The sequence below is a fragment of the Nitratidesulfovibrio sp. HK-II genome, assembly GCF_003402415.2.
In the GTDB taxonomy this organism is placed as follows: Bacteria; Desulfobacterota; Desulfovibrionia; order Desulfovibrionales; family Desulfovibrionaceae; genus Cupidesulfovibrio.
On sequence record NZ_AP036014.1, the window covers coordinates 885,613 to 942,069 of the forward strand.

51 protein-coding genes (2 of these 51 cut by a window edge) are annotated in these 56,457 nt (G+C 68.9%); 28 read left to right on the forward strand and 23 right to left on the reverse strand.

The genetic code is table 11. From position 1 onward, the window contains the following. Together RVX_RS03580 and RVX_RS03585 are read left to right on the forward strand one after the other, a co-directional pair. A protein-coding gene (locus tag RVX_RS03580; protein ID WP_116304760.1) for a heavy metal translocating P-type ATPase crosses the window boundary here: on the forward strand, positions 1-2,610 show its 3' portion. 303 nt of this gene lie to the left of the window's left edge; the window shows 2,610 of its 2,913 coding nt (coding positions 304-2,913); its start codon lies off the left edge, out of view; the stop codon is at positions 2,608-2,610. Positions 2,611-2,661: 51 nt separating this feature from the next. Beyond that, positions 2,662-3,099 (forward strand): HMA2 domain-containing protein, encoded by a 438-nt coding sequence (locus tag RVX_RS03585; protein WP_116304761.1) that lies wholly within the window; start codon positions 2,662-2,664, stop codon positions 3,097-3,099. Positions 3,100-3,130: 31 nt separating this feature from the next. On the opposite strand, the gene RVX_RS03590 is transcribed toward RVX_RS03585, so the two are convergent. The 4 genes from RVX_RS03590 to RVX_RS03605 all read right to left on the reverse strand — a co-directional run bounded on the left by RVX_RS03590 (position 3,131) and on the right by RVX_RS03605 (position 7,743). Further along, positions 3,131-3,409 (reverse strand): Ada metal-binding domain-containing protein, encoded by a 279-nt coding sequence (locus tag RVX_RS03590; RefSeq protein WP_116304762.1) that lies wholly within the window; start codon positions 3,407-3,409, stop codon positions 3,131-3,133. A gap of 152 nt (positions 3,410-3,561) precedes the next feature. Next, positions 3,562-4,824: a phosphoglycerate mutase gene (locus RVX_RS03595; RefSeq protein WP_116304763.1), complete on the reverse strand. Its 1,263-nt coding sequence runs from the start codon at positions 4,822-4,824 to the stop codon at positions 3,562-3,564. A gap of 431 nt (positions 4,825-5,255) precedes the next feature. Continuing rightward, positions 5,256-6,566 (reverse strand): homoserine dehydrogenase, encoded by a 1,311-nt coding sequence (locus RVX_RS03600; RefSeq protein ID WP_116304764.1) that lies wholly within the window; start codon positions 6,564-6,566, stop codon positions 5,256-5,258. After that, on the reverse strand, positions 6,559-7,743 hold the full coding sequence (locus tag RVX_RS03605) for an aminotransferase class I/II-fold pyridoxal phosphate-dependent enzyme (RefSeq protein ID WP_116304765.1): 1,185 nt from the start codon (positions 7,741-7,743) through the stop codon (positions 6,559-6,561). Before RVX_RS03605 ends, RVX_RS03600 begins: the two co-directional genes overlap by 8 nt. A gap of 443 nt (positions 7,744-8,186) precedes the next feature. On the opposite strand from RVX_RS03605, the gene aroL reads away from it, so the two are divergent. From aroL to aroC, 3 genes are all read left to right on the forward strand, one after another. Further along, entirely contained in the window at positions 8,187-8,720 is a 534-nt protein-coding gene (gene aroL, locus RVX_RS03610; RefSeq protein WP_116304766.1) for a shikimate kinase AroL, read from the forward strand. A gap of 179 nt (positions 8,721-8,899) precedes the next feature. After that, entirely contained in the window at positions 8,900-9,322 is a 423-nt protein-coding gene (locus tag RVX_RS03615) for a universal stress protein (RefSeq protein WP_116304767.1), read from the forward strand. A gap of 359 nt (positions 9,323-9,681) precedes the next feature. Then, positions 9,682-10,743, forward strand: a complete 1,062-nt coding sequence (gene aroC, locus RVX_RS03620) for a chorismate synthase (RefSeq protein WP_116304768.1) — start codon at positions 9,682-9,684, stop codon at positions 10,741-10,743. A gap of 263 nt (positions 10,744-11,006) precedes the next feature. On the opposite strand, the gene RVX_RS03625 is transcribed toward aroC, so the two are convergent. From RVX_RS03625 to RVX_RS03635, 3 genes are all read right to left on the reverse strand, one after another. After that, a complete protein-coding gene (locus tag RVX_RS03625) occupies positions 11,007-13,106 on the reverse strand; it encodes a CHASE2 domain-containing protein (RefSeq protein WP_116304769.1) in 2,100 nt (699 codons plus the stop codon). 162 nt (positions 13,107-13,268) lie between these two features. After that, a complete protein-coding gene (locus RVX_RS03630; RefSeq protein WP_116304770.1) occupies positions 13,269-13,859 on the reverse strand; it encodes an OmpA family protein in 591 nt (196 codons plus the stop codon). Between the two features lie 9 nt (positions 13,860-13,868). Continuing rightward, entirely contained in the window at positions 13,869-14,360 is a 492-nt protein-coding gene (locus tag RVX_RS03635) for a FecR family protein (RefSeq protein WP_230404348.1), read from the reverse strand. A gap of 611 nt (positions 14,361-14,971) precedes the next feature. On the opposite strand from RVX_RS03635, the gene RVX_RS03640 reads away from it, so the two are divergent. From RVX_RS03640 to RVX_RS03650, 3 genes are all read left to right on the forward strand, one after another. Continuing rightward, positions 14,972-17,170, forward strand: coding sequence for an ATP-dependent RecD-like DNA helicase (locus RVX_RS03640; RefSeq protein WP_116306308.1), 2,199 nt, complete (start codon positions 14,972-14,974; stop codon positions 17,168-17,170). 234 nt (positions 17,171-17,404) lie between these two features. After that, positions 17,405-18,841, forward strand: a complete 1,437-nt coding sequence (locus RVX_RS03645) for an NlpC/P60 family N-terminal domain-containing protein (protein ID WP_116304772.1) — start codon at positions 17,405-17,407, stop codon at positions 18,839-18,841. A 51-nt stretch (positions 18,842-18,892) separates the two neighbouring features. After that, a complete protein-coding gene (locus RVX_RS03650; protein ID WP_116304773.1) occupies positions 18,893-20,263 on the forward strand; it encodes a MiaB/RimO family radical SAM methylthiotransferase in 1,371 nt (456 codons plus the stop codon). A gap of 492 nt (positions 20,264-20,755) precedes the next feature. On the opposite strand, the gene lipA is transcribed toward RVX_RS03650, so the two are convergent. The 4 genes from lipA to RVX_RS03670 all read right to left on the reverse strand — a co-directional run bounded on the left by lipA (position 20,756) and on the right by RVX_RS03670 (position 27,372). Beyond that, positions 20,756-21,664 carry a lipoyl synthase gene (gene lipA / locus RVX_RS03655; RefSeq protein ID WP_116304774.1) on the reverse strand — a complete coding sequence of 303 codons (909 nt, stop codon included), beginning with the start codon at positions 21,662-21,664 and terminating at the stop codon, positions 20,756-20,758. Beyond that, positions 21,594-22,250 (reverse strand): lipoyl(octanoyl) transferase LipB, encoded by a 657-nt coding sequence (gene lipB / locus RVX_RS03660; RefSeq protein ID WP_116304775.1) that lies wholly within the window; start codon positions 22,248-22,250, stop codon positions 21,594-21,596. The genes lipA and lipB overlap by 71 nt, the downstream gene beginning before the upstream one ends. A gap of 93 nt (positions 22,251-22,343) precedes the next feature. After that, positions 22,344-25,118: a small ribosomal subunit Rsm22 family protein gene (locus tag RVX_RS03665; protein WP_116304776.1), complete on the reverse strand. Its 2,775-nt coding sequence runs from the start codon at positions 25,116-25,118 to the stop codon at positions 22,344-22,346. 385 nt (positions 25,119-25,503) lie between these two features. Next, positions 25,504-27,372: an ASKHA domain-containing protein gene (locus RVX_RS03670; protein ID WP_116304777.1), complete on the reverse strand. Its 1,869-nt coding sequence runs from the start codon at positions 27,370-27,372 to the stop codon at positions 25,504-25,506. A gap of 208 nt (positions 27,373-27,580) precedes the next feature. Between RVX_RS03670 and RVX_RS03675 the strand changes: the two genes are divergently transcribed. Then, a complete protein-coding gene (locus RVX_RS03675) occupies positions 27,581-28,048 on the forward strand; it encodes a hypothetical protein (RefSeq protein WP_172596511.1) in 468 nt (155 codons plus the stop codon). Positions 28,049-28,340: 292 nt separating this feature from the next. Then, positions 28,341-29,321, forward strand: a complete 981-nt coding sequence (fliM, locus tag RVX_RS03680) for a flagellar motor switch protein FliM (RefSeq protein WP_116304779.1) — start codon at positions 28,341-28,343, stop codon at positions 29,319-29,321. A gap of 222 nt (positions 29,322-29,543) precedes the next feature. On the opposite strand, the gene RVX_RS03685 is transcribed toward fliM, so the two are convergent. From RVX_RS03685 to RVX_RS03730, 10 genes are all read right to left on the reverse strand, one after another. Then, complete coding sequence (locus RVX_RS03685) at positions 29,544-30,410, reverse strand: tRNA pseudouridine synthase A (protein ID WP_116304780.1); 867 nt, start codon at positions 30,408-30,410, stop codon at positions 29,544-29,546. A gap of 3 nt (positions 30,411-30,413) precedes the next feature. Continuing rightward, positions 30,414-31,265 (reverse strand): MotE family protein, encoded by an 852-nt coding sequence (locus tag RVX_RS03690; protein WP_420192411.1) that lies wholly within the window; start codon positions 31,263-31,265, stop codon positions 30,414-30,416. Next, entirely contained in the window at positions 31,222-31,662 is a 441-nt protein-coding gene (gene fliJ / locus RVX_RS03695; protein ID WP_116304782.1) for a flagellar export protein FliJ, read from the reverse strand. Before fliJ ends, RVX_RS03690 begins: the two co-directional genes overlap by 44 nt. A gap of 205 nt (positions 31,663-31,867) precedes the next feature. Then, positions 31,868-32,623 carry an adenosylcobinamide-GDP ribazoletransferase gene (locus RVX_RS03700; RefSeq protein ID WP_116304783.1) on the reverse strand — a complete coding sequence of 252 codons (756 nt, stop codon included), beginning with the start codon at positions 32,621-32,623 and terminating at the stop codon, positions 31,868-31,870. Further along, entirely contained in the window at positions 32,620-33,525 is a 906-nt protein-coding gene (locus tag RVX_RS03705; RefSeq protein ID WP_116304784.1) for an SAM hydrolase/SAM-dependent halogenase family protein, read from the reverse strand. The genes RVX_RS03700 and RVX_RS03705 overlap by 4 nt, the downstream gene beginning before the upstream one ends. A gap of 379 nt (positions 33,526-33,904) precedes the next feature. Then, positions 33,905-34,600 (reverse strand): redox-sensing transcriptional repressor Rex, encoded by a 696-nt coding sequence (locus RVX_RS03710; RefSeq protein WP_083818067.1) that lies wholly within the window; start codon positions 34,598-34,600, stop codon positions 33,905-33,907. 64 nt (positions 34,601-34,664) lie between these two features. Then, complete coding sequence (locus RVX_RS03715; protein WP_007523853.1) at positions 34,665-34,994, reverse strand: ATP synthase F0 subunit C; 330 nt, start codon at positions 34,992-34,994, stop codon at positions 34,665-34,667. A gap of 81 nt (positions 34,995-35,075) precedes the next feature. Further along, on the reverse strand, positions 35,076-35,777 hold the full coding sequence (gene atpB / locus RVX_RS03720) for a F0F1 ATP synthase subunit A (protein WP_116304785.1): 702 nt from the start codon (positions 35,775-35,777) through the stop codon (positions 35,076-35,078). Positions 35,778-35,781: 4 nt separating this feature from the next. Beyond that, positions 35,782-36,216: an ATP synthase subunit I gene (locus tag RVX_RS03725; protein ID WP_043608810.1), complete on the reverse strand. Its 435-nt coding sequence runs from the start codon at positions 36,214-36,216 to the stop codon at positions 35,782-35,784. Next, a complete protein-coding gene (locus RVX_RS03730; protein WP_116304786.1) occupies positions 36,185-36,463 on the reverse strand; it encodes an AtpZ/AtpI family protein in 279 nt (92 codons plus the stop codon). Before RVX_RS03730 ends, RVX_RS03725 begins: the two co-directional genes overlap by 32 nt. 236 nt (positions 36,464-36,699) lie before the next feature. Between RVX_RS03730 and RVX_RS03735 the strand changes: the two genes are divergently transcribed. Next, on the forward strand, positions 36,700-37,161 hold the full coding sequence (locus RVX_RS03735) for a pyridoxamine 5'-phosphate oxidase family protein (RefSeq protein WP_230404350.1): 462 nt from the start codon (positions 36,700-36,702) through the stop codon (positions 37,159-37,161). A 193-nt stretch (positions 37,162-37,354) separates the two neighbouring features. Further along, positions 37,355-37,852 (forward strand): cytochrome c family protein, encoded by a 498-nt coding sequence (locus tag RVX_RS03740; RefSeq protein WP_116304788.1) that lies wholly within the window; start codon positions 37,355-37,357, stop codon positions 37,850-37,852. Between the two features lie 109 nt (positions 37,853-37,961). On the opposite strand, the gene rlmD is transcribed toward RVX_RS03740, so the two are convergent. Continuing rightward, positions 37,962-39,401: a 23S rRNA (uracil(1939)-C(5))-methyltransferase RlmD gene (gene rlmD, locus RVX_RS03745; protein ID WP_116304789.1), complete on the reverse strand. Its 1,440-nt coding sequence runs from the start codon at positions 39,399-39,401 to the stop codon at positions 37,962-37,964. Between the two features lie 447 nt (positions 39,402-39,848). On the opposite strand from rlmD, the gene RVX_RS03750 reads away from it, so the two are divergent. After that, positions 39,849-39,989 carry a hypothetical protein gene (locus RVX_RS03750; protein ID WP_172596512.1) on the forward strand — a complete coding sequence of 47 codons (141 nt, stop codon included), beginning with the start codon at positions 39,849-39,851 and terminating at the stop codon, positions 39,987-39,989. Between the two features lie 186 nt (positions 39,990-40,175). Here RVX_RS03750 and rfbA read toward each other — a convergent pair whose 3' ends face one another. Continuing rightward, on the reverse strand, positions 40,176-41,054 hold the full coding sequence (gene rfbA / locus RVX_RS03755; RefSeq protein ID WP_116306310.1) for a glucose-1-phosphate thymidylyltransferase RfbA: 879 nt from the start codon (positions 41,052-41,054) through the stop codon (positions 40,176-40,178). 742 nt (positions 41,055-41,796) lie between these two features. Between rfbA and rplU the strand changes: the two genes are divergently transcribed. From rplU to RVX_RS03830, 15 genes are all read left to right on the forward strand, one after another. Continuing rightward, positions 41,797-42,105 carry a 50S ribosomal protein L21 gene (gene rplU / locus RVX_RS03760; RefSeq protein WP_007523828.1) on the forward strand — a complete coding sequence of 103 codons (309 nt, stop codon included), beginning with the start codon at positions 41,797-41,799 and terminating at the stop codon, positions 42,103-42,105. A gap of 18 nt (positions 42,106-42,123) precedes the next feature. Further along, positions 42,124-42,393: a 50S ribosomal protein L27 gene (gene rpmA / locus RVX_RS03765; RefSeq protein ID WP_007523826.1), complete on the forward strand. Its 270-nt coding sequence runs from the start codon at positions 42,124-42,126 to the stop codon at positions 42,391-42,393. Positions 42,394-42,592: 199 nt separating this feature from the next. After that, positions 42,593-43,699, forward strand: a complete 1,107-nt coding sequence (obgE, locus tag RVX_RS03770; protein ID WP_007523825.1) for a GTPase ObgE — start codon at positions 42,593-42,595, stop codon at positions 43,697-43,699. 47 nt (positions 43,700-43,746) lie between these two features. Continuing rightward, the gene (proB, locus tag RVX_RS03775) at positions 43,747-44,937 is read left to right on the forward strand and encodes a glutamate 5-kinase (protein ID WP_230404352.1); all 1,191 of its coding nucleotides are present in this window, start codon (positions 43,747-43,749) and stop codon (positions 44,935-44,937) included. A 305-nt stretch (positions 44,938-45,242) separates the two neighbouring features. Further along, positions 45,243-46,088 (forward strand): bifunctional hydroxymethylpyrimidine kinase/phosphomethylpyrimidine kinase, encoded by an 846-nt coding sequence (gene thiD / locus RVX_RS03780; RefSeq protein ID WP_116304791.1) that lies wholly within the window; start codon positions 45,243-45,245, stop codon positions 46,086-46,088. Positions 46,089-46,453: 365 nt separating this feature from the next. Continuing rightward, on the forward strand, positions 46,454-47,755 hold the full coding sequence (locus tag RVX_RS03785; protein WP_116304792.1) for a PAS domain-containing sensor histidine kinase: 1,302 nt from the start codon (positions 46,454-46,456) through the stop codon (positions 47,753-47,755). Next, positions 47,724-48,992 (forward strand): PAS domain S-box protein, encoded by a 1,269-nt coding sequence (locus tag RVX_RS03790; RefSeq protein WP_116304793.1) that lies wholly within the window; start codon positions 47,724-47,726, stop codon positions 48,990-48,992. The genes RVX_RS03785 and RVX_RS03790 overlap by 32 nt, the downstream gene beginning before the upstream one ends. Further along, positions 48,989-49,240, forward strand: a complete 252-nt coding sequence (locus tag RVX_RS03795; protein WP_116304794.1) for a hypothetical protein — start codon at positions 48,989-48,991, stop codon at positions 49,238-49,240. Before RVX_RS03790 ends, RVX_RS03795 begins: the two co-directional genes overlap by 4 nt. A 551-nt stretch (positions 49,241-49,791) precedes the next feature. Beyond that, entirely contained in the window at positions 49,792-52,215 is a 2,424-nt protein-coding gene (locus RVX_RS03800; RefSeq protein WP_116304795.1) for a methyl-accepting chemotaxis protein, read from the forward strand. A gap of 674 nt (positions 52,216-52,889) precedes the next feature. Then, a complete protein-coding gene (locus RVX_RS03805) occupies positions 52,890-53,174 on the forward strand; it encodes a helix-turn-helix domain-containing protein (protein ID WP_116304796.1) in 285 nt (94 codons plus the stop codon). A gap of 10 nt (positions 53,175-53,184) precedes the next feature. After that, entirely contained in the window at positions 53,185-53,577 is a 393-nt protein-coding gene (locus tag RVX_RS03810) for a hypothetical protein (protein ID WP_007523813.1), read from the forward strand. Positions 53,578-53,920: 343 nt separating this feature from the next. Continuing rightward, on the forward strand, positions 53,921-54,235 hold the full coding sequence (locus RVX_RS03815; RefSeq protein ID WP_116304797.1) for an isoamylase early set domain-containing protein: 315 nt from the start codon (positions 53,921-53,923) through the stop codon (positions 54,233-54,235). 324 nt (positions 54,236-54,559) lie between these two features. Next, positions 54,560-55,321, forward strand: a complete 762-nt coding sequence (locus RVX_RS03820) for a hypothetical protein (protein WP_116304798.1) — start codon at positions 54,560-54,562, stop codon at positions 55,319-55,321. Between the two features lie 65 nt (positions 55,322-55,386). Further along, entirely contained in the window at positions 55,387-56,130 is a 744-nt protein-coding gene (locus RVX_RS03825) for a diguanylate cyclase (protein WP_420192412.1), read from the forward strand. Between the two features lie 288 nt (positions 56,131-56,418). Next, positions 56,419-56,457, forward strand: the start of a protein-coding gene (locus RVX_RS03830) for an insulinase family protein (RefSeq protein ID WP_116304800.1). The gene runs 2,868 nt beyond the window's last position; the window shows 39 of its 2,907 coding nt (coding positions 1-39); the start codon lies at positions 56,419-56,421; its stop codon lies off the right edge, out of view.

Genomic DNA, 56,457 nt, shown 5'->3' on the forward strand with positions numbered 1-56,457 from the left:
GACCGCAAGGCAGCCTCTGCGGCGCGATCCTCCGGCCAGCGCCGCATGCGCGGCGCGGCGTCCGATACCGGCGTTGCTACCGGGGCCATCCGCCAGGCGCGCGGCCCCATGGGTGCGCATCTGCCGCCGGGGGCTCCCGCCGTTGCCGGGCTGCACGGCATGGGTGCCGTTGCCATGGACGGGGCCGCCGGGGCTGCGGGCGTCGCCGGTCTGGGCGGGCTTGCCATGGCCAGCGCCGCGCCTGGCGCGGGCGGGCTGGTCCGCTACCTGATCCTGCGCCCCTTCCTGCCGCGCATCGTGCGCATGGTCTCCGCCTTCTTTCGCGCGCTGCCCTTCCTGCTCAAGGGGGGGCGTTCGCTGGCCTCGGGCCGCCTCAACGTGGACGTGCTGGACGCGGCGGCGCTGGGCATCTCGCTGGTGCGGGGCGACTTCCGCTCCGTGGGGCTGATCACCGCGCTGTTCGCCGTGGGCGAGTTCCTGGAGGAATGGACCCGCAAGAAGTCGCGCGAAAGCCTGGCCGAAAGCCTGGCCGTGGACGTGGATACCGTGTGGGTGAAGCGCGGCGAGGCAGAGGTGCAGGTGCCCCTTTCCGCCCTGGCCGACGGCGACCTGGTGGTGGTGCGGGCCGGTTCGTCCATCCCGGTGGACGGGGTGGTGGCCGAGGGAGAGGCCATGGTCAACCAGACCTCCATGACCGGCGAGCCGCTGGCCGTGGCCCGGCGGGCCGGGGCGTCCGTCTACGCGGGCACCGTGGTGGAGGAAGGGCGGCTGGACATCCGGCCCACTGGCGTGGGGTCCGAGACGCGCATCAACCAGATCGTGGGCTTCATTGAACGGTCCGAGGCGCTGAAGGCCAACGTGCAGGGCAAGGCCGAGCGCCTGGCCGACGCCATCGTGCCGTACAGCTTTCTGCTGGCGGGCGGGGTGTGGGCCGTCACCCGCGACGTGGCCCGGGCCGCGTCGGTGCTGCTGGTGGACTATTCCTGCGCCATCCGCCTGGCCACGCCGCTGGCCATCCTGACCGGCATGCGCGAAGGCGCGCACCACGGCGTGCTCATCAAGGGCGGCCGGTTCATCGAGGGGCTGGCGGGCGCGGACACCGTGGTCTTCGACAAGACGGGCACCCTCACCGAGGCGCGGCCCCGCGTGGCCGAGGTCATCTCGCTGAACGGGCATGGCCGTGACGACGTGCTGCGCCTGGCCGCGTGCCTGGAAGAGCATTTTCCCCACCCCGTGGCCCGAGCCGTGGTGCGCAAGGCCGAGCAGGAGGCGCTGGACCACCAGGAGGAACACGCCGAGGTGGAATACGTGGTGGCCCACGGCATTGCCTCGCGCCTGCGCGGCGAACGGGTGCTGGTGGGCAGCCGCCACTTCGTCCACGAGGACGAGGGCGTGCCGCTGGACGAATTCCTGCCCGTGATCAACCAGTGGGCCGCCAAGGGCTATTCCATCCTGCACCTGGCCATCGGCGGCAAGCTGGCGGGCATCCTGTGCATAGAGGACCCGCTGCGGCCCGAGGCCGCCGACGTGGTGCGCGGCCTGCGCAAACAGGGCGTGAAGCGCATCATCATGCTGACCGGCGACGGGCCGGTGACGGCGGCGGCGGTGGCATCCGCCGTGGGCGTGGACGAATGGCGCGCCCAGGTGCTGCCCGCGGACAAGGCCGACATCGTGCGGCAGTTGCAGACCGAGGGCGGCAAGGTGGTCATGGTGGGCGACGGCATCAACGATTCGCCCGCCCTGTCCGCCGCCGACGTGGGGGTTTCCCTGCGCGACGGGGCCGACCTTGCCCGCGAGGTGGCCGACGTGGTGCTTTCCGGCAACGACCTTGCGGAACTGCTGGTGGCGCGGCGGCTGGCCAAGGCCACCCTGCGGCGCATCCACGTCAATTTCAGCTCCATCATGGGGCTGAACACGGCGTTCATGGCCCTGGGGCTGGTGGGCCGGGCGCAGCCGGGCATGCTGGCCCTGCTGCACAACCTGACCACCGTGGGCGTGGCGCTGAACGCCATGCGGCCCATGCTGGGCAATGGCGCATCGGAAGGACGGCGCGGCGCGGAGCGCAGGCCGGGCGTCATGGCGCTGCCCGTTGGCGTGACCGGAGAGCCTGTCGCTGGCCCGGCTGTCGCCGTGGTTTCGCCCGCCGTACGGGTTGCGGCGGGAGTAGCCGGGGCTGGGGCCGCCATCGGGGCCGCGCTGAAGGCCACCGTGCAGGGTGCGGCCAAGGCGATGGGCTCCATGGCTGGCAAGGGCAAGGCGGCCGGGAAACCGGGTGCCCCCATGCAGGACAAGGCCCCGGCCAAGGCTCCGGCCAAAGCTCCGGTCAGGGCTGGCAAGTCGGGGAAGGCCGCAGGAGCGGCGAACTCCGCCCGGACCAAAGCCGCCGAAGCCGTCGTGGCAACGGCGGAGGTGAAGACCACGCCGGAGCGCACCGGCAAGGATGGCGCGAAGGGCGGCAAGGCTCCGGCTGCTGCCAAATCCGCCAAGGGTGGCGGCAAGCCCGCCAGATCGGCAAAATCCCTCAAGTCCACTGAACAAAAGTCCGCCAAAGGCGGGGCCAAGGCCACGGGCAAGGCTGCCCGCAAGCCCCGGAATTCCGGCGCGGCATAACGGACGCATCCGCAGCAGGGCCGCGCCCGGCGCGGCAAGGAGAGGTGGATAATGATCAGCAGCTTCATCGACGGCAGGGTGCGCATCCGGTGCGACGCGCTGCGCAACCCGGACGCGGCGGCCGCCATCGAAGGCACCCTGCGCGATACGCCGGGCGTGCTTTCCGCCACGGCCAACCCGCGCACCGGCGGCCTGCTGGTGGAATATGATCCGGAATCCGTGACCCAGGAACAGTTGCTGGAGGCGGCGAAGATGCTCGACGCCTTTGCCGCGCAGGAGCAGGCGGCCCCGAAGAAGGCGTGCTGCTGCCGCCGCCTGACCAAGGCCGAGGCCATGCGCATTTCCAAGCGGGGCATGGCCGGGTCGCTGGCGGCACTGGTGCTGTTCGGGCTGGCCGGGCGCGAGCGGGCGCACATGGTGGCGGGCGGGCTGTTTCTGGCCTTCAACGCCTATCATCTGTACGCGTACCGCAAGCGCATCATGGCCTAGAGCCGTTACCCCCGTCGGCCGGTAGCCGCGGCTATGGTCGGCACACCTTGCACGGACGGAATCCCGCCTCGACGGCGGCCTGCCGCGTGGTGAACACCGCCGTGCAGGCCTTGCAGGAGTAGTAGGTGCAGCCTGGCTGGTGGAAAATGTGCGACTGCACGTTGCCGTGGTAGACCGTGCCCTGCGCGGCCATGGCCCCCACGGCCAGCAGCAGCCCCAACAGGGTGCCCGCGATTGCTTTGGCGACCAGGGTGCGCGGTGCGGCGGGTGCGCACGGGGCGGAACGGAACTGTGAATGCGTGTCGCGCATGTGAGCCCCCTTTTTTGGGGGCCTACCGTGAAGCGGGCATGCGCGCAACGGACAGATATGGAAGGCATGGCAAAGGGGCGTCCCGGCGGGACGCCCCTTTTGCGTGCCACGCGGAAACGTGGAGGAAGGCGCGGCGGCGGGGAACAGGGGCGCTACATGTCCGCGCGGTGCGTGGCCGCCCGCAGGATCATATCCAGCAGGGTGGGGCCGGAGGGGATGCGCAGTCCGGTGGCGGCACAGGCGGCTTCGTCGAAACGGGCGGCGGCGAGGGTGCCGGGATGCTGGGAGACACCCGGTCCGTGCAGCAGGAAGGGCACGGCATGGGGGTGGTGGCGGCCGTCGCCGCAGTGGGTCACATGGTCGCAGGTGACGCAGAGCACGGCGTCGGGCCGGGCCGCGCGCAGCGGGGCGATGAGCTGCGCGTCGATGCGGGCCAGCAGGGAGGACTTGGCGCGGGCGTCGCGGGCATGGGCGCACATGTCCGGGCCTTCCACGTGGATGAAGACCACGGCGTGGTCCGCCAGCAGGGCGAGGGCGGCGGCGGCCTTGGCGGCAAGGTCGGTGTCCGCGCCGCCGGTTGCGCCGGGGATTTCCGGCGCGGTGAGCCCGGCGGCCAGGGCCAGCCCGCGCGCCAGAGGCACGGCCGCGACCATGGCGGCGGTGAGGGGCGTATGGGGCACCGCCGAAGAGGCGGCAGTGGCGTGCCGGGCGGAAAATGACGGCAAATCGGGCCGGTGACCGCAGCCCCACGGCCACAGGGCCAGGCCGTGCGGGATTTCCGGCCCGGTGAGTAGCGCAAGTTGGGCGTTGGCCGCAGTGACGCGCGCATGCAAGGCCGGGTGGTGTCGGGCCAGATCGTGCAGGGCGTCGGCGGGGGATTGCCCGATGACGTCCTGCGGCCCGGCGGGCGTGAAAGGCGTGGGTGCGGCGGGAGGAGACGGAGCGGCGGCGTGGCCGTCGTTCCGTTCCACCACCGTGAAGCGGAACCCCCCGCCGTGGGCCGTGCCGTGGGCTGGTGCCGGAAAGGCGGCGCGCACGATGCTGTCCACGGCCCGCTCCATGGCGGCATTCAGGGTGGCGGCGGGGTCGGCCATGCGGCCATGGGCATCCAGCGCCACCACGTTGCAGCGCCATGCGATGTCATGTGGGTCAAGGGGCAGCCCGGCGGCCAGGGCTTCCAGGGGGCCGCGCGCGGCGGGGTGGCGCAGCGGGTCGTAGCCGAGCAGGGCGGGGATGCCCGCGTCGGAACCGGCTTCCGCGCCGTAAGGGATGACTTGGCAGAGCCCGGCGGTGCCGGTGGCGGCGAGGCGGTCGAGGGTAGGCGTGTGGGCGGCGGCCAGCGGGGTGGGCTGTCCGCCGTTATGCGGCAGGTCGGCCATGCCGTCGAGGATGCAGATGATGCGGGGCGTGTGCATGGCGGTGGCGGTGGTGGCGCTTGTGGTAGCGCGGTCACGTTGCGAGCGGAATCCGCCTTTTGCCGCCAGACTGCGTTGCTTCGACGTTTTTGATGCTCACGCACGGGAGTGCGCTGCGCTCAAGAAACGTCGAAGCGCCTTGTCTGGCGACAAAAATCGTAATTCCTTGCACCGTGCCCGCACCAGCCATCCGCGCCGGAAGACCGGCGCGGAGTATAAGGAAGAAAGGCAGTTCATCAGCAGGAAAAGAAACCAAGAGAAAGGCCGGTAAGGTGCGTCGCGGGCGGTATGGGCAAGCTGGGATGCCGCCTTACGGTCGCATCCCCCCAATGAAAAAGTTCTGGAGGGGATGGGGTGCGGGGAAGGGGAACCTCTTTCAAGAGGTTCCCCTTCCCCGCGAACTCTTCCTGCCCTTATTCCGTTTTCTCTGCCTATTGCAGAACGCGGTAGCAGATGGGCGGCGCCAACAACAACCCGGCGGCCCGCACCTGGGCGATGGCGCCCTGGATGGCGCTGGCCTTGGCGGCGTGGGTCATGAACACCAGGGGCACGCCCTGGGGGTGCTGCCCTTTCTGGATGGCCTGGGCGATGCTGATGGAGTGGTCGGCCATGGCCCCGGCCAGGTCGCGCAGCACGCCGGGGTTGTCCGGCACCATGGCGCGCACGTAGTAGCTGCTTTCGGCGTCGGCCGGGGGCAGGATGTTGGCGCGGGGGGGCACCTGGCGCTGAAAGCCGGTGTTGTGCGGGGCCGCGCCGCGCGCCACGGTCATCAGGTCGGCCAGCACTGCGCTGGCGGTGGGCAGGCTGCCCGCGCCAAGCCCGTGCAGGAACACGGGGCCCACGGCGTTGCCTTCCAGGCGGATGGCGTTGTACGCGCCGCCCACCCGGGCGATGAGGAAGGTGTGCTTGACCAGGGTGGGGAACACCCCGGCCTCCAGCCTGCCGTCGATATCGCGCACCTGGGCCAGCAGCTTGATGCGAAAGCCCAGTTCGCGCGCGAACTCGATGTCCATGCGGTCGATGCCCGCAATGCCCTGCACGGGCAGTTCGGCGTAGGGGTAGTCCAGCCCGTAGGCCAGGCGGATGAGCAGCACCAGCTTGTGGGCGGTGTCGTGCCCTTCGATGTCCAGCGTGGGGTCCGCCTCGGCGTAGCCCAGTTCCTGCGCCTGCCCGAGGGCGGTGGCGAAGTCCAGGCCGTTGCTGGTCATCTCGGACAGAATGTAGTTGGCCGTGCCGTTCAGGATGCCGACCAGCGAGCCGATGCGGTTGCCCGCCAGGCTTTCCTTCAGCGTCTGGACGATGGGGATGCCCCCGGCCACGCTGGCCTCGTGGTGCAGGCCCACGTTCTTCTGCTCGGCCAGGCGGTACAGGTCGTAGCCGTCTTCGGCCAGCAGGGCCTTGTTGGCGGTGACCACGTGCTTGCCCGCTTCCAGCGCGCGTTTGATGATGGCGTGGGGGGCGGCAATGCCGCCCATCAGTTCCACCAGCACGTCGATTTCCGGGTCGTCGGTGAGCACTGCCGGATCGGCGGTCAGGGTTGCGCCCTGCGGCACGGGCCAGGCGCGCGGCCTGGCCAGGTCGCGCACCAGAATGGTCTTGATGACCATCTCGCGGCCGGTGCGCTCGGTGATCCACTGGCGGTTCTCGTCCAGCACGCGGGCAAGGCCGCTGCCCACGGTGCCGAACCCGGCCATGCCTATGACCAGGGGCTTGCCGCCCGGCTTGTCGCTTTCGCTACCCACACGACCTCCCGGAGAGCACCTTCTTGATGCCCTTCATGGCCTGCTTGGTACGGTGCTCGTTCTCGATGAGGGCGAAGCGCACGTGGTCGTCGCCGTGCGCGCCAAAGCCCAGCCCCGGAGAAACGGCCACGTGGGCTTCCTTGAGCAGCAGCTTGGAGAATTCCACGGACCCCATGGCCCGGAATTCTTCGGGAATCTGCGCCCACACGAACATGGTGCCCTTGGGCGGCGGCACGTCCCAGCCCGCGCGGTCAAGCCCTTCGATGAGCACGTCGCGGCGCTTGCGGTAGGTGTCCACGATCTCGGTCACGCATTCCTGCGGGCCGTTCAGGGCCACGGTGGCCGCGATCTGGATGGGCTGGAAGTGGCCGTAGTCGAGATAGCTCTTGATGCGGGTCAGCGCGTAGACCAGGTCGCGGTTGCCCACGCAGAAGCCCATGCGCCACCCGGCCATGGAGTAGCTTTTGGACATGGAGAAGAATTCCACGCCCACGTCCTTGGCCCCTTCGGCCTGCATGAAGCTGGGCGGCATGTGCCCGTCGAAGGCAAGGTCGGCGTAGGCGAAGTCGTGGATGACGTAGATCTTGTGTTCCTTGGCGAAGTCCACGACCTTCTGGAAGAATTCCGGCGCGGCTATTTCGCAGGTGGGGTTGTGCGGGTAGCTGATGAACAGCAGCTTGGGCTGGGGCCAGGTCTGGCGGGTGGCCACCAGCAGGTCTTCAAAGAAGTCGCGCCCGCGCCCGATGGGAATGCGCCGCACGTCGGCCCCGGCGATGATGGGGGCATAGGTGTGGATGGGGTAGGTGGGGTCCGGCGCGAATACCACGTCGCCGGGCGACAGCATGGCCAGCGACAGGTGCGAAAGCCCTTCCTTGGCGCCCATGGTGGCAACGGCCTCGGTGTCCGGGTCAAGGTACACGCCGAAGCGGCGCATGTACCAGTCGCAGATGGCCTTGCGCAGGTTGGGGATGCCGCGCGACACCGAGTAGCGGTGGTTCACGCCCTTGCCCGACGCCTCCACCAGCTTGTCCACGATGTGCTGGGGCGTGGGGATGTCGGGGTTGCCCATGCCAAGGTCGACGATGTCCACGTTCTGGCGGCGCAACTGCATCTTCAGTTCGTTCACCGTCGCAAAGACATAGGGGGGCAGACGGTGCATGCGCGGAAACTGGGTCATGGCGAGGTTCTCCGTGGTTGAAACAAAAAGAGGCGGCAGCGCCGCCTCGAACCAACGGCGCAAGCCTGCGTCACCGGGCGGCGGTTGCCGCGGTGGCGGCCGCGGCGGTAGCGGCGGCGGTGGTGGCGATGGTAGCGGTCCGGTCGAGGTGGGACATGCCGATGACTCTTGTGGTGGAGAATGGCCGTGTATACATTGCGCGTGCGCCGCGTGCCGGTGCGCGGGCGTCTGGTGGACGCCGTGCGCGGGGCGGAAAACCCTGAGGAAGCATCCGGACGAATCATCTGGACAGGCAACTCTGACAGGCGGCGAGGCTACCGTGGGTTGCGGTGTCCGAGGTTTGTACTGCAAAAAAGAAATGCGGGTCAATACGCCTAGCTGCGATGAACATGGCCAGGCTGCGATGAATGTAGACTGTTTGGCCGAACGGTGCCGGGGGATGCATGAACGACGATACGCGGCAGACGCGGCGGGTATATCTGGTGGGGCCGCGTGCCAGCGGCAAGACCACGGTGGGCAGGGCCCTGGCCGCCCGCGCCGGGTGGAGCTTCGAGGATACCGACGCCACGGTGACCGCCACGGCGGGCATGACCGTGGAGCAGATAGTGGCCCGCGAAGGCTGGGAGGGATTCCGGCGGCGCGAGTCCGATGCCCTGCGCGCCACCCTTGGCCGGGACGGCCTGGTGGTGGCCACCGGCGGCGGCATGGTGCTGGCGGAGGATAACCGGCGCATGCTGCGCGAAGGGGGCCTTGTGGCCTACCTGTGCGGCAGCGTGGAACTGCTGGCGGCACGCCTCGCGCGCGATCCGCTGGCCGCCCAGCGCCCCTCGCTGACCGGGCGACCCATTGCGGAAGAAGTGGCCGAGGTGCTGGCCGCGCGCGATTCCCTGTACCGGGAATGCGCCCACGCGGTGCTGGACGCCGGGGATGACGCGCAGGCGCTGGCGGATCGGCTGGCCCGGCTGCTGGACACGTAACGCACGGGCTTCTCGCCGGGCCGGGTGCGCACCTGCCCGGTTTCCCTGGGTCTTGGGCGGTTCCGGACCACCGCGCCCCCTTGCCATGCCCGCCCCCCGGGGGGCATAGTGGCACACCCGCGCGCCGTGGCAGCGCGCGGCGTCCGTGCCCCTTCGCAGCGTTCATCCGTGAGGTCGCCATGCAGATCCGCAAGATACTCGTTCCCGTGGACGGTTCCGATTATTCGCAGCGCGCGGCGGAATACGCCGCAGATTTCGCCAAGCTGGTGGGCGCAGAAGTGGTGCTGCTCATCTGCCGCATGTCCATCCCGCCCATTCTCGGGCAGACGGCCTACGACCAGGCGCGCAACTCGCTGGTGGCCCAGGCCGAGGAAGTGCTGGAACCCTGCCGCAAGCTGCTGCGCGAGCGTGGCGTGCCCTTTGCCGACCGGGTTCTGGAGGGCAAGGTGGAGGTGGCCATCGTGGACGCCGCCGACTACGAGCGCTGCGACCTGATCATCATGGGCTCGCGCGGGCACTCGGAACTGGAAGGCCTGCTGCTGGGCAGCGTCACCCACCGGGTGCTCCAGATGGCGTCGTGTCCCGTGATGGTCATCCGGTAGGGGCTGTATCCAAATTGTCTTTTCGCCCGTTGGCTGACCGACCCGAAGGGCGCGTAGCGTGCCCGTTAAGCGAGTCTGCGAGCTTTACGGGCATCGAGCGCAGAGCGGTCAAACTTCGCCTGCCATGGCGTTGCTGTCCTTATCCGTAAGACTCGCGCTACTCGCTCGCCTAACGGCTAAGGCTCGGTCGAATAAGATAAAAGCGCGTTGCGGCCCCTATCCGTAAGGTTTGCTGCGCTCACCTGACGGCTAGGGCACTCCCTCATGGCAGGCTTGTTTTCCTTGCCAACGAACGAAAATCCTAATTTGGAAACAGCCCCCGAGACAAAATCCGCGCGTCCCGGCAGACAGGAGCATCCATGAGCGGCAACACCTTCGGTCGCATCTTCCGGCTGACCACCTACGGCGAATCGCACGGCCCCGGCCTTGGCGGCGTGGTGGACGGCTGCCCCGCCGGGGTGCCGCTGGACGAAGCGGCCATCCAGCGCGAACTGGACCTGCGCCGCCCCGGCAGCGCATCCGCTGGCCTTGCGGGCACGGCCCGCAAGGAGCCGGATACCGTGCGCCTGCTTTCCGGCGTGTTCGAGGGGGTCACCACCGGCACCCCCATCGGTTTCCACATCGCCAACGAAGACCAGCGCTCGCGCGATTATGGCGACCTGGCCAAGCTGTACCGGCCCGGCCACGCCGACATCACCTACGACGCCAAGTACGGCCTGCGCGACCATCGCGGCGGCGGCCGGGCGTCGGGACGGGAAACCGTGTCCCGCGTGGCGGGCGGGGCCGTGGCGCTGGCGCTGCTGGCCATGCACGACATTTCGGTGCGCGCCTACACCGTGGAGATCGGCGGGGTGCCCGCCGACGTGGTGGACCCGGCGGGCGCGCAGGAGCGCATGTTCTTTTCGCCCGACCCGGACGTGGTGCCCGCGTGGGAATCGCTGGTGCACGACGTGCGGGCCGAGGGCGACACCCTGGGCGGCATCGTGCAGGTGGAAGCCACCGGCGTGCCCGCTGGCCTCGGCGAGCCGGTGTTCGACAAGCTGGACGCGCTGCTGGCCCATGCCCTGATGTCCGTGGGCGCGGTGAAGGCCGTGGAGGTGGGCGCGGGGCTGGAAGCGGCGCGCCTGCGCGGCAGCGAGAACAACGACCCCATCGTACCCGGCGGCTTCCACACCAATCACGCCGGGGGCATTCTGGGCGGCATCTCCAACGGGCAGCCCATCGTGGTGCGCGCGGCGGTGAAGCCCATTCCTTCCATCGCGCAGGAGCAGATCACCATCGACACCAACGGCAGGCCCGCGCCGCTGCGCGTGGGCGGGCGGCACGACATCTGCGCCATCCCGCGCGTGGTGCCGGTGCTGAAGGCCATGGTGGCGCTGGTGTTGGCGGACAGTCTTCTCCTCCAGCGCCGCATGGGTTGAGCGAAGCCCCCAGATTGGTTCTTTTGCCTTCCGGCTTCGTCAAACGCGTTTTTTGCTCCGGTCGAGTACGAGAAGAGTACACTCCCTTCGCAAAAAACGCGTTTTCCTCGCCGGAAAGCAAAATTCCTCAATCTGGGAGCTTCGCTAAAAGACACCTGTCACCCCCCTGTAGCTGAGACGCAACCGGCGGACGCTCCTTCCGGAGCGTCCGCCGGTTTCATTTGCCCATTTCCCTTCAGCTCCCGGTCGGCGACGTGTTTCGTTCACTGCCTGGGGTCGCCTGCCTGCACTTCGCCGCCGGGCGGATCGGGATCCGGCTCGTGCCCCGGTTCCGGGTCGCGGTAGGCGGTGGCGATGCGCTTGAATTCCTCTTCGGCCAGCAGGAAGGCGTCCACCACCGCCGGGTCGAAGTGGCTGCCCCGGCCTTGCAGGATGATCTCGCGCACCTTGGCGTGGGGGAAGGCCGGTTTGTACTGCCGGGCGCAGATCAGCGCGTCGTACACGTCGGCCACGGCCATCAGGCGGCCGGACAGGGGAATGGCCTCGCCCGCAAGGCCTTCCATGTAGCCGGTGCCGTCCCATTTTTCGTGGTGGCTCCAGGCTATTTCCGCCGCCAGGTGCAGGAAGGCGTCGTCCTCCATGCCCTGCGCCGCGTTGGCGATGATGTTCCGGCCGTGCCGCACATGCTGGCGGATCACGGCGTATTCCTCGTCGGTGAGCTTGCCGGGCTTGAACAGCACGCTGTCGGGCACGGCCACCTTGCCCACGTCGTGCAGCGGCGCGGAATGGAACAGCAGGTCGATGTAGTCCTCGGTCAGCTGGGGGTAGGTTTCCTTGCCGCCCCCCCTTCCGATGTCGCGCAGGGCCTCGGCCAGCGCCCGCACGTAGTGCTGGGTGCGCTTGATGTGCGCGCCGCTGATTTCGTCGCGGCTTTCGGCCACGGCGGTCATGGATTCCAGGGTCATCTGCCGGGCGTGGTTGAGCTGGCGCAGCCGCACGAAGGCCATGCGCCGCTCGCGGGCGTACAACGCCAGCGAAAGCAGCGCGCCCTGGGCCAGCGCGGCCAGCACCGGGGCGGACATGGGCAGGGCGATGCCCCGCCACAGGTACAGGGCCGACCCCACGGCGGGAAAGGCCAGCGCCGCCAGCAGGGTGGCCCCCCCGGCCCGCAGCGGCCCCGCGCGCAGAAACAGCAGCCCCGCCAGCATGGTCACCAGCGCCGCCGGAATGAACCGGTAGGCCGCCGGATGGGCCGGGTCGCGGTGGTGGTTGCCGTCCAGCAGGTTGTCCAGCGCCACGGCGTGCACCTCGGTGCCGGGGTAGTTGGCCGACACCGGGGTGTGGTGCAGGTCGTTCAGCCGTGCGGCGCTGGACCCCAGAATGACGATGCGCCCCGCGAACAGGGCGGGGGCCTGCGCATCGCGCAGCAGGTCCGCCGCCGGGACGAACCGGTGCGCCCGCGCCCCGCCGTCGAAGCGCAGCCGCATGCGGGCCTCGCCGTCCACGGGAATGCGCGTCGCGCCCGCCACCAGCACCGGCCCCAGCGCGTCCGTCTCCACCCGCAGTTCGCGCAGGGAGCGCGCATGCAGGAACAGGGCAAGGGCCAGGCTTGGGTAGTACTGCCCCTGAAAACGGTGCAGCAGGGGCACGCGTCGGATGCTGCCGTCCTCGTCCTTTTCCACGTTGATGAACCCGGACCCGGCCAGCCCCGCCTGGATGGGCCCGGCGTTGCACAGTATGCCCGTGGCCTCCGCCGGGTTGATGGCCGTGGTTTCGCCGGTCACGCGCACCGGGCGCGGCAGGTTTTCCGGGTCGGGGGTGATCAGGTCGAACAGGTGCATCACCGCGCCCACGGCCTCTGCCTTGGCCAGCACGCTGCCGAAGTAGGCGTCGTTGTCTTCCATGCCGCGCGGCACGCCCGCGATGGTGATGTCCAGCCCGAAGTCGCGCTGGAATGCCTTGCGGATGGTGGCGATGGAGGTGCGGTCCGGCTCGGAGAACAGGATGTCCACGCCCACGGCGGCGGGCAGGGCTTCGGCAATGCGGCGCACGATGCCCCCGGTGAGGTAGCGCGGCCATGGCCATTGACCGGCGGCGGCCAGGCTTTCCTCGTCGATGTCCACGATGACGACCTGATCGGGCCTGCCGGAAGGGTCTGCAAGGCCGGGCTGCGCATGCGTGGATTGGCGCACCCTGTGTCGCGCCAGGCCATCGAGGATGCGGTTGTCCGCAAGCTGCACCAGGCCCGGTTCCACCAGGCAGAACAGCGCGGACAGCACCAGGCCCGCGATGGTCACGGCCGCCACCAGCCGCGCGCGCGGAATGGTGGCAGGGCGTGGGGGGGCTGGGGCGGGGGATGGCATGTGGGAGTTCCTTGCCGCGCGCGGCAAGGTGCGGCGCGTCACGGCGGCTGAGCGAGCGGGACGGGGAGTGCGGGCCGGGAAGCGTGGGCCAGACGGCGACGCGACGCGGGGCGCCATGCTTCCCCGCGCCGCGTTGATGCCGCCGGAAACGGATTGGCGAACCTAGCGGACCAGGATCTCCACGCGCCGATTCCTGGCCTCTGCCACGCCGGGGGCGGTGGGCACGATGGGGTCGTTGGCCCCGTGCCCGGAAAGCGCCATGACGTTGGCGGGCACCCCGCGCGCTTCAAGCATGCGGCGGATGGCGTCGGCCCGGGCCATGGACAGCTTCTGGTTGGCGGCGGGGTCTCCCGCGCTGTCGCTGTGCCCGATGACCGAAACGTTGCTCACGGCGCGGCGCGTGATGTCGGCGGCGGCCTCGTCCAGCGCCGGGCGCGAGGCGGGTTCCGGCTCCGTGGAGCCGGTGGGGAAGTACAGCAGAAAGCTTCTGGGCGCTTCCGGCATGGCGGCCACGGATGCGCCGAACAGGCGGTCTATCTCCTGTTGCGGCATCACCCTGGGCGCGGCGGGCTTGTCGGCCACCTGGGTGGATTCGTTGGCGGCGGCCAGGGGCTGTTCGGCCCCGCCCCCCTTCACCACCACCCGGCCCACGCTGCCGTCGTCGTCGGGCACCAGCACCACGGTGGTCTTGGGCGCGCAGGCCCCCAGCGTCATCAGCAGGCACAGCAGAAGCATGGAAATCAGCGTGCGCATGGCGTCCCCCTATTCGGCGCGGATGAGAAAACGGGTGCCGCGCACGCCCACGGCGGCCTGCGGCGTGCGGAACCTGACCGCCTCGGGCGCGAGCTTGGCCAGCCTGCCCGAAGAATAGGCCGCCTCGCCGCGCTGCATGTACACGTCGAAGTCGTAGTCCTTTTCCAGCGGGACGAAGCGGTAGGACTGCACCGTCAGTTCCGAGCCCGGCCCCACGGCGATGCGGCTGCCGTCCTGAAAGCTGACCCCGGCCTTGCCGTCCGGGCCGGTGCGCAGGATGTCGCCCACCAGCAGCGGGTCGCCCGGAGTTGGCCGGACGAGGCTGCCCGCGCGCTCCAGGGTGACCGCGCCGGACAGCGAGCGGAAGTTGGCGGCGGGCTGTTCGTCCCGCGCAAAGGCGACGCCGGTGGCCCCGCCCGTCAGGCCAGTCAGAACAGTCAGGCCCGTCAGCATGGTCAGGGCCGCCAGCAACATGAAAATGGGCAGGCGAGCGATGCGCATGGAACCCCCGGGGTGGTATGCGGACTGTGCAGGCGCGGAAACCCCTTCCGCGTGCTGCATGGGTGCTTGCCGGGCTGCCCGTCGGGCTCATGCGCCGTGCAAGCGGGCAGCCCCCGTTATGCTGTTTCTGACATTGGTTATTTTTATACACAATTAGTTTTTTGGCGGCGTTCTTGCGGAGCGGGTGCAAGCGCGGCGCTGTCCGCGCTTGCGGGTGGACAGGCTTTGTCTTTCCGTTTCGCCCATCGCCCATCGCCCATCGCCCATCGCCCATCGCCCATCGCCCATCGCCCCGCGTCTGCTTCGTCGCCTGGTTGCGCCATCTGGCCCGCCCTGCCCACTGGCCCAGCTGTTCCATCCGGCCCGCCATCCTTGACGGGTGCGGCCCGAGCGGCTAGGGGCTGTTGCTGTACCCACGTTTTTCCTGCCCCGCCCCGCCGTTGTCCCACCCTGTCCCCACTGGCCCGGGCTGCGGACTGCCGGGCATGCCCCGCGCGTTTTTCTCGCCCATAACCGGACACCTCATGCAGCACGACCCGCGCAACCCGCGTTCCTCCCGAATTTCCCGGCCCGCCGCCCGGCAGGCCGCACCCGCCGGGCAATCCGCCCCCATGCTGGCCGCCCTGCAAGACGCGCAGGACGCCCCGGAACAGCTTTCCGGCGTGCTCGACCGCGTCATCTTCCACAACGAGGAAAACGGCTACACCGTGCTGCGCCTGCGCCCGCTGCCCAAGGGCGACATGATCAGCGTGGTGGGGCACATGGTCTCGCCGCAGCCGGGCGCCTCGTTGAAGCTGGTGGGCCGCTGGGTGAACAACCCGCGCTTCGGGCGGCAGTTTTCCATGGAAAGCTACGAGAACCTGCTGCCCGCCTCGGTGGAGGGCATCCGCCACTATCTGGGGTCCGGCCTCATCAAGGGCGTGGGCGAATCCATGGCCGCGCGCATCGTGGAAGCCTTCGGCGAGGACACCTTTCGCGTGCTGGACGAGGAGCCGGACAGGCTGCTGCGGGTCAGCGGCGTGGGCAGCAAGACGCTGGAACGCATCAAGGCGGGCTGGTCCGACCACCAGGGCATCCGCGACCTGATCATGTTCCTGCAGCCGCACGGGGTCAGCACCGCCTATGCCGTGCGCATCTACCGCCATTACGGCCAGCAGGCCCTTTCCGTGGTGCGCGAGAACCCCTATCGCCTGGCCATGGACATCCACGGCATCGGCTTCCATACCGCCGACACCGTGGCGGAAAAGCTGGGCTTCTCGCGCGACAGCGAACTGCGGGCAGAGGCGGGCACCCTGTACACCCTGCAACGCCTGAACGACGACGGCCACGTCTACGTGCCGCACGACGCGCTGATCGCCCAGACCTCGGACCAGCTCGACATCCGCGCCGACCTCGTGGAGGATTCGCTGCGCACGCTGGAAATCGAGGAACGCATCGTCATCGAGGAGATGGACGGCGAACTCGGCATCTTCCTTTCGCGCTACCATCACTACGAAACCAAGATCGCCTACTACCTGCAGCGGGTGCTGCGTTCGCCGAAAGCCGTGCGCTTCGACGACCCGGAGGCCATCATCGCCAAGGTGCTGGACAAGCTGTCCATCACCCTCGCGCCGGAGCAGCTGGAAGCCGTGCGCACCGCCACCCGCGCCAAGGTCATGGTGCTTACCGGCGGCCCCGGCACCGGCAAGACCACCATCATCAACGCCATCATCAAGGTCTTTGCCGAAACCGGGGCCAAGATACTGCTGGCCGCGCCCACGGGCCGCGCCGCCAAGCGCATGTCCGAGACCAGCGGGCGCGAATCCAAGACCATTCACCGGCTGCTGGAGTACAGCCCCAAGGAGGACGGCTTCGCCCGCAACGAGGACAACCCCCTCGCCTGCGGCCTGCTGGTGGTGGACGAGGCGTCCATGATGGACACCATGCTCATGTACCACCTGCTGAAGGCCGTGCCGCTGGGGGCCACGCTGCTCTTCGTGGGCGACGTGCACCAGCTGCCCTCGGTGGGGCCGGGCAACGTGCTGCGCGACGTCATCGCCTCGGGCGTGGTGCCGGTGGTGGAACTGGTGGAGGTGTTCCGCCAGGCCGCCGAAAGCGAGATCATCTGCAACGCCCACCGCATCAACCACGGCGAGGTGCCGCCGCTGGATTCCTCGCGCGACCGGCTGTCCGACTTCTACTTCATCCGCCAGGACGACCCCGAGAAGGTCGTGGAGATGATCGTGGAACTGGTGCGCGACCATATCCCCCGGCGTTTCGGCCTGCATCCCGTGGACGACATCCAGGTGCTCACCCCCATGCACAAGGGCGCGGCGGGCGCGGGCAACCTGAACGTGCGGTTGCAGCAGGCCCTGAACGGCCAGACCCTGTGCGTGCAGCGCGGCGAACGCCAGTACCGCCTGGACGACAAGGTGATGCAGATCCGCAACAACTACGACAAGGACGTCTTCAACGGCGACATCGGGCGCATCTGCCTGGTGGACCCCAAGGAACGCCAGCTTACCGTGCGCTTCGACGAGCGCAACGTGCCCTACGCCTGGGAAGAGCTGGACGAGATCGTCCCCGCCTACGCCATCTCCGTGCACAAGTCGCAGGGGTCCGAATACCCCGCCGTGGTCATCCCCGTGCTGACCCAGCATTACATGCTGCTGCAACGCAACCTTATCTACACCGGCGTCACGCGCGGCAAGCGCCTGGTGGTGCTGGTGGGCGAGCCGCGCGCCCTGTCCATGGCCGTCAAGAACAACCGCATGCACAAGCGCCACACCCGCCTCGCCCGGCGGTTGGCGTTGGGGCTGGGCGTGGGGTAGTCTGGGCGGAAAGGCGAGGATTTTTGAAGAGGAAGAGAATCGGGGGAAGGGGAGGAAAATTTGAAAATTTTCCTCCCCTTCCCCCGAACCCCTATCCCCTCCTTCAAACTTTTCAATTGTGGTGTATGGCGTGAGGCAAGAGGCCGCGCAGAAGCGGCAGGTTCACGCGGGGCAAGGCGCGGGAGGGGAGAAAAGACCCCGCTCGGCAGTCTGCCCGGAACAGGGAGAAAGAAGATGTCGCAAGAAATAGTTGCCGTCGTGCATGGTCGCCGCGTGTCGCCCCGCGCCGCGCGTTCCTTCGCCGCCGCGCTGGCGGTGCTGGTCCTGTCCGCGCTGGTTCTGACCGGTTGCGCCGGGCGCGGGCCGCGCGAGACCGCGCCGCCGCGTTTCACCGAGCTGGAGCGCCATCCGCAGGACCTTTCCGTGTACGCCGCCCGCGCGGGCGGCGACCGCCCGTTGCTCGACATCGCCACCCAGGCCGCCCAGGACCAGCGCTGGAACACCCGCTTCTTCGCCCCGTGGTTGCAGACCCGCACCGGGGTCACCATCGCAGAGGTGGCCCGCACCGCGCCCTACCTGACCAAGGAAGGCCGCCCGCGCGGCCACGCCGAAAACCTGCTGCCGTGGGACGCCAGCCGCTTCGCCGCGCTGGTGGCCAACTGCGACGCCGCGTCCTTCCCGGCCATGGCCGAGCGCGGCATCATCGTGCGCAACACCGCCCTGCGCGAACTGCCCACCCTGCGCCCGTCGTTCGCAAATCCCGACAAGGCCGGGCAGGGCTACCCCTTCGACGACCTGCAACGCTCTGCCGTGTGGACGGGCACCCCCGTGTTCGTCTCGCACGTGTCGCTGGACCGGGCGTGGCTGTACTGCGAAACCGGCTTCGCCTCCGGCTGGGTGCCCGCCGAGCACGTGGCCCTTGCCGACGCAACCTTCCGCGCCCTGTACCAGAACGGCCGCTACGCCGCCGTGCTGCGCGACGACGTGGCCCTTACCGGGCCGGCGCAAGCCTACATCGCCACCGCGCACATCGGCGCGGTGTTCCCCGTGGCCGTGGAATCGCCGGGCGGGCTCACCGTGCTGGTGCCCCTGCGCGACGCCGACGGCCGCGCCGTGCTCGGCCAGTCCGCCCTGCCCGCCGGGTACGCGGCCATGAAGCCGCTGGCCATCTCCGCCGCGCGCATGGCGGAGATCGGCAACCGCATGATGGGTCAGCCCTACGGCTGGGGCGGCATGTACGAAGACCGCGACTGCTCGGCCACCCTGCGCGACCTGTTCGCCCCCTTCGGCATCTGGCTGCCGCGCAATTCCGCGTCGCAAGCCAAGGCCGGGCGGTTCGTGGATTTCGGCAAGGCCTCGCCCGACGGCAAGGAAGCCATCATCCGCGCGCAGGGCGTGCCCTTCCTGACCCTGCTGTGGCTCAAGGGGCACATTACCCTGTACCTTGGCGAATACGACGGCCATCCGGTGATGTTCCACAACATCTGGGGCTTGCGCGTGTTCAACAACACCGGCGAGGACGGCGAGCGCGGGCAGGAGGGCCGGTTCATCCTGGGCCGCGCCGTGGTCACTTCGCTGCGGCCCGGCACCGAACTGCCCAACCTGACCACCCCGGACGGACTGGTGGCCCGCATGCTGGGCATGTCCATTCTGCCTGGCGGGGGGCAGTAGCGTGCGCATGGGGGGAATGGTGGTTCCGCACGCCCTGAACGGGGAGCGTCCATGAGCGGCCACGCCTTTTTCGCGCTGACGCTGGGCTGCAAGATCAACCAGTACGAGACGGAGGCCGTGCGCGAGGCATGGCTGGCGCGCGGCTGGCGCGAGGCCGCAGACCCCGCCGAGGCAAGCGTGCTGCTGATCAACTCGTGCGCGGTCACTGCGCGCGCCGTGGCCGACGTGCGTCAGGCCGTGGCCCGCATGCACCGGGCCGCGCCGCAGGGGCGCATCGTGGTCACCGGCTGCGCGGCGCAGGTGCTGCGCGAGGACATCGCCGCGCTGCCCGGCGTGGCCGACGTGGTGGGTCAGCAGGCCAAGGTCTCGCTGTTGCGCTACGACCCGGAGATCGGTGCGGCGGGGGCGCATGAGGGGACTGCGGTAGGCGGTAACGATGACGATCTTTCCGCTGGCGACGGTGCGTTCCCGGCCTTCCGCATTAATGGCTTCACCCGGTCACGCCCGGTGCTCAAGGTGCAGGACGGCTGTTCGCACCGCTGCACCTACTGCATCGTGCCGCTGGCGCGCGGCGCGGCCCGCAGCCGCGACCCGCGCGAGGCGCTGGCAGAGGCGCGCCGCCTGCTGGATGCGGGGTTTCGCGAACTGATCGTTTCCGGCGTCAATCTGCGCCAGTACGGGCGCGACCTGCCCGGCGGCGGGCCGGACTTCTGGGAGTTGCTGGCCTTTCTGGAGCGCGAGCTTGCCCCGCAGTGGGCGGGCCGGGCGCGGCTGCGCATCAGTTCGCTGGAGCCGGGCCAGCTTGGCGAACGCGCGCTGGACGTGCTGGCCGAAAGCCGTCTGGTGGCTCCGCAGCTGCATCTTTCGTTGCAGAGCGGCAGCCCCGGCGTGTTGCGCCGCATGGGACGAGGACATTACCGGCCCGAGCCGCTGCTGGATTTCGTGCGCGATCTGGCCGAGGTGTGGCCGCTGTTCGGCCTTGGCGCGGACATCCTGACCGGTTTTCCCGGCGAGACGGACGCGGAGTTTGGCGAGACGCTGGATTTCGTGGGGGCCTTGCCGCTGACCTATGCGCACGTGTTCCCGTATTCGCGCAGGCCGGGCACCCCGGCGGCGGTGATGAACGGGCAGTTGCCGCAGGAGGTGAAGAAGCGCCGGGCGGCGGAGTTGCGCGGCGCGGTGGCGGTGAAGAAGGCCACGTTCCTGCAACGCCTGCTGGCCGAGCCGCACCTGCTGGTGGCCCCGGAGGGGACGCGCGGGTTGAAGGGCGTGTGCGAGTATTATGCCGAGTGCCGGTTTACTGGCGGGCGGCGTCCGACCGCGCAGGCGGGGCAGGGGGGGGAGCAGGCAGGCCCCGGTGATCTGGTGGCAGTACGTCCCCTTGGCGTGGAACGCGACGGCCTGCTGGTGGAGGCTGTGTAGCGGTCAGGCTTGGCTGTGCTTTTGAACGAATACGGCTGTCCATCATGCATGTCATGGTGGGCAGCCGTTGTTTTTGGAAACTGCTGGGTGTGGATGCTTGTCGGGTCGCGCGGTCACGTTGCTTGCGGAATCCGCCTTTTTGGGCCGGGCGGCGTTGGCGCGTAATTTTCGCTGCTCACGTACGCCAGTACGCTCCGCGCGAAAATCGCGCGCCGCCTTGCCCGGCCACAAAAAAACGTAATTCCTTGCACTGTGCCCGCACCAGCCATCCGCGCCGAAAGACCGGCGCGGAGTATAAGGAAGAAAGGCAGTTCTACGGATGTGGGGAGGCGGGGAAGAAAGGATGGGAGCTGTTGGCTGTCAGGGAATACTCCTGCCAGCGCACTTCGTCCACGATGAGAAAGTTGAAGGGGGAGGGGGGCGGGGAGGGGGAAAATTTCAATTTTCCCCCTCCCCGCGTCCTCTTCAGTCCTTCTTCTTTCCCTTCTCTCTCTAGTGCCCCCGCAACTGCTGCAGGGCGTCGTAGGCGGCGCGGGCGTTGTAGCTGCTGCGCACGAGCGGGGCGGAGAACACGTGGGGGATGCCGAGGGCGTGGCCATGGGCGGCGTAGCCTTCGAAGGCATCGGGGTGGACGTAGCGCTCGACGGGCGGGTGGTTGCGGCTGGGGCGCATGTACTGGCCGATGGTGGCGATGTGGCAGCCCGTGGCGGCAAGGTCGGCCAGGGTGGCGCGCACCTCGTCGTCGGTTTCGCCAAGGCCCACCATCAGCCCGCTTTTTGCGATGGCCCCGGCGGCGCGCACCTGGGACAGCAGTTCCAGGCTCTGGGCGTAGTCGGCCTGCGGGCGGATGCGCGGGTAGTGCGCGGGCGGGGTTTCCACGTTGTGGTTGATGATGTCGGGCGCGGCGTCCAGCACGGCGTCCAGCGCGGCCCGGCTGCCGCGAAAGTCGGGGATCAGCACCTCGATGGTGGCGGGCTGGCCGCTCACGGTGGCGGGCAGGGCGGCGCGCAGGGCGCGCACGGTGGCCGCGAAGTGGCCGGAACCGCCGTCGGGCAGGTCGTCGCGGGTGACGGAGGTGACCACCACGTGCGAAAGGCCAAGGCGCGCGGCGCCTTCGGCCACGCGGCGGGGTTCGTCCGGGTCTGGCGGGGCGGCCTGGCCGGGGGTGATGTTGCAGAAGGCGCAGTTGCGGGTGCACACGTTGCCCAGGATGAGGAACGTGGCCGTACCCGAAGAAAAGCACTCGAACATGTTCGGGCACTTGGCGCTCTGGCACACGGTGTTCAGGCGCAGGTCGTCCACCAGCGAACGGGTGTCCCCGGAGGTGTGGCTACAGGGCAGCTTGACCCGCAGCCACGGCGGAATCCGCAAATATGGCGCGGAATTGCCGGGCACAGACATCCTTTACCTCCTGCATGGATGGGGAATCGCCGCCCAGTTCGCGGTGCAGCGACGTGGCCTGCGCGTCGGGCAGGCCGCACAGGGTGATCATCTCGAAAAGGGACAGGTCGCGGCCCACGTTCAGGGCGAACCCGTGGTACGAGGTCCAGCGGCGCACGGCCATGCCGATGGAGCAGATCTTGCGGTTTTCGATCCACACGCCGGGGCGGCCTTCCCACCGGGCTGCTGTCAGGCCGAAGTGACCCAGCGTGGAGATGACCACCTCTTCGAGGTCGTGGAACATCTGCCGCAGGCCGCCCGGCCGTTTGGCCACCCGGAACACCGGATAGGCCACCAGCTGGCCGGGGAAATGGCAGGTGATGTTGCCCCCGCGCGACGACTGCACCAGGTCTATGCCTTGCGTTGCCAGCCATTCGCGGCCCACGTGCAGGTTTTCGCCCCCGCCGTTGCGGCCAAGGGTGATCACCGGGTGGTGTTCCAGCAGGTACAGGGTTTCTTCCGCCCCTGCCGCCACTTCCTCCAGCCGCGCCCGTTGCAGGGCGTCTGCCTCTGCGTAGCGGATGAGGCCCAGGTCGATGATGTTCATGCGCGTGGTGTTCCGGTTGCAAAGGGCCGGGGGCGGTGGCGTCCCCGGCCTTGAAGTTTGCGGTAAACCTGCGTCGGTGTTGCGGACGTGGGGCTAGTCGTCGCGCCGGGGCTTGCGCCGCCGGGCGTGGTGCTGTCCCGCGTTGTCCGGGCGGTCGCCGTCGCGCCGGTCGTCACGCCGGGCATTGGACCGTTCGGGCCGGTCGCCCTGCGGGACATTGGGGCGCTCGGCATTGCGTTCACCCCGCGCGGGCCGCTCTCCCCGTTCGGGCCGGGCCTGCTGCGGGCGCTGTTGCCCTCCCTCGTGCTGCCCGCGCGGACGGTCGCCGCGTGGCTCGTTGCCCTGGCGCGGGGCGCGGGCATCCCTGTCGGGCCTGTCGCGCCTGTCACGTTTGTCGCCGCCGGGCCTGCCCTCGCGGTCGAAGTGGCGGCGCGGCTTGCCCGCGCGGCCTGCCTCGCCCTGCTGGCGGGCCTCGCCGTCGCGCGGGGCGTCGCGGCGTTCCTGACGGGTATCGGGCCGCTGGTCGGGACGACGGTCGTTCCGCTCGCCGGGGCGGTCGGGTCTGCGCTCCTGGCGCGCGCCCTGCCGGGGGTCCTGTCGTGTACCGGGGCGTGCCTGGGGTGCGTCCTGCTGCCGGTCCCGCTGTTCCTGCCGATCGCGCCGATCGTGCCGATCGGGCTGGTCCCGCCGATCATGTTGGTCGCGCGGATCGGGGCGGCCATTGTGGCGCTGGCCGGGCCGTTGGCCGTGCCGGGCGTGTCCGCCCTGGCCTTCGGTCTGGCGGTTTTCCCCACGTTGGGCGGGGGCGTCCGGCCGCCCGTCCTGCCGTCCTTTCTGGCGTCCTTCCTGCGGACCATCGGGGCGTTGCCGCCGGGCGTTGCCGAAGGAGCGCTGCGCGCGTCCCTGCGGCCGCTGCTGGCCGTCGCGGCCTTCGCCGCGCGTCTGCCGGGCCGCCGGCGCATCGTCCGTACCGTAATGGCCGGGGCCGGATGGGCCGGATGGGCCGGATTGGGCCGGGGCCGCCTTGCCGTGCGCGGGGCGTTGCGGTCCGCGACGGTTGGTCCATTCGCCACGCGGGGCGTCGCGGTGCTCGCCCCGCTGCCCGCCCTGCCGGTCGCCGCCCGTGCGGCCGCCCGGCCTGCCGGAGCGCCGGTTGCCCGCATCGGCCCGGCCGCCAGCATCGGCCCGGTTGCCGAAATCGTCGGAAACGCCGCGCTTGCCGCCGCCGAACTGCCCGTCCTGCCCGTATGCGTCACGGGGCCGCCCGCCGGGCTGCCCGGAGAACCCGGCGTCGAACCCGCCATCGCGGGCGTGGCCGCGCCGGGCACCGAAGCGGGGCACGCCGCGCCGCTGGGCGGCCCTGCCCACATGTGGCTGGTTGGCGAACATCTGGCCGTAGGTCTGGCCGTGGTCTGGGCCGTCAACGCGGTTGCCGTCGGGCTCGGACGGGTCGTGCCCGTCGAATTCATCGTGCCCGTCATGTTCGTCAAGATCGCCAGGGGCATCGAACCCGGCGGGGCTGCCGGGGGTGGGCGCGCCCCACTGTGGCCCGCTTTCCAGCAGGAAGGCGGGCTGAAGGTCGTCGTCGCCGTCCTGCATGGGGGCGGCATGGCCCACAGCCTTGCCGCGCGCGGGCTTGCGGCCCGTTCTCGCGGCGGCTCCACCGGCCGTTCCCCAGTTTTTCGCGCCCCTGTCCGTACCCTTGTCCCCGCCCTTGTCCGCGCCGCGCGCGGGCGGGGTCCATTCCAGTTCCAGCGCGCCGGACTTGCGGTCGCGGCGTTCCACCTCCGGCCAGGTGATTTCGAGGGCCGTGCCGGAATGCACCTGCCGCGCGTCGTGCAGCAGGGCCAGCCCCCGTTCGGAGCAGGCGTAGCGCACCGGTTCGCGGCGGCCGGGCAGCGGGAAGGCGTCGGAAATGATGCGGATGGTGTTGCGCGGGGGGGCCACCTTGTCCGCTTCGCCCAGCAGCACGAAGGACAGGCTGGCGGTGCCCTTTTCCAGCTTGGCCCTGCGGCTCAGTTCTTCCAGCCAGGCGGGCGCGCCCTGGATGGGGAAGGTGAAGTGGCACCAGCCGCCCGGCCCGCCCGTTTCCAGCATGGGGCACGCGTCGTGGTGGGGGCAGGGGGCCAGCGGGGCCAGGCCCACCTCCATGGCCGCGCGGCGGAACTGGGTGACGTAGCGCGCTCCCAGCCGGGTGCCCGGCTCGATGACCAGCAGACGGCCGCCCTGGGCCATCGACGCCCCGATCTTTTCGGCCAGGTCTTCCATGCGGAATTCCAGGGGCTCGTCGCGGCGGGGCTTCAGCTCGTTCATCACGTTGCCCGCCATGATCAGCGCCGCGTCGCCGCGCACTTCCTTCAGGGCGGATTCCAGCGGGGCGCGCAGGGTGCGCAGCGCCCAGGGCGATTCCTCGCCCGCCACCACCTGCAGCAGGTCGCGGCCCACCTCCAGTGGGTGGGGGGCGATGTCGGCGCACAGGAAGGTCAGCGGCAGGGTACGCAGGTCGGGCCGGGCCAGCCACAGGGCCAGCGGCAGGGTCAGCGGGCCGCTGCCCAGGTCGAGGATCAGCGGGCGTTCCAGCAGGGCGTCGCGGTCCACCAGGTCCAGCGAGGGCAGCAGCCGCCCCAGGCGCACCAGGTTCCACGGCATGAAGTAGCGCAGATAGGCGGAAAGCAGGCGCGGGGCCGCCCAGTAAGGCTCGGAAAGCGCGCCGCGTTCGCTGGTGAGCATCTGCGACAGGTCGCGGATGGCCATGGGCAGGTCGCGGCGGTGCGCGGTGCGCAGCGGGGCCACGGTGTCCAGCGCGGTGGGCAGTGATTCCAGGCGCTGCCGGTATTCCGGCGACAGGGCGGTGAAAAGATGGTGCATGCGGGGTCCGTTGGTTGGGTGTCGGCGTGGCCGACGATGCATGGGCTGCCGTGCGTGGGGCCGGGGCCGCCGGGCGCGGGGCCGGTGTCGTCGCGCCCCGGATGGTGATGCGGGCGCGGTGCGGGCGGCTGCTGGCGGTGCGCGGCCCGTGTCATGGTTTCAATGCGCCTGGGGCGCTTTGGGCGCTCATGGTGCGCGGGGGGGCGTGGCTGCCCGGAGCTACCGGCGTTCAGGTGTCGATAATGGTCCCGGAAGTTCCGGGGTCGCCGTCCGGGTCGCCTTGCCCGTGCCGTTTGGCGGGGTGCAGGCCCCTGCGGGGCGGAGGCGGTGGCCCGCGTTTCGGGCAATCTTGCGTCATGCGGCGCGCCCGTGGAGCGTTGGGCGGTCAGCCCAGGCGCATGTGGCGCACGAAGGCCTGCGCGAAGCCTGTGGCGGCGGTCAGGTCCACCACGCGGCAACCGGCGCGCCAGGCGACGATGCGGTCGCGCAGTTCCGGGTGGAGCAGCAGCAGTTCCGCCCCGCGCAGCGAGGCGTTGCCGATGGCCCGCGCGCGGCTGGCCACCCCGGCGGGCAGGAATCCCAGCGTTTCGAGGTCTTCGGGGCGGGCGTGTTCGCCCAGCGCCCCGGCAAGGTACACGGCGTCCAGCGCCGTTCCGGGCATGCCGGCTTCCGCCAGCAGCCGTTCGTAGGCAAGGGAGAAGGCGGCCTTCACCTTCAGCACTTCTTCTACGTCGCCCGCCGAAAGATGCAAGCCCCCAGGCAGGGGCAGACGCCGTTCGCCGCGCACCATGACCAGCGATGCGGCCAGGCGGCGCGCCAGCGGGGAATGCGGTTCCATCACGAAGCGGCCGTCTTCGTCAAGCAGCCCGGCGCGCAACAGCACCTTGAGCAGCGAAATATACCCCGTGCCGCACAGGTGGGTGGGGGCGGCGGGCGCGCCGTCGTCGTGGGGCAGGACGGTGGCCGCGAGGCCGGCGGGCCCCAGGGTGAACGCGGCCACGGCACCCGGCTGGGCCACCCCGCCGCAGGACAGGCCGATGCCCTCCAGCGCGGGGCCCAGGGCCACGCTGGTCACCAGCGCGCCGTCCGGGCCGGTGGCCAGCACGAATTCGCCGTTGGTGCCCAGGTCCGCCAGCAGGAAGGGGAAGCGGGGGGGGGATGCGGCCAGCGGGGCAAGGGGGGCGGAATCGCCGGGTGCGGCCGCCAGCCCGCCGTACAGCAGGGCCGTCATGCCCGCCGCCACGTCGCCGCCCACGAAGGGCGCGGGTTGCGGGGGAATCCACACGTCGGGCACGGCCGCCAGCAGCGGCGGCTCCGGCAGGGATTCCGCCGCGCCGCCCGCGTAGTCCAGCCGGTAGGGGGCGGTGGCCAGGCCGGACACGTCGCGCCCCAGCAGGATGGCGGTCATGGCCGTGTTGCCCGCCACGCACAGCCCGCGCACCGGGCCGGGCAGCCCGGCGGCGATGCGGCCCACGGCCGCCAGGGTCAGGCGGCGCAGGGCCGCGAGCCCGGCGGGGGACGAGGCCACGGCCAGGCGCGACATGACCTCGCTGCCCGCGCCCATCTGGGGGTTCAGCTCTGCGCCGTGGGCCACTCGGCGTCCGTCGGGCGCAAGGGCAGACCAGTGCAGGGTGGTGGTGCCGAGGTCGATGGCGAGGAGCAGCGGCGTGGATGCTTCCGGGGTGTCCCCCGGGGCGTGCTTCATGGGGGCGTCCACCACCCGCGTGCGGCGCGGGGCCGCCCCTTCGGGCAAGGTGAAGGCGATGACGCAGGGCCCGGCGTCCGCTCCGTGCGGTCCACCTGGATCACTCGGGCCGTGCGCCGAATCGGGCAGGCCGGACTGGATGAGCGGGGTGGGCGGCGCGTGGCGGCACAGCAGACGCCAGCCATCGGCCAGTTCCGTTTCGGAAAAATGGGCCGTGTCCGCCGCATGGGGCTCGGGCGCGCCACGGGTGAAGCGCGCGGCGCACCGCCCGCAGCGGCCAAGGCCGGAGCACAGCGCGGGCGGGTCCACCTGGCCGCTCATCCACACCAGGCGGGCCAGAGTGTCCGCCGGGCCCGCCCCCTGGCCGAATACGGAGGCCGGAACAGCCGCGCCCCCGGAGGTTTCGGACGCGGCCGCATTGCCGCCCGCCGGGGCGGCGGGCAGGGGCAGACGCAGTGTGCGGCCGTCTGGCAGGGTAACCACCGCCGCCCCGCGAGGGTCGCGGGCTGGCGGTTCAGGCGGCGTGGATGGTGAGGCCGGGCGGGACATCGCGACTCCTTGGACGGTTTCTTGCCTGCAACTGCCCCAAGACGCCGCATCTGGCAAGGGGCGGCGGCTTCGCCCGCGACCGGGCCGGGGCAGGCCGCGCCGGGTGATGGCCCGCGGCGCGGGCGCGTTGCGGGGTGGCATTGCGCATCCGATAATCGTCCTGTAGATTTAGAAGAAAGAAGCAGGGTTGGCGAAAGGGGCTTGGCGCATGGAAATCGTGCTTGGCGCGGTGATAGGTTTCTTGCTGCTCGTGATGGTGCTGGTTTCCACCCAGCGCTCCAACGCCGCGCACGAGGAACGGCTGCGCGATCTGCATTCGCGGCGGCGCGCGGTGGCCCTGGACCTGCGCAACCTGCAGGAGAACATCCAGCAGCTCAAGATCGTCGAGCATGAACTGCGCCGCAAGCTGGCCGAGGCGGACGAGCGCGCCAGCCGCGAAATGGAAGTGCGCAAGGACCGCGAGGCGCGCCAGCAGGCCAGCCAGTTCGGCAGCATCCTCGACGCGCTGCTGCACGAACGGCTGCTGTCCGCCGAGCAGCTTGGCAAGGCCCGCAGCTACAGGGACCAGTCCAAATCTGCCTATCCGCTCATCGAAATCGTGAGCATGCTCGGCTACGTGAAGGCCGACGTGGTGCACCGGATGCGCCAGCGCTACCCCAACCTTTCCGACGAATAAGGGCCGCCCGCCGGGGCTGGCCCGCATTCCGCAGTGCGGCCGTATCCGGTCCGTTCTTTCGTGCCGCATGCAGCCGCGCCGGATTGGCGTTCATCTTGCAAAGAAATGCGGCGACGGCAGGATTCTCCCGGTGCGCACTGCCCTTGGCAGCATGCGGGCAGGCGTGCGGCGGACTTCGGCCGACGCCCGGCAGGTTCGTCCTGCGAGTCGTTGGCCGCGCCGCTTGACCCGGCCTGCCGTCACTGCCACTATCCGGCCATTCAGCGCCCATGCGCGAGGAGCCCGCACCACCATGAACAAGATTCTGGCGCAGGACGAGGTCGATGCCCTGCTTCGCGGCCTTTCCGGCGGCGAAATAGAAAGCGAATCCGACATACCCGAGGACGATTCGGGCATTGTCCCGTTCGACCTCGCCAACCAGGACCGCATCATTCGCGGCCGCATGCCGGTTCTTGAAATCGTCAACGACCGGTTCGCGCGGCTGTGCACCAACGCGCTGTCCAACACCGTGCGCAAGCGGGTGGAGCTGAACCCCATCTCCATCGACATGACGAAGTTCGGCGATTTCATGCGCTCGCTGCCGGTGCCCACCAGCATCAACATCTTCAAGATGGAGCCACTGCGCGGCAACGCCATCATCGTGGTGGATTCGCGTCTGGTCTTCGCCCTGGTGGAAAATTTCTTTGGCGGCGCGGGCAGCCAGCCCAAGATCGAGGGCCGCGAATTCACGCGCATCGAACAGGCCATCGTGGACCGGGTGATCAAGATCGCCCTCGACAACATGGAAGAGTCGTGGCGGCCGGTGCACGACGTGAGCCTGGAACTGGTGCGCTCCGAGATCAACCCGCAGTTCGCGGCCATCGTGCCGCCCAGCGACGTGGTGGTGGTGATCACCTTCGAGGTGGAGCTGGAAACGGCCATCGGTTCGCTGGTCATCTGCCTGCCCTACGCCACCATCGAACCCATCCGCTCCAAGCTGCACGCCAGCTTTCAGACCGAGCGTCTGGAAGTGGACCACGCCTGGGTCTCGCGCCTGAAGGAACGGCTGCTGGAAACCCCGGTGAACCTGAAGGTGCGCTTCGGCGAAGCCAAGATTTCCGGCAACCAGCTGTTGCGGTTGCAGGTGGGCGACGTGCTGCTGCTGGATACGGACACCGACGACCTGCTGGAATGCACCGTGGAAGGCGTGACCAAGTTCTGGGGCATTTCCGGCACGGTGAAGGCCAACAAGGCTTTCCAGATCATCAAGGAAGAAGAGCCGCGCTATACCTGATGCGCGGCTGTTTCCGCATGCATGTACGAACGGCGCGCCTCGATGGGGTGCGCCGTTTTTCGTGGCGTGACGGACATGGCGCAAAAACGGAGGGCTCGGAAGGGCGGTGCGGAAGGGCGGCGCGGAAGGAAGGGCGGGAAGGTGGCGCGGGGCGGATGCAGCGCGGGGTGTCGTGGCGGGCCGGGGCGGTCGGGCACGGGTGGGATGCGTGCCGCCTGCCGGTCAGTAGTGCACGCGGGTCAGGGTCAGGCCATGCGCGGGCGCGGTGGGCGGGGCCGCCCTGCGGTCGCGGGCGGCCATGACGGCGGGCACCTCGCCGGGGGGCAGCTTGCCGCGCCCCACTGCCACCAGCAGGCCCATCATGTTGCGGACCATCTGCTTCAGAAAGCCGTCGGCCTCGAAGTCCCAGGCGATGACGCGGGCGCATTCCGGCTGGGCGTCTTCCGCCGTGGGCGGGCCGCTGGCCGTCGCGGAGGGGCTCTCGCCTGCCGCGCCCACGGCCAGCCACGGCAGCGCGCCCGGGGCGGGGAGCATTTCGCCCTCGTGGTGGCGGGACACCACGGTCACGGTGCGCACGGTGGTGGCGATGTCCGTGCCGGTGTTCTGGAAGCTGGCGAAGTCGTGCCTGCCGATGAGGTGCGCGGCGGCCTCGTCCATGGCGGCGAGGTCCAGCGGGCCGGTGGCCCAGACGAAGGGGGCCAGCCGGGGGGGCACCCAGCGCCGGGTGGGCCAGAGGCGGTAGGTGTAGGTCTTGCCGCGCGCGCTGAACCGGGCGTGAAAGTCGTCGGGCACGCGGGCTACGGCGGCAACGGCGATGTCGTCGGGCAGCCCGGCGTTGAAGGCACGCTGCCAATCCATGTCCGCCTTGTGCTCGGGCACGTCCATGTGGGCCACCTGGGCCTCGGCGTGCACGCCCGAATCGGTGCGCCCCGCGCCGTGCAGGCGCACCGGCGCGCCCACGATGCGCTCGGCGATGCGCTCCAACTCACCCTGCACGGTACGCGGCCGGGGCCGGTCATTGCGGGCCTGGATCTGCCACCCGGCCAGGTGGGTGCCCACGTAGGACACGGTAAGGGCAAGCCGGGCCATGGGCTATTCGAGGGGCAGCTGCATGCGGGTGAGCGCCTCGGACAGCTTGGCGGCCTTTTCCGCCTGCACGAAGGTGAGGATTTCGCCCGCCTGGCGGCCGCGCATGCCCGCCAGAATCCTGACGGCGATCTTCTCGTCCAGCGTCTCCAGCACGGCCGCCGCCTGCTTGGCCTTCATGTTGGTGTACACGTCCACCAGGTGGCGCAGCTTTTCGTCCTTCATGCCCTGCGCGTCCTTGAGCATGATCTTGATGCGCGCCTCGAGGTCCTGCATCTGGGCCAGCTTGGCGTCGATCTGCTGTTCCAGGCTTTTCAGTTCCTGCTCGCGGCGGTTCAGGTCTTCCTGGCGGCGGTTCAGATCGTCGCGGTTGAGCAGGCCGTTCTGCCCGCCTGCGGCGGTCCCCGCAACGCCGCCCGTCGGGGGGGCGGTGGATGCGGCGGATGCGGCGGGGGACGGGGCAGGGGAAGGGGCAGGCTGGGCTTCGGCTGCCCAGGCCGTGCCGTCGCGGTGCATGCGGCCGCGCGCGGCGGTGACGGCGGGGGAAGGCGATGCGGCGGCGGGGACGACGGCAGTATCGGGGGAAGTGGCGGCAAGAGTGGAGGCCACCCCGGTGGCGCTGGCAATGTCCGCCGTCAGCGGCAGATCCAGCCCGCTGCCGGGCTGGGCGGCCCTGGCGCCTGATGCAGGCGCAACGGCGGTGGCCACCACGGCGGGTGCGCCGCCCGTGGCGAACGGCCACGGCTGTTCCAGGGCAAAGGCCACCAGCAGGGCCACCTTGATGGCGGCGGCGGTGAGCAGCCAGCGGCAGAGCCTAGAAAGACGGAGGCTCGAAACGAAGCGTTGCGGTTTCGTCATAGGTGCGCTGTTCGCGGAGGAGTTCTTCGTGCGCATGGCGGGCCGCCTGTTTGTCCTTGAGCTTTTCCAGCAGTTTGCGTTCCTGCGATTTCTTCACCAGTTCCGCGCGGGCCTGCTCCCTCTGCTGGGCCAGCATGCGCAGGCGCAGTTCGGCATGGGTCAGGTCTTCGCGCAAGCCGCGCAGGAAGTTGCGTTGCAGCCAGAGTTCATCGCGCGAGAGGCGCGCGTCTTCGTACAGTTTCCGCTCCGCCTCGGCAATGGCCGCGCGCACCGCCTCCACCTGGCGCTGTTGCGCCTCGTGGGCGGACTTGGCGCGGGCGAAGGCCAGCTTGGCCTGCTCTTCCAACTGTTCCCGGTAGTCGAGAACCTGTTGCAGGCGGAAACGGAACGGGGGCATGGGGCATCCTTTTGCGGCGTTGTGGGGCTGGCGGCGTCGGAATGTTGCCGCGCCGGACCCTTCGGCCCGAAGGATAGCAAATACCGGGCCGGATGCGCCCAACCGTTCGGGAGTCCCTGGCCCATCGCCCCGTCGCCCCGTCCCTTGGTCGTCCGGTGGCCTGCCCGCCCGGCTGTCGAAGCTGGCCGGGCCAGATTCCGCGCGTTCAGGCCAGCACGGCCCCCAGCAGCCCGGACAATTCGCCCAGGATGATGCACGCCCCCAGGAAGTCGCCGTTCAGGCCGCCCTCGCGCCGGGCCAGCGCAGTCAGCCAGGCCACGGCCGCGCCGCAGGGCAAGGCGGCGGCAAGCACGGAGGGCGGGCTGGCCAGGGCCACGCCCGTGGCGGCGGCCACCCCGGCGCAGAACAGCACGGTCATGTGGGTGGCCCCGGCCGAGGTCAGGCGGCCCAGCGTGGATCGCGTGCCCGGCGGCACGCAGGAGGCCAGCACCACGCAAGCGGCGCGGCCCAGCACGGGTGCCCATACCAGGGCCCAGCCCCGGTTCATGGCCAGGACTTCATGGGCCAGCAGCAGCTGCCCCAGCACACCAAACACCAGCCCCAGCACCCCGAATGCCCCGATGCGGCTGTCCTTCAGGATGTCCCAGAACCGGTCGCCCGTGGCGGAACTGCCCCAGGCGTCCATGAGATCGGCCCAGCCGTCCCAGTGCAGGCCGCGCGTGGCCCACAGCATGAGGGTCGCGTAGCCCAGCGCCTGGATCCACGGATGGTTTTCGAGCAGGCCCAGCAGGAACGGCCCCGCGCACACGAGGCCCGCCAGCAGCCCCACCAGCGGGTAATGGGCCACCCCGGCGGCCATTTCCGCGTCGGTGGCGGCGCGGGCCGGGGCGAGGCGGGTCAGGAAGCCCGTGGACAGCGCAAAGGCGCGCCACTGGGCGGCAAGCAGCGGGGCCAGCTTCACCGGCAGTCCTCCAGCAGCACCTGCATGCCTGGTTTCAGCCAATGGCGGTCGGCGGCCGAGGCCTTGTCCGCCGCCAGTTCCAGGTAGCCCTGGCTGCCCGCCACCAGCCAGGTGCGTCCGGAGGGAATGTCGGCGTACGTGGCGGCGCGGGCGATGTCGATCAGGGTGCCGTCGGGCAGGTGCAGGCGGCAGGCGCCCAGCCGGTCCCACTCGCGCAAGGAAAGGTTGAGCACCACGTTGCCGAAGCGGTCCACGTGCAGCACGGCGGCGTGCACGCCCTCGGCCTCTCGCCGGGGCACGGCCCATGCCGGGCGCGAAAGGTCCGTGGGCAGCACCGGGTCGCCGAAGGCGGCAAGGGATTCTCCACCGGCCAGGCGTGCCGCCAGGGGGGCCAGCACGTCGCGCCCGTGAAAGGTGGCGCTTTGCGCCTCCGGCAGGCGGGCCGGGTCCAGTCTGCGCAGCACCGCGTCGGGCCGGGCCTCTGCCGCAAGGTGCAGCAGCCCGTTGTCCGGAGCCAGCATCACCTGCCCGCCCGTCTCCATGGACACGAGGCCGCGCGGCGTGCCCACGCCGGGGTCCACCACGCAGATGAAGATGGCCCCGGGCGGAAAGTGCGGATGGCTGGCCGCCAGGAAGAACGCGGCGGTCTCCACCCGATGGGGCGGCACGCCGTGGGAGATGTCGATGACGGGCACGGCCGGGGCCAGCCGGTGCAGCACCCCCTTGAGCTGGCCCACGTAGGGGTCGTCCAGCCCGAAATCCGTCAGCAGGGCAAAGCAGCGGGACTGCACGCGGGGCTTGGTCGAGGCGGCGGCAGGCGGGCCGGATGGGCCGGTTGCGCCAGCCAACCCGGACGGGCCAGCCAGGCCGGAAGAGGCAGACGGGCGGTGGGTGTTGTCCATGGTTGCTCCGTGGCAGGGACAAGGGGGAGGCCGTCGCGCAAGGCGCGTGCGGCACCGCCCGCTGCCGGGCTCGGACCCGTCGGGCGGCATGGTCGTACCCTAGCGCGGGCGCGGCACGACCACAAGCGGAGGGGGAAGAGGAGGCAAGGCGTTGGCGCGGGCTGCGCCCGTCCAACTTTCATCAGTGGCCGGTAGCGAAGCGCCCATGCGGGATTGGCTTGGAACATGGAACCCGCCCCGAAAGGCGTGTCAGCTCCATAGCTATGGAACCCGCCTTTTGTGGTGCCAGGTCCACAACTACGGAACCCGCCTTTCGGCGGGTTCCATGGCGCAGCGGTGAGGGGCTGCGGAGCGTGAGCGGCGCGCGGGCGCGGATGGGTCAGCGGTTGGCGCGGTCGAAGGTGATGTTGAACGACAGCGCGTAGAGGTGGTGGAAGAAGTCCACGTATTCCACGAACACGTCGTCCGGCACCGTGATGCGCGCGGGCGCGAAGTTGAGGATGCCCTTGATGCCCGCGTCCACCAGGTGGTTGGCGGCGCGCTGGGCGCGTTCCGGCGGGGTGGTGATGATGCCGATCTCAACGTCGAGGTCGGCCACCTTTTCCTTCAGCCGCTTGGTGCACACCACTTCAAGTCCGGAGACTTCCTCGCCTATCTTGAAGGGGTCGCAGTCAAAGGCCCCCACGATGTGGAAGCCGCGCAGCTTGAATTCCTTGTGGTTCAGCAGTGCGCGCCCAAGGTTGCCCACCCCGACGAGCACGGTGCGCCATTCGCGGTTCACCCCGAGCACGCTGGTGATCGATTCGATGAGGCTCTTGACGTAATACCCCACGCCGCGCACGCCGAATTCGCCGAAGTAGGCGAGGTCCTTGCGGATTTGCGAGGCGTTGACGTTGCACGCCTTGGCCAGCGGTTCGGAGGATATGACGTCGGTTCCTTCGCGCAGCAGGTTTTCCAGCACCTGCACGTATACGGCAAGACGCTGGATGGTGGCGCGGGGAATGTGTTCGCTCTTGGGGGTCTGCATGGCTTGGTTCGTCTCTCGTTTGGCGGATGTCGTACGGCGAGCCGCCATAATGCTGAAAAAGGAGGCCGTTTGCAACGGCCTCCTTTCGTACAGTCGAAGCGAGGCTCGCGAACTAGCCCACGAAGGGGTTGGCGACGAGCAGGATCAGGTTCACGACGAGCGCGTAGATGGCGAGGGATTCGATGAAGGCCAGGCCCAGGATCAGGGTAACCATGATCTTGCCGCCCGCTTCGGGGTTGCGCGCGGTGCCTTCGCAGGCAGCCTTGAGGCCCATGCCCTGGCCGAGGCCGCAACCGGCGGCGGCAATGGCCATGCCGATGGCGGCGGCGAGGCAGGTCAGGCCCAGCGCGCCGGCGTCCATCTTGCCGTCGGCGGCGAAGGCAAGGGCGGCGAAGGACATCAGGGCCACGGTGTTCAGGGCGATCATCAGAAACTTGCGCATGACAAACTCCTCAGTGCGTATGGTTGTTTTGGTCGGTTGACCATTCCCTTCGTAATCAGCGGGCGCGTGCGCCCTTTGGAACTAGTGGGCGTGCTCGAAAGCGCCCTTCAGGTAGATCATCGTCAGCATGAAGAAGATGAACGACTGAAGGACCTTGCCCAGCAGGAACAGGAAGTACACCGGAATGGTGCCCACGATGGGAGCCATCAGGAAGAACAGCACCATGACGATTTCTTCACCGCGGATGTTCCCGAACAGACGCAGCGTCAGCGAAAGCGGGCGCGCGGTGTGCGAGATGAGTTCCAGCGGCAGCATCAGCGGCGTGAGCCACCACATGGGACCCATGAAATGCTTGATGTAGCCCGGGCCCCAGCGCTTGATGCCCTGGTAGTTGTAGTACAGGAACACGAAGACGGCCATGGCCGCGTTGGTGTTCACGTTGGCCGTGGGCGCGTCGCAGCCGGGGATGAGCCCCAGCAGGTTCTGGAAGAGGATGAACAGGAAGATGCCGCCCAGCAGGGGGAACACCTTGCGTCCATCCTCACCGATGTTGGTGACCACGAAGTCTTCAAGACCCCCGATGATCACCTCGAAAACGTTCTGTATGCCGCCGGGCACCAGTTTCAGCCCGCCGCGGACCAGAAGGCCCAGGCTGAACAGGACGGCCATGGCACACCACGTGTAGAAGACATGCTTGAACTCGACGGTCGCTCCACCGATGGTCACCTGGTCCACATGCAGCAGCGTGGACCAGAGTACCGGATGCGGCAATCCACCAGCCATTCCCTTACGCCTCCTTCACTTTTTGCCCTGCGCCCCTGGCTATTCCCCACGCGGCTATGCTGAGCACGCACGTGGACAGCCCCGCCAGAAGCGCCGAGACAGAGACATTTAGCCAAACGATCAGGCCGAAGAGGACCAGACCGGTAAGCAGCAGCCGACCGTAGAATCTGAACATGAGCCCGGCCGCCATGGCGCGCGTGTACGGCAGGAAGACGATGCCCTGCACGAACTTGGCCAAGGCGTAGAAATTGAAGGTCGATAGCGCGGCCCCCACGCCGAACCACAACCCCCAGTCCCAGAGAGGCGCGCACGCAACCCCGGCAAGCAAGGATGCCCCCGAAACGAGAATCTGGCAGCGCAGCAAGAGGCGGATTTCCGACGCGCGGAACCCCTTGTGCCACAGCCATTCATCGGTCTTTCGGGCCAAACTTTTCAGCATCTTCCTTGTCCTGGGCCTTGAGCAGCCTCCGCGAGTCCAGCCAGACGTTCTTGAACCCGGCGACGATGCCGAGAATCAGGAACACCCCGGTGAGCCACGGCTTCGTTCCCAACCAACGATCAAGGTACCAGCCCATCGCAAGGCCCACCACCGTGGCCGACACCATGTGCAGGCCGATGACCCCGGCGGTGGAAATGGCGTCGAGGTATTTCTTGTCGTTGATTTTGAACCAATTATTGAAGAACATAGGCACCGTCCCTTGGCTGTCGCGCCCATGCAGAAACGAGCGGTTGCCGGGGGCACTTCGTGCAAACGTTCACAAGTCGGGTCGTGTCTATCACAGCGGGCGGTGGGCGTCAACGCGGCGGGGCGGAGTTCGTGAAAAAATTCCCCACCGAAGTGCCGGACATGCTTGCTGATTGTATGAACAATTCAACGGCGGATGCGGGGCCAGTCGGGCCTCGCCACCGTGCCGGAGGGGCCATGCGCCACAAGGACAGGGAAGTGACCGATGCGGAGGCGATCTGGGCGGCGGTGGCCGCCAGCCCGTGGATGACCATGGCGCTGTGCGATGGCGACGAGCCCTACGCGGTGCCGCTGTCGTTCGGTGTGGCGGACGGGGCCATCTATTTCCATTCCTCGCGCAAGGGCCACAAGGTGGAGCTGTTGCGGCGCGGCGGCTCGGTCTGCTGTTCGTTCGTGCCCTACGCCGAGGTGGTCAAGCCCGAAGATGGCTCTGGGTGCAAGTATTCCATGCGCTTCATGAGCGTGCTGGCCTGGGGGCGCCCCGAAGAACTGCACGACCCCGCCGGGGTGGCCGTGGCGGTGCGTGCCCTGTTGTCCGCCGTGCAGGCCCCGGATGCCCCGGTCAATGAGGACGCGGTGACCAAGACTGCCTTTTTCCGGCTGGCACCGGACAGGATGACCGCCTCACGCCACGCATAGTGCCGAAGGGGGGCGCGGCGTGGCGCCGCAGCGCCCGTTTGGGCCCCGGGGGCCGAAGACGTGCGAAACTATTCATGAAGGCTGGACTGTTCGATTGTAACGCGATACCAATGCGCAACACCGTATCGAATGTGCCGTTGTACCGGATGTGCCGCCGTGCCGAATCGGCCGCAACCTACTCTGGGGGGATGCCATGCGCCTGACCGTGCCTGACGTAGCGTGCCGCCGCCTGTCCTGCACCCTGTTCGCCCTTCTGCCGCTGCTCCTGCTTCTCTTGCCGTCAGCACCGGCCCTGGCCGCTGAAGCGCGCAACTACGTGGGCACCGACGCCTGCGCCCCCTGTCACGCCGACCAGCACGCCACCTTTCGCAAGTACGCCAAGAAGTCCAAGTCCGCCCACAGCGTGAAGGTGATGGCCGCCAAGCTGACCCGCGAGGAAGTGCAGGGCTGCTATGCCTGCCACACCACCGGCTACGGCAAGCCGGGCGGGTTCGTCAGCTTCGAGTCCACCCCCCACCTGGCCGACGCGGGCTGCGAGGTCTGTCACGGCCCCGGTTCCGCCCACGTGGATTCGGGGGGCGACGTTGCGCTCATCGACAAGCCCACCATGGAAGGCTGCGTGGTCTGTCACAACGAGCAGCGGGTGCGCAGCTTCAATTTCAAGCCGCTGCTGCACGGGGGCGCGCATTAGTCGCATCCGGCAGAATATGAAGACGCCCGCCGCATGGTGCTGACCACGCGGCGGGCGTCGTTTTATGTGGGCCGGTACGGCTTTTCGGCGGTCCGGCTCCTGCGTGATCCTATGCTTCCGCGCGGGTCAGCAGGGACACGCACTCCACGTGGGGCGAGTGGGGGAACAGGTCCACGGGCCGGGCCTCTTGCAGCGCGTACCCGCGTGTGGCGAACAGGGCCACGTCGCGGGCCATGGTGGCCGGGTTGCACGAAACGTAGACGATGCGCGCGGGCTTGTGGGCGGCCACGGCCTCCACCACGTCCTCGTGCAGGCCCGCGCGGGGCGGGTCCATGACCACCACGCGGGGGGATGCGCCCTCGCCCGGCCGTTCGCGGCGCAAGCTGGCCCGCACGTCGCCGGAGACGAAGGAACAGTTCAGGATGTTGTTGCGCGCGGCGTTGGCGCGGGCGTCGTTGACCGCCTCGGGCGTGATCTCGAAGCCGCGCACCGCCCCGGCCGCGCGGGCCAGGTGCAGGGCGATGGCCCCCACCCCGGAATACAGGTCCCACACCATGTCGTCGGGACCGGCGGCGGCCATGCGGCGCGCCTCGTCATACAGCAGGCCGGCCGCCCTGGTGTTGGTCTGGAAGAAGGAATCAGGCCCCAGCAGCAGGTCGTTGCCGCCAAGGCGTTCCACCAGCACGGCCTCGCCGTCCACGGCCAGCACCCGTTCGCCGTAGGCGATCTGCTCCGGGTCCAGGCGCAGGGAATGCACCACGCCGGTCACCTCGGGGAAGCGGGCGCGCAGCGCCTCCGCCAGTCGTGACACGGCCTGCGCCGCGCCGGGGTGCCTGCCGGTGATGCACTGGACCATGCACTGGCGGCCCGGCCCGTCGCCCTCCATAGCGGGCTGCGGGGCGCCGGTTGCGGCGTCTCGCCCCAGTTCAGGTTCGCGCACCACCAGAAAGCGCCAGAACCCGTCCTGCCTGCCGTCGTCCCAGCCGGGCAGGCCGCTTTCGCGCGCCAGGTCGCGCACGGCGGCCACGATGGCGACCGTGAGCGGGGTCTGCAGGTGGCATTCGGTGATGTCCACCACCGCGCGCGAGGCGCGGCGGCGCAGCCCCAGATGCAACTGCCCGTCGCGGTCCTGGCTGAAGGCGAATTCCATCTTGTTGCGGAAGCCGCGCTCGGCGGGCGAGGCGATGATGGGCAGCACGTTGGCGTCGCGCAGGCCGCCGATGCGGCCAAGGGCGTCGACCACGAAGCGTTCCTTCCAGCGCAGTTGCTCGGCGTAGGGCAGGTCTTGCCAGGCGCAGCCGCCGCAGTCGCCGAAATGGACGCAGAACGGGGCGCACTGCGCGGGCGATGGTTCGAGCACGGCGTCCAGCGTGGCCTCGGCGAAGCGGCGCTTCACCGTGGTCAGCCTGGCGTGCACCCGCTGGCCGGGCAGGCCGCCCGCCACGAACACGACGCGGCCCTCGTGGCGGCACACGGCGCGGCCGCCCGCGGCAAGGCCGTCCACGGTCAGTTCCAGAAGGTCGCCGGGGCGCGGGGTGGTATCGGACATGGTGTCTCCGGGGAAATGTTATGGATGTGGCGGCAGGGAAGGGCCGCGCTTTCGGGCAAGGCTGTTTCGGGTGGCGGGGGCCGCCCGGTCCAGTGAGGTTCCGTACGGCTCCGTATGGTCGGGGACGGTTTGGTCCGCCGCTTCATGCTCCGGCAGGGCGGGAAAGCTGCCCGACCGGGCAGCGGACCGATGCGGATGCGATCTCCCGAGCCTGCGCCCGTTCAGGGTGGGGCTGGGCCATGTACAGCGCCACGGCGTGGGGCGCAAGTGCGCGCCGGGGTTGGCGCTCCCGCTCCTTGTGCGGGAATTCACGATGCGCTTGACTTTTTTTTGAAAAGCGGGAACTAATCTGCGGACCTGGAGTGTTCACGTCAATCCCCGCCCGACGCCGTGGCGGCCGTGCTGCGCGGCCGCGTGTTGCCGCCGGGCCGCACAAGGAGTCCGGACATGCTGAACGAACTGATTCAGAATGCGATGCACTCGAGCCCCCAGGGCTTCGTGGGCGTCAGCCTGATCGCCATCTACTTCTGTGTCATCGTGGGCACCGCCTTCTACCGCATCGGCAAGGGCGACCACATGCATCATTAGAAGGGATGCCCGGCGTGCCGGGGGATCCTTTGGCCGCGTGCCCTCCGTTTCGCACGGAGCATCGCGGCGCGTGCCGGTGCGCACATGCGCAGGCAGACACAAGTTTCCGGACAGGGCCGTCCCCATGGGGCGGCCCTGCTGCGTTTCGGCGGCGCGACCTGTCGCGTTGCTGCGCTGCGGGGCCTGCTACGCCCGCAGGCGGTCCTCCAGGATGTCCATCAGGTAGCGGCCGTAGTCGTTCTTCAGCATGGGGGCCGCCAGCGCGCGCAGCCCGTCGTCGCCGATGTAGCCCTTGCGCCAGGCGATTTCCTCGATGCAGGCGATCTTCAGCCCCTGGCGATCCTGTACGGCGCGCACGAACGAGGCCGCCTGGTGGAGCGATTCGAAGGTGCCGGTATCCAGCCAGGCCACTCCGCGCCCCAGAAATTCCACCGACAGGCTGCCCTCGCGCAGGTACAGGTTGTTCAGGTCGGTGATTTCCAGTTCGCCGCGCGGCGAGGGGGTGAGCCGCGCGGCCAGTTCCGGCGCGCGCCCGTCATAGAAATAGAGCCCGGTCACGGCAAAGCGCGACTTGGGCGCGGCGGGCTTTTCCTCGATGCTGATGACCTTGCAGGCGCTGTCGAATTCCACCACGCCGTAGCGTTCCGGGTCGCGCACCTTGTAGCCGAACACGATGCCGCCGTGTTCCAGTCCGGCGCACTGCTCCAGCAGGGTGGACAGCCGGTCGCCGTAGAACAGGTTGTCGCCGAGGATCAGGCAGCTGGGTTCGCCGGCCAGAAAGTCGCGCGCCAGCAGGAAGGCCTGGGCCAGCCCTTCGGGGCGGGGTTGCTCGATGTAGGTGAACGAAAGGCCAAGCTGCGCGCCGTCGCCCAGCAGTTCGCGAAAGCGCGGCTGGTCCGCCGGGGTGGTGATGATGCATATCTCGCGGATGCCCGCCAGCATCAGCACCGACAGCGGGTAGTAGATCATGGGCTTGTCGTACACCGGCATGAGCTGCTTGGAGACGCCCATGGTGATGGGATAGAGCCGCGTGCCGGACCCCCCGGCGAGAATGATGCCTTTCATGCCGACCTCTCTGATGATGGTGCCGGGCGGGCCCGGCGGTGCGGCATGGTAGCCGGGACGGGCGGGGAAGGGAAGGGGGCGCGCTGGAATGGCGTGGCGGGCCGCCCCGGCCCGGCGGGCCAAAAAAGACGGCTTGCGCCGACAGGCCGGTAAAAAAAGAAGACGGCTTGCGCCGTCTGGTTCGTCCCCTGCGGGAAAGTTCTTTCTGGAGTGTGCTCGCGTTTTTGGGTGGTCCGGGGGGAACAGCCTTGGGGGAGGGCCTTGGTGCGGGGTTCCCCCCGGACGCGAGACGAGACACACTCGAGAAGAGATATACCCCCGGAACCATGGGCCGTCTGTTAGAAATTTCACGGCATGGGGGAGTGTTTGCGTGTGAACGTTTGCTTGCCGGCAATATTCTTGGAGAAAGCGGAAAATCTAACGCGCACGGGAGGGGCGGACAAAAAACGGAAGGGGGAAAACCCGACCTTGCAGGCCAGGGGTCCGTGTGCTATCGACTTCGGCCCTTGTCCGCAGTTCGTGGACGCGTCTGGGTAAAGGGGCAAAGCGCCGCACCGCAGGGCAACGCCCCGGTCCGACGGGGAAATTTCTGGCGGGCCCACGCCGCGCCGCCGTCCGGAAGGTCCGGATGCGCGGATTTTTTCGAACATTGCCGGGGCTCGGCCGCACGGGATGCCATTCCGGGGTTGACTTCCTGCCCCGAATGAGGATAAGTCAGCCCTCTCTCGTCATGGAGGTTACAATGTACGCGATTATCGAAACGGGTGGCAAACAGTTCCGCGTCGAAGAAGGCGCCAAGATCTTCGTCGAGAAGCTCGAGGCCGAAGCCGGCAGCGAAATTGTCATCGATAAGGTTCTGATGCTGGGCGGCGGCGCGTTTTCCGTCGGCGCTCCCTATGTCGAAGGCGCGAAGGTCACCGCAGAGGTGGTCGAACACGGTCGCGGCGAAAAGCTCATCGTGTTCAAGAAGTGGCGCCGCAACGACTCCCGCAAGAAGCAGGGCCACCGTCAGGATTTCACGGCCCTGAAGATCAAGGCCATTCAGGCCTAGCGCCAAGGAGAACACGTCATGGCACATAAGAAAGCAGGCGGCAGCTCCCGCAACGGTCGCGACAGCGCCGGACAACGCCGCGGCGTGAAGTGCTTCGGCGGCCAGCAGGTCCTTGCCGGCAACATCCTTGTTCGCCAGCTGGGCACCCGCGTGCACCCCGGCGACAACGTGGGCATGGGCAGGGACTACACCCTGTTCGCCACCGTCGAGGGCACCGTGAAGTACGAAAAGTACACCCGCAAGAAGAAAGTCCAGACCCGCGTGCACGTGGTGCCCGCCCAGGCGTAGGCCCGGCCGCACATACACGTCCACGGCTTGCATTTCCGGGGCGGAAGTCGCATTGCGGTCTTCCGCCCCTTTCGTGTTTGCCCCGCGCCATTGCCCCTCGTCTTTCGGGGGCTGGCCGGGCAACGGACCTGACGGAGCGCCCAGCTCCGCCACGGTTTCGTACCCCCGCATATCCACAGCATTCAAGGCAGGCTCCATCATGCGCTTCGTCGACGAAGCCACCATCACGGTTCGCGCGGGCAACGGCGGAAACGGTTGCGTCTCGTTCCGCCGCGAAAAATTCGTGCCGCGCGGCGGCCCCGACGGGGGCGACGGCGGCGACGGCGGCAGCGTCATCCTGCGCGCCTCTTCGCGGCTGCTTTCGCTCTACGACTTTCGCCTGCAGCGCGTGTACGAGGCGCAGAACGGGCAGGGCGGCATGGGCAGCCAGTGCCACGGCCGCAAGGGCGACGACCTGACGGTGGAGTTGCCCGTGGGCACCCAGATATATCAGGTGACCGACGACGGTGAAACCCTGCTGGCCGACCTTTCCGACCCGGAAGTGGCCTTTGTCGTGGCCCAGGGCGGGCGTGGCGGCAAGGGCAACGAGCACTTCAAGTCGTCCACCAACCGCGCCCCGCGTTTTGCCCAGAAGGGCGAGGCGGGCGTGGAGCTTTCGCTGCGCCTGGAACTGAAGATCCTTGCCGACGCGGGGCTGCTGGGCCTGCCCAACGCGGGCAAGTCCACGTTCATTTCCAAGGTGTCGGCGGCGCGGCCCAAGATCGCGGCCTACCCCTTCACCACGCTGACCCCGAACCTTGGCGTGATGATCGACGAGGTGGACGCCGAGCAGCGCCTGGTCATCGCGGACATTCCCGGCCTCATCGAGGGCGCGCACACCGGTCAGGGCCTTGGCCACCGCTTCCTGAAGCACGTGGAGCGCACCCGGTTCCTGGTGCACATCCTGAGTGTGGAAGATGTCTCACTCGATAGCCCGGACGGCCCATGGAGCGGCTTCGACCTCATCAACGAGGAACTGGTGCGCTTCGACGCCGACCTTGGCCAGCGCGTGCAGTTGCAGGTGGTGAACAAGATCGACCTGCGCACTCCCGAAGAAGTGCAGGCCCTGCGCGAACGCGCAGCCGCCGACGGGCGCGCCATATTCTTCATGTCCGCGCTCACTGGCGAGGGCGTGGAGGAGGTGGTGGCCGAAATGTGGCGCATGCGCGACGCGCTGGACAACCACGAGGCCCTGGTGCGCCTGCGCGAGACCGAGGAATTCGACGAGGAAGAAAGCGACATCGAGGTGATCTGGGTGCGCGAATAGGCCCGGCGCAAGCCGGCCGCGCGCCCGCATCCCAACGGAGCGACGGCATGTCCACACGGAATCAGGCGGAGCGGAATCAGGCGGCTGCGGGGGCTGACGGCTGGCGCGCCGAGCGGCGCGCGGCCCTGGCCGAGGCGCGCTGCATCGTGGTCAAGGTGGGCAGCGCCGTGCTGACCACCGGCGAAGGTCTGGACCTTGTCATGGTGGAATCGCTGGCCGACCAGCTTTCCGCCCTGCAGGAAGGCGGACGGCGCGTGGTGCTGGTTTCGTCCGGGGCGGTGGCGGCCGGGCGCGGCGTGCTGCGCAGCCGCTGCGAGATTTCGGGCATGCCCCACAGGCAGGCGGCGTCGGCCATCGGGCAGAGCCGCCTGATGCATTATTACGACGAGGCCTTCGCCCGGCGCGGGCGCATATCCGCCCAGGTGCTGCTGACCCGCGACGACCTCAAGAGCCGCAACCGCTTTCTCAACGCCCGCAACACCTTCGGCGCGCTGCTCGACTGGGGGGCCATCCCCGTGGTCAACGAGAACGACACCGTGGCCGTGCACGACCTGAAGTTCGGCGACAACGACTGCCTGGCCAGCCTGCTGCTGAACATCGTGGAAGCCGACCTGTTCGTGAATCTGACCTCGGCGGGCGGCGTGTTCGCGGAAAACCCGCAGGACAACCCCGACGCCTGCGTCATGGACTGCATCGACGACGTGCACGGGCTGGACCTGGACGGGCTGTGCGGCGGCAAGACCTCGGTGGGCACCGGCGGCATGTATTCCAAGCTGTTGTCCGCGCGGCGCGCCGCGCAGATCGGCGTGCCCACGCTCATCGTGCCCGGCCACGAGCCGGGCGTGCTGGCCCGCGTCTTTGCCGGTGAAGAGATCGGCACCTGGGTGCGCGCCGACGCCAAGACGGTTTCGCGTCGCAAGTACTGGCTGGCCTACCAGTCCGACCCGGCAGGCACGGTGACCGTGGATGAGGGCGCGGCTCGCGCCCTGTTGCAGGGCGGCAAGAGCCTGCTGCCCGGCGGCGTGTGCGCGGTGGAGGGGGGCTTCGGCTCCGGCGCGCTGGTGCGCGTGGCCGCGCAGGACGGCACGGTCATCGGGGTGGGGCTTTCCAACTACGCGGCCGCCGAGCTCAAGCGCATCATGGGCCACAAGCGGCACGAGGTGGCGGCAATCCTGGGGGATGCGCATTATCCCGAGGTTATCCATCGCGATAATCTGCTGCTGGACGCCGTGGTTTAGTTGCTAAGTTCCTTTTCAGTGGAATGGGGTTGCGTTTTTCCCTGTTTGCCGCGCTGGCTTTGCAGCGCGGCTGGCTGGTGCGGGGAGGATGCAAGGAATTACGGTTTTTTGCGCCGGGCAAGGAAGATTTGGCTTTTTGCGCGGAGCGTACTTGTGTACGTGAGCACAAAAAGAAAAATCTGACGCAGCCCGGCGTAAAAAGACGGATTCCGCGAGCGGCATGCCCGCGTAACACTCCGCCTGTCGCACATCGCTAAAGCGAATCCTGCTCCCGAACCGTTTCGCCGTACAGGATGGAACCCCGCATGACCGTACACGCACCGCACGCCACGCCCCCCTGCATCCTGACCATCGCCGGGTCCGATTCCGGCGGCGGCGCGGGCATCCAGGCAGACCTCAAGACCATGACCGTGCTCGGCGGCTTCGGCATGAGCGTCATCACCGCGCTCACGGCCCAGAACGGCCTTGGCGTCACCGGCATCCACGCCCCGGACGCCGGGTTCGTGGCGTTGCAGCTGACCACCGTGCTCGACGGCTTTCCCGTGGCCGGGGCCAAGACGGGCATGCTGTTTTCCGCCCCCATCATAGAGGCCGTGGCCAACGTGCTGGATGCGCGCAAGAATTTTCCGCTGGTGGTGGACCCGGTGTCGGTGAGCCAGAGCGGCCACCGCCTGTTGCGCGAGGACGCCGTGGACGCCCTGGTGCGGCGCATGCTGCCACTGGCCGACCTGCTGACCCCCAACCGCCCCGAGGCCGAGATGCTGGCCGGGATGGACATCGCCACCGAGGCTGACGCGCGGGAGGCCGTGCGCCGCATCCTGTCCATGGGGCCGAAGGCGGTGCTGCTGAAGGGCGGGCACTTCGAGGGCGGCGGCGACCTGGTGGACTGGCTGGGCCTGCCGACCGGCGGCACGGGCGAGCCGGACATCATTCCCCTCACCCAGCCCCGCGTGGACACCCCCAACAACCACGGTACCGGCTGTACCCTGTCCGCCGCCATCGCCGCGTGCCTCGGGCTGGGGCTGGAACTGCGCCCGGCGGTGGAGCGCGCCCAGCGCTACCTGAACCTGTGCCTGCGCGAAAGCTACACGCCGGGCAAGGGCTTCGGGCCGCCCAACCACGCGGCCCCCGCCGTGTTGCGCGAATTCTAGCCGCGTTCGCGGTTGCCGCGCGTGCGCATGCCGCTTCCGGGCCGCCCATTGGGCGGCCCCGCGCGTTTTGGGGGCCGCCGCGCCTTCCTTTCGTCGGCAGTGTCCGTCCCTGGCACGCTGCGGGCCATGTCGGCCAGCCCCGCACCCCGCCGGTTCGCCCCCGCCATGCCGACTTGGAAATATCATCGACCTGGGGTAGGCTTTGCCCCGGTGCGGTTTTCCTGCCCGGAACGCCCGACGACACACCCGGCGTTCCGCGGCGCTTCCCGCCTTGCGCCTGCCGTCGTCCCTCCCGGCGATCTCCCGGGGGTCTTGGACTACGGCGTTTCTCCGGCGTTACCCCGAACGCGATCACAGGACGACGCATGACTCCCCCCCTGCCCACGTTCCACGCCCCCGCAGAGCGCTCGGCCGACGCCGACCTGCTGCGCCAGGCCGGGCTGTTCCGCGATCCCACGCTGGTCAGCCTGCTCGATTCGGTGACGGACATCGTGCTGATCCTGAACCGGCACCGCCAGATCGTCTTCGTCAATCGCAACCTGCTGGAACTGCTGTCGCTTTCCGACGGAGCCAATCTGCTTGGGCTGCGGCCGGGCGAACTGTTCCACTGCGAGAACGCCTGCGAAGGCCCCGGCGGTTGCGGCACGGCCGACGGCTGCCGCGAATGCGGCGCGGTGAAGGCGGTGCTGTGCGCCCTGGGCGACGAGCGCAGGGTGGAGGAATGCCGCATCACCCAGCGCAAGGGCGACGACGTGCTGGCATACGACCTGAAGGTCTGCGCCACCCCCTTCGACCGCGACGGCGAGCGGTTCGTCATCTTCGCCATCAACGACATCAGCCACGAAAAGCGGCGACGCGCCCTGGAGCGCATATTCTTTCACGACATCCTGAACACGGCGGGCGGCCTGCGCAACCTGGCCCAGATGATCCTGGAAGAGGTGCCCCTGGACCTGCGCGGCGACACCATGCTGCTGCACCGCTTCTCCAACTCGCTGGTGGAAGAGATCGTGACCCAGAAGCTGCTGCTGGCCGCGGAAACCGACGAGTTGCCCGTGGACCCGCAGCCCGTGGACGGGGCCGGGGTGCTGCGCGACGTGGCCAACCTGTACGCCGGGCATGAAACCGCGCGGGGCCGTACGCTGTGCGTGCTGCCCTGCGCCGACGACGCGGACCTGGTCACCGATTCCACGCTGCTGGTCCGGGTGCTGGGCAACCTGGTCAAGAACGCGCTGGAGGCCACGCCCGAACAGGGCGAGGTGGTGCTGGGCTGCGACTGCGACGCGGCATCCGTCACCTTCCGGGTGCGCAACCCCGGCTATATCCGCCCCGACGTGCAGCGCCAGATTTTCCAGCGCTCCTTCTCCACCAAGGGGGCCGGGCGCGGCCTTGGCACGTACAGCATCCGCCTGCTGACGCAGAATTACCTGAAGGGTCGGGTGGGCTTTGAAACCTCGCCCGCCGGGTGGACCGAGTTCCGCGTGCGTCTGCCGCGCAACGCCTTCGACGGCGCGGGGAGTGATGCCGCAGTTTGCGACCCGGCCTGGGCGCGTGACCGGGGGCAGGGCCTTGGCGAAGGTCCGCAGTGGAACGACAACGGCGGCGCGCGGAGGCGCGATGCCTTGGCCTGGGGGAACGATGGCGCAGCCGTTGCGCGTACTGGTCGCTGAGGACGACCCCGTTGGCGCGGCCCTGCTCAAGGGGCTGCTGGTCCGCGAGGGGCACGTGGTGCTCGGCCCCGCCGCCACCGGCGAAGAGGCCGTGCGCATGGCCCGCGACGAGCGGCCCGACGCCGTGCTCATGGATATCTGGCTGGCCGGGGGCATGAACGGCGTGCAGGCCACCCGCGCCATCACGGCGGACTTCGACATCCCGGTCATCCTCGTCACGGCGGCCACCGGCGACGCCATCATGGAAGAGGTGGCGGACAGCGGGGCGCTGGGCTTCATGGCCAAGCCGGTCACCGGCGACGCGCTGCGCGTCAACCTGCGCATCGTGCGCCACCACACCCGCCTGCATGCCCGGCTGCGCGAAAGCGAGCGGCGCTACCGCGACATATTCGACAACGCCGTGGTGGGCATTTACATGGCCGACCCGGACGGACGCTACCTGGTTTCCAACCGCGCCTTCGCGGAAATGCTGGGCTGGTCCGGGCCGGGCCAGCTGGTGTCCGGGGTGCGCTCCATGGACGAACAGGTCTACGAGGCCCCCGGCCGACGACAGGAACTGCTGGCCCGCCTGCGCGCCGAAGGCACGGTGACGGGCTTCGTCTCGCAGGTCTACGGCCGCGACGGCGACCTGTTGTGGGTGTCCGAGCACTGCACCGCCGTGCACGACTGGGCCGGGGAACTGCTGCACTACGAAGGCATCGTGGTGGACATATCGGCCCGCGTCGAGGCGGAGCAGCGCTGGCGCACCACCCTCGGCATCCTGCGCAGCACCATCGACGCCATGCCCGACCATGTGGTGCTGCTGGACCTTGAGCGCAACGTGATCATGGCCAACGCCTCTTGGGTGCGCCATGCGTGCGCCACGCACGTTGCCGTGGCGCGGGGGGCGGGCGACGGGGCCGATGGACCCGATGCCCCTGACACCCCTGCCGCGCCGGCACTGGCCGATGATGCCGCCACCGGCGGCATGGTGGCCGTGCATTGCCCCGAATTCGTGGCAGAGGACGGCGGCCCAACGCCGCTGGACCGCTTTCTGGCCGAAGGGGGGCACCAGTCCGGCCCGGTGCGGCTGTTGCCCGGCGGCATGGCCTGCTCGTGCAGCGTTGCCCCCTACCGCGCGCCGGACGGCACGGTCATCGGCGCGGTGCTGGTGCTGCACCGGGGCGGGGCGGGCGGTTTTTCCGGCGCCCGCGACACGGCAGCGCCCGTCGATGCGGCCCGCCGCGGGGGGGCATGATGCGCAAGCACCAGTTCGCCAAGGTGGACTGCGATTGCACCCGCCGGGCCACCAACCTGAAGTGCATTCATTGCGGGGTGCTGGAATACCGCAGCCTGGACGAGGCGCGCCGCATGTCCCTGGGGCAGGCGGAATGCCAGCATCCGGACGCCCCGCAGGTGCCCCCGCAGGAAAGATTCCGGGCCATGATGGGCGGCGCGCTGGACTGCCTGGCCCCGGACTACGACACCCATTTCAAGGCGGACTGAATCGTCCTTCCGCTCCCTCCGCCATCACATGGGCGCTCCCGCCGCCTTCGGCGGGCGTCGCCGTTTCGGCTTTCCTTCCTTCCTTCCTTCCTTCCTTCCTTCCTTCCGACTCGCGTCCGTCCGTCATCTGTCCGTCGTGGTTTCTTGCCGCGTTTGAAACTTGTTACCGGCAGACTGCACCCCTTTCAGAAACATCCCCGACTGCTCCCGCCCGACAGGCATGGGCGTCTTTCATTCGCCCCGCGCATACGGTGCCGCCACCATGCTTGCCGCGAAGGCCGCAGAGTTCCGGTGTGCGCCGCCGCACGAACTATAATGCCGACTCATGCCATGGACGCGCGGGCACCATGATGCCAGACTTGCGGACACGGTGCGGTGGGCTTCCGCGCCTTCGGTGGGCAGCGCATTCGCTTGAGGAGGCCCGTCCGGAATGATAGTTCTTATTTTCACGATCTAATGATTCGGTTGTCTTTTCCGATATGGCAGGTAGGATCATAAGTTCTACCGCGCGCACGGGGGTGCGACGCGGAATCACCCAGACGGGGGTCATGATGGGCATCAGGCAAAAACTCTTTCTTCCCTTCGCGCTGTCGGTGCTGCTGCTGGGCGGCGGAGCGTACTGGTTTCTGGCGGGCGAGCTGACGGACCTGAAGGGCGTCTTCCTGCGCCAGATGGCGCGGGCCAAGGCCAACGAGGTCACCCAGTCGGTGGAACTGCTGGCGGCGCAGGCGCTGGAGCAGGCATCGCTGTTTTCGCAGTTGCCCGAGGTGCAGGCGGCTTACGCCGTGGCCCTTTCCGGCAAGATCGACGACGAGAAGGACCCCATGGCGCAGCAGGCCCGCGAAACGCTGCGCCGCGACCTTGCCGCCCACCTGGCCTCCTTCGAGGCGGTGACGGGCCGCAAGTTCAAGCTGCATTTCCACCTGCCCAACGGGCGCAGCCTGGTGCGGCTGTGGAGCAAGAAGCAGATCAAGCGCGACGGCCAGGACGTCGACGTTTCCGACGACATTTCCGGCTTCCGCAAGACCGTGGTGGACGTGAACCGCACCGGACAGCCCATGAAGGGCATAGAGGTGGGGCGCGGCGGCTTCGACATACGCGGCGTCTCGCCAGTGAAGGGCGCGGACGGCAAGCAGATCGGCTCGGTCGAAGTGCTCATCGAGTTCGCGCCGCTGCTCAAGCTCGCCTCCAGCGCCGAAGGCGAGGACGTGCTGCTGTACATGAACGCCTCGCTGGAATCGCTGGCCCAGGGTATGAACGACACGGCCAAGCATCCTCGCGTGGGCAAGGACTTCATCTTCGCGGCGGGCAACTCCAAGGCGGCTGCCGCCTCGCTGATCACGCCGGATCTGCTCACTTCGGGCAAGGCTGGCCTGACCACCGCCGAAGGCGGCGACACCGCGTTGGTGGCCTTCCCGGTCAAGGACTACCGGGGCGAGCAGGTGGGCGTGTTCGTGCATGCCTCTGACCTCAGCGGGGCCACGGCCATCTTCGAGCGGTTTTCGGGCATCATGCTGGCCGCGCTGGTGGCGCTGCTGGTGGTGCCGGGGGTGGTGTTCTCGGTGCTGGTCTCGCGCTTCGTCACCAGCCCGGTGTCGCGCGTGGTGGCGCTTATCCGCGACATCACCGAGGACCGCGCCAACCTCAACGACCGCCTGGACGATTCCGGCCGTGACGAGATCAGCCAACTGGCCCGGTGGTTCAACCGGCTGATGGGCAAGATAGAGGACATCCTGTGCTCGGTGGAAGGCTACAAGAACGTGGTCAACGCCATCCCCGACCCGGTGTTCGCCGTGGATGACGACTACAACATCATCCTCGCCAACACGGCCGTGGCCCGCATCGCCGGGGTGGACGACGGCGAGAAGGTGCGCGGACGCAAGTGCAGTTCCATCTTCAACGCCTCCATCTGCGGCACCTCCAAGTGCCCCATCAACCAGGCCATGCAACGCGGCGGCCGGTACGAGGCGGACATCGTGGAACTGAACCTGCTGGGCCAGACCCGTTACGTGCGCCCCTACGGCGACATCGTGCGCGACTGCCACGGCAACAAGGCCGGGTACCTGGAAGTGGCCAGCGACGTTTCCGAACTGGTGATGAAGGAGCGCGACCTGCACGCCCACATGGCGCGCATGGAAAAGGTCAACGCCGAACTGGTCTCCGTGGCCGGTCAGGTGGCCGACGCCACCGGGGCCATCGAGAGCCAGACCGAGGGCGTGATGCGCGGCACCGAAAACCAGCGCGGGCTGATCACCGAATCGGTGACCGCCATCGAACAGATGAACGCCACCATCATGGAGGTGGCGCGCAGCGCCGCCAACGCCTCGCGCCAGGCCGACAGCGGCCAGGCCCGCGCCCAGGAAGGCGCTCAGGTGGTGGAAGAGGCCGTGTCCGCCATTGGCCAGGTCAGCAGCCTTACCGGGGTGCTGCGCGGTAACCTGGGCGAGTTGGGGCGGCAGGCGGAATCCATCGGCCAGATCATGAACGTGATCTCGGACATCGCCGACCAGACCAACCTGCTGGCGCTGAACGCGGCCATCGAGGCGGCGCGCGCCGGTGACGCCGGGCGCGGCTTTGCCGTGGTGGCCGACGAGGTGCGCAAGTTGGCCGAAAAGACCATGAACGCCACGCAGGAAGTGCGACGGTCCATAGAAACCATCCAGTCCGGCGCGGCGCGCAACATCGCCAGCATGGAAGAGGTGGCCGGGGCCGTGGACAACGCCACGACGCTGGCGGGCCGCTCCGGCGAGGCGCTGCGCGAGATCGTGGCGCTGGTCAACGACACCTCGGCGCAGGTCACGTCCATCGCCACGGCGGCGGAGGAGCAGTCCGCCGCCAGCGAGGAGATAACCCGCAGCGTGAGCGAGGTCAGCAACCTGTCCGACGACACGGCCCGCCGCATGGAAGAAGCGGCCAGGGCCATCAACGACCTTGGCGCGCTGGCCGCGCGCCTGCGCGAGATCGTGCAGGGCTGACGCCCGCACGGCGCATGACGCATGTCAGGCCCGCTCCCGCAAGGGGGCGGGCCTTTTCGCGCGCGTGGGGCCGCGTGGACGCCGGGTTTGCACCGCCTTGGGCGGCGGCAGGCGACAGGGCCGGGATTGCCAGCCCCAAGCCCGTCCCCCCCCGTCTCCATGGTCTCCCTGTCCCCAGGGCGGCGCGAATGGCCCTTCGTGGAGCAATGCGGCCGCACGTTCGCCGCAGCGTCCAACGTCGGGTGCGGGTGGATGCGGGTGGCTGTTGCCGGCAACAGGAGTACGCCATGAGCGGCAACAGCCTGATGGCAGTCAGGAAAGGGTTTCTTCGCGCGGCGGCTGGCCAGAGTGGCGGTCGATGATTTCCGGTAAATCATGGTGGTGCGGGTGCGCACGCAGTGGTGTATTGTTGACACCAGTTGATTGTCGATGCTAGTCCGACAAAGAGATGGGCGCAGGTCGGAATGTTCCGGCCCAGCCCAGGGACCATGCAGGGCCGCGCATGCGGGCCGGGGGAGGCATGGCAGGTGCCGTCCGTTGCGGTTTTCGCGGCGAGCGGCGAATGGCGAGTGCCGAAGGGCGTACGCCGTACCAGCGCCGAGCCGGTGCCGTGCCGGTGCCGGACCGGGGCCGTGCGCGGAGCCAGCAAGCGCCAGCCCGGCAAGGACGCGCGAATGGCCAAGACCACCTTCACCCTTGCGGAAGCGGCGGTTCTCCTGAGCTGTCACAAGGAGACGCTTCGCCGCGCCATCAAGGACGGCACGTTGCGGGCGGCCCGCCTGGGGCGGGGCTACCGCATCTCGCGCAGTGACCTGGAAGCCTTCTGGACCGCCCAGGGCGGCGGCGCGCTGTTCGGCGACGGGGAATCCGTCGCGGATGCGGCGCCCGCGGAACGCCCCGCGCCGGGCAAGCCCAAGAAACCGGAAGGCCCCCGACAGCTAACCCTTCCCACATCGTGAGGAGGTGCGCATGGGTTCGGACATGACCTGCAGGGCGATGGAAGATATTTCGCTGCGCAACGACGCGGGGCACGACATCGCGTTCAAGGGCCGCCTGTTCTCCGAATGCTCTTGGTACGACGACGAGACCGGCGTGCTCACCCGCCAGAAGCTCTACGTCACCGAAGACAACGAGCAGATCTACTACATCGTCTCCGGCAGCGGGGCCGCGCGCAGTCGCCGGGCCTACCGCCTGCGCGTTGAAGGCGACCGGTGCGTCATCAACAACGGCCAGTGCGACATGTCCATGCAACTCGACATGCTGTTGCTGGCCGTGCGCGGCCTGTGCGGGCTTGATGCCGCACCTTCCGACGCGGCCCTGCTGGCCAGCGTGGAAGAGACGCTGAAGGCCGCCAACGGCTGACGACGGTCTCCCCCCTTTTCCCCGACCCGCGTGAACCGTTCGCGCGTCTTCCGGCATTGCCGGGGGGCGCGCGTCTTTGCGTTGCCGCACCGCCGCCTGGCCGTGCGCCAAGGGCTGAATGCGCCGCACACGAGGGGGCGTTCGGTGTCAAACAGCGAGCGGATGCGCCCCTTCGTGCACCCGCTCGCTGTTTGACGCCGAACGAAAATCCGTCTGCCGTAGCCTTCGCGGGTGGCTTCCATCGGGGTTGCCTTTTCCGGCGGATAATGTTCCTGTCACAATATCCGGGTATCCTTTTTCAGACAGTGTCCGGCGTTGCATCCGGGCAACATGGAGGACAGCCATGGCATTGACCAAGCAGTTCCTGAAGAGCAGGCCCATCTGCAAGGTGAAGTTTCGCCTGGAGGCGGACGAGGTGGGAGAAGCCACCGAGGTCTACCTGGTGGGCGAATTCAACGACTGGGACGCGCGGGCCACCCCCATGCGCCGCCTGAAGGATGGTGCGTTCACCGCCGAGGTGGAACTGGAGACGGGACGCGAATACCGCTTCCGCTATCTGCTGGCGGGCGGCGCGGCGGGCTGGCTGAACGACGGCCGGGCCGACAGCTATGAATATTGCCCCTTCGCGGGCACGGACAATTCGCTGGTCAGCGTCTGACCTTCGCCCGCTTGGGCGGCCCTTCTTTTTCCACCTCATTCGCACGGCTCGCGGCAGCCGCCCTTGCGTCATGCCATTGGGCCATTTCTCCGATTGGCGTAGTGCGGCGAAGCCGCGCGCGGCGTGGTCACGCATTCGGCGCAACGCGTTGTGAAGGCCGCGCCCCGTGCCAGGCGGTTCGTCTGGCACGACGCGCCCGAAGCGCCGGGCGCGGCCCGGTGTTTCACGCTTCGCCTTGCCAACTGCCCGAAACGGTTATAGCATTGGCTGAATGAAACCAGCCGGGGGGCGGGTCGCCGTGACCATGCAGGGGCGGAAGGTGCCATGTCGCAGACCGCATCGCAGAGCATCAGGGATTTCGACCTCCTTGAAATGCCCATGGAAGGGGTGGCCGCCTACTGGCTTTCCCTGAAGAAGCTGGTGGGCAACCGCCGCAACTTCAAGGGGCTGGACCAGGAGGCGGAATTCACCTCCGAGCCCTTCGTGCGGCACCTGCTGGAGATCACCTTCAGCGGCGACATGGGCGAAGACCGGGTGCGCCGTTGCGCCGCCGCGCGGGGCGACCTGCTGCGCGGCGAACTGGACCGGCGGCTGGACCTGATGCGCGTGGCCGTCATGGACGTGGCCGGGGGTGAAAACCCCCTGCGCACCATGGCCCGCATCGCCGCCCGCTATCCCGCCCCACCCATCACCACCGAAAAGGCCTTGGGCTACGCCCAGGAACTGTTGCGCCAGGCCGGGGAAAAACCCCCCGCCGAACGGTTCTTCGACGTTTCCCACCGGCTGCAGGATGACCGGCTCATCGTGGCCCTGCTGTTCTACGTCCTGCTTTCACGCCATCACGGCAGGATGGCCTGCCGCCCCTTCCTCGAACATCTGGGCTCGCGCTTCTTTGCCGACGGCATGGCGTTGGTGGCCGATGGTTTTGATGCGCCCTTCGTTCGCAAGTGGTTGAAAAAACACAAGCAGGTATTGCTGGACGGCGTACGCGACAAGATGGCCATGTCGCTGGAACTGGCCCTTGGCATCAAGGCGCGGCTGGCCTACGACGACGTGTTTCGCATTGCGCGGTCCTACATGCGCTAAGCAGCAGGGGGCGCCCAACGCGGGGGTGGATTATGACCGGCAACGGCGGGGGGGGCGTACCACGATTGGCGGCACGTCTGCTGCGTCTGGCCCAGGGGGCCGCGCTGGGCCTTGGCGCGCCGCTGGGCTGGCAGTTGCTGCGTTGGCTGTTCGACCTCACCCCCACCCACCCCCGGTACGAGCTGGTGCTCGACGTGTACATGGCCGTGGGCGGGGTGCTGGTGTTCGCCGTGTTCGGCTACCATCTGGGGCGCAAGGAACAGCGGCTGGAACGGCTGACCCTGGTGGACCCCCTGACCTCGCTGTACAACCGCCGCCATTTCGAACTGATGCTGGACGCGGAATTCGCCCGGCACCTGCGCGACGGGGGCGACCTTTCGCTGCTGGTGCTGGACCTCGACCACTTCAAGCTGGTCAACGACACCTGGGGACACCAGGAGGGCGACCGGGTGCTGGTAACCCTGGCGGCCATTCTGCGGGCTGGCCTGCGCACCCAGGACGTGGCCGCGCGGGTGGGCGGCGAGGAGTTCGCCGTGATCATGCCCGGGGTGGGCGGCGCGGGGGCCATGGCCGCCGCGGAGCGGCTGCGCCTTGCCGTGCGCGAGGGCACCTTTCTGGTGGGGCCGGGCACGCGCATTCCCGTGCGCATCTCCATCGGGGTGGCCAGCACCGAGCGCATCGTCGTCACCGGCCCTTCCGACCTGTTCCGCCTGGCGGACGACGCACTGTACCGGGCCAAGGGCCTCGGCCGCGACCGGGTGGAACCCGCGTGGCCGGAGGGCATTGAGGATTCGCTCGGCCCCTGCTGAGGTCGGGCAGCGCTTGTGCCCGGTTGCCCGCAGCGCGTTCCGGCCGGGCGGCCCCGGCTGCCAGGGCGATCGGCGCTGTCGTGCCCCCGTCCTTTCTCCTTTTTTCCTTCATCGCCCGCACGGGGCGTGACGGTTTCCGGCCCGGCCGCAGACCGCCGCCCACTGTTGCCATGACGCCCCGAAATGTTCATGGTACAGGGCTGCGGGGCGTTGACGCGCCGCCCGGAGCCCTTCTTTCGCCCCGGGCGGGCAGCCCCTTCACGATACTCCCACGGAGGAATCCCACGCATGCAATCCCACGGGTTCGACCTCGTTTTCGAGCGCACC

Bases quoted from the DNA above. Each gene is read 5' to 3' on its own strand.
- RVX_RS03585 (WP_116304761.1), top strand. From the start codon at position 2,662: ATGATCAGCAGCTTCATCGACGGCAGGGTGCGCATCCGGTGCGACGCG.
- RVX_RS03590 (WP_116304762.1), bottom strand. From the start codon at position 3,409: ATGCGCGACACGCATTCACAGTTCCGTTCCGCCCCGTGCGCACCCGCC.
- RVX_RS03595 (WP_116304763.1), bottom strand. From the start codon at position 4,824: ATGCACACGCCCCGCATCATCTGCATCCTCGACGGCATGGCCGACCTG.
- RVX_RS03605 (WP_116304765.1), bottom strand. From the start codon at position 7,743: ATGACCCAGTTTCCGCGCATGCACCGTCTGCCCCCCTATGTCTTTGCG.
- aroL (WP_116304766.1), top strand. From the start codon at position 8,187: ATGAACGACGATACGCGGCAGACGCGGCGGGTATATCTGGTGGGGCCG.
- RVX_RS03615 (WP_116304767.1), top strand. From the start codon at position 8,900: ATGCAGATCCGCAAGATACTCGTTCCCGTGGACGGTTCCGATTATTCG.
- aroC (WP_116304768.1), top strand. From the start codon at position 9,682: ATGAGCGGCAACACCTTCGGTCGCATCTTCCGGCTGACCACCTACGGC.
- RVX_RS03625 (WP_116304769.1), bottom strand. From the start codon at position 13,106: ATGCCATCCCCCGCCCCAGCCCCCCCACGCCCTGCCACCATTCCGCGC.
- RVX_RS03630 (WP_116304770.1), bottom strand. From the start codon at position 13,859: ATGCGCACGCTGATTTCCATGCTTCTGCTGTGCCTGCTGATGACGCTG.
- RVX_RS03635 (WP_230404348.1), bottom strand. From the start codon at position 14,360: ATGCGCATCGCTCGCCTGCCCATTTTCATGTTGCTGGCGGCCCTGACC.
- RVX_RS03640 (WP_116306308.1), top strand. From the start codon at position 14,972: ATGCTGGCCGCCCTGCAAGACGCGCAGGACGCCCCGGAACAGCTTTCC.
- RVX_RS03645 (WP_116304772.1), top strand. From the start codon at position 17,405: ATGTCGCAAGAAATAGTTGCCGTCGTGCATGGTCGCCGCGTGTCGCCC.
- RVX_RS03650 (WP_116304773.1), top strand. From the start codon at position 18,893: ATGAGCGGCCACGCCTTTTTCGCGCTGACGCTGGGCTGCAAGATCAAC.
- lipA (WP_116304774.1), bottom strand. From the start codon at position 21,664: ATGTCTGTGCCCGGCAATTCCGCGCCATATTTGCGGATTCCGCCGTGG.
- lipB (WP_116304775.1), bottom strand. From the start codon at position 22,250: ATGAACATCATCGACCTGGGCCTCATCCGCTACGCAGAGGCAGACGCC.
- RVX_RS03665 (WP_116304776.1), bottom strand. From the start codon at position 25,118: ATGCACCATCTTTTCACCGCCCTGTCGCCGGAATACCGGCAGCGCCTG.
- RVX_RS03670 (WP_116304777.1), bottom strand. From the start codon at position 27,372: ATGTCCCGCCCGGCCTCACCATCCACGCCGCCTGAACCGCCAGCCCGC.
- RVX_RS03675 (WP_172596511.1), top strand. From the start codon at position 27,581: ATGGAAATCGTGCTTGGCGCGGTGATAGGTTTCTTGCTGCTCGTGATG.
- fliM (WP_116304779.1), top strand. From the start codon at position 28,341: ATGAACAAGATTCTGGCGCAGGACGAGGTCGATGCCCTGCTTCGCGGC.
- RVX_RS03685 (WP_116304780.1), bottom strand. From the start codon at position 30,410: ATGGCCCGGCTTGCCCTTACCGTGTCCTACGTGGGCACCCACCTGGCC.
- RVX_RS03690 (WP_420192411.1), bottom strand. From the start codon at position 31,265: ATGACGAAACCGCAACGCTTCGTTTCGAGCCTCCGTCTTTCTAGGCTC.
- fliJ (WP_116304782.1), bottom strand. From the start codon at position 31,662: ATGCCCCCGTTCCGTTTCCGCCTGCAACAGGTTCTCGACTACCGGGAA.
- RVX_RS03705 (WP_116304784.1), bottom strand. From the start codon at position 33,525: ATGGACAACACCCACCGCCCGTCTGCCTCTTCCGGCCTGGCTGGCCCG.
- RVX_RS03710 (WP_083818067.1), bottom strand. From the start codon at position 34,600: ATGGCGGCTCGCCGTACGACATCCGCCAAACGAGAGACGAACCAAGCC.
- RVX_RS03715 (WP_007523853.1), bottom strand. From the start codon at position 34,994: ATGCGCAAGTTTCTGATGATCGCCCTGAACACCGTGGCCCTGATGTCC.
- atpB (WP_116304785.1), bottom strand. From the start codon at position 35,777: ATGGCTGGTGGATTGCCGCATCCGGTACTCTGGTCCACGCTGCTGCAT.
- RVX_RS03725 (WP_043608810.1), bottom strand. From the start codon at position 36,216: ATGCTGAAAAGTTTGGCCCGAAAGACCGATGAATGGCTGTGGCACAAG.
- RVX_RS03730 (WP_116304786.1), bottom strand. From the start codon at position 36,463: ATGTTCTTCAATAATTGGTTCAAAATCAACGACAAGAAATACCTCGAC.
- RVX_RS03735 (WP_230404350.1), top strand. From the start codon at position 36,700: ATGCGCCACAAGGACAGGGAAGTGACCGATGCGGAGGCGATCTGGGCG.
- RVX_RS03740 (WP_116304788.1), top strand. From the start codon at position 37,355: ATGCGCCTGACCGTGCCTGACGTAGCGTGCCGCCGCCTGTCCTGCACC.
- rlmD (WP_116304789.1), bottom strand. From the start codon at position 39,401: ATGTCCGATACCACCCCGCGCCCCGGCGACCTTCTGGAACTGACCGTG.
- RVX_RS03750 (WP_172596512.1), top strand. From the start codon at position 39,849: ATGCTGAACGAACTGATTCAGAATGCGATGCACTCGAGCCCCCAGGGC.
- rfbA (WP_116306310.1), bottom strand. From the start codon at position 41,054: ATGAAAGGCATCATTCTCGCCGGGGGGTCCGGCACGCGGCTCTATCCC.
- rplU (WP_007523828.1), top strand. From the start codon at position 41,797: ATGTACGCGATTATCGAAACGGGTGGCAAACAGTTCCGCGTCGAAGAA.
- rpmA (WP_007523826.1), top strand. From the start codon at position 42,124: ATGGCACATAAGAAAGCAGGCGGCAGCTCCCGCAACGGTCGCGACAGC.
- obgE (WP_007523825.1), top strand. From the start codon at position 42,593: ATGCGCTTCGTCGACGAAGCCACCATCACGGTTCGCGCGGGCAACGGC.
- proB (WP_230404352.1), top strand. From the start codon at position 43,747: ATGTCCACACGGAATCAGGCGGAGCGGAATCAGGCGGCTGCGGGGGCT.
- thiD (WP_116304791.1), top strand. From the start codon at position 45,243: ATGACCGTACACGCACCGCACGCCACGCCCCCCTGCATCCTGACCATC.
- RVX_RS03785 (WP_116304792.1), top strand. From the start codon at position 46,454: ATGACTCCCCCCCTGCCCACGTTCCACGCCCCCGCAGAGCGCTCGGCC.
- RVX_RS03790 (WP_116304793.1), top strand. From the start codon at position 47,724: ATGGCGCAGCCGTTGCGCGTACTGGTCGCTGAGGACGACCCCGTTGGC.
- RVX_RS03795 (WP_116304794.1), top strand. From the start codon at position 48,989: ATGATGCGCAAGCACCAGTTCGCCAAGGTGGACTGCGATTGCACCCGC.
- RVX_RS03800 (WP_116304795.1), top strand. From the start codon at position 49,792: ATGGGCATCAGGCAAAAACTCTTTCTTCCCTTCGCGCTGTCGGTGCTG.
- RVX_RS03805 (WP_116304796.1), top strand. From the start codon at position 52,890: ATGGCCAAGACCACCTTCACCCTTGCGGAAGCGGCGGTTCTCCTGAGC.
- RVX_RS03810 (WP_007523813.1), top strand. From the start codon at position 53,185: ATGGGTTCGGACATGACCTGCAGGGCGATGGAAGATATTTCGCTGCGC.
- RVX_RS03815 (WP_116304797.1), top strand. From the start codon at position 53,921: ATGGCATTGACCAAGCAGTTCCTGAAGAGCAGGCCCATCTGCAAGGTG.
- RVX_RS03820 (WP_116304798.1), top strand. From the start codon at position 54,560: ATGTCGCAGACCGCATCGCAGAGCATCAGGGATTTCGACCTCCTTGAA.